Source organism: Carboxylicivirga agarovorans, assembly GCF_050589845.1.
Taxonomy (GTDB): domain Bacteria; phylum Bacteroidota; class Bacteroidia; order Bacteroidales; family Marinilabiliaceae; genus Carboxylicivirga; species Carboxylicivirga agarovorans.
Genome location: NZ_JBNGPA010000040.1, coordinates 1 through 48,740 on the forward strand (window position 1 = coordinate 1; position 48,740 = coordinate 48,740).

49 protein-coding genes and 1 riboswitch are annotated in these 48,740 nt (G+C 41.4%); of the genes, 30 read left to right on the top strand and 19 right to left on the bottom strand.

The window, feature by feature from the left end; genetic code table 11:
- Window positions 1-629 precede the first annotated feature (629 nt).
- From ACRD69_RS22390 to ACRD69_RS22405, 4 genes are all read right to left on the bottom strand, one after another.
- On the bottom strand, window positions 630-1,835 hold the full coding sequence (locus ACRD69_RS22390) for a M24 family metallopeptidase (RefSeq protein ID WP_430817388.1): 1,206 nt from the start codon (window positions 1,833-1,835) through the stop codon (window positions 630-632).
- 129 nt (window positions 1,836-1,964) lie between these two features.
- Entirely contained in the window at window positions 1,965-3,461 is a 1,497-nt protein-coding gene (locus ACRD69_RS22395) for a Na+/H+ antiporter NhaC family protein (RefSeq protein ID WP_430817389.1), read from the bottom strand.
- Window positions 3,462-3,471: 10 nt separating this feature from the next.
- A complete protein-coding gene (locus ACRD69_RS22400) occupies window positions 3,472-4,827 on the bottom strand; it encodes an amidohydrolase family protein (RefSeq protein ID WP_430817390.1) in 1,356 nt (451 codons plus the stop codon).
- A gap of 47 nt (window positions 4,828-4,874) precedes the next feature.
- Window positions 4,875-5,993 carry an aminotransferase class I/II-fold pyridoxal phosphate-dependent enzyme gene (locus tag ACRD69_RS22405; protein ID WP_430817391.1) on the bottom strand — a complete coding sequence of 373 codons (1,119 nt, stop codon included), beginning with the start codon at window positions 5,991-5,993 and terminating at the stop codon, window positions 4,875-4,877.
- Between the two features lie 236 nt (window positions 5,994-6,229).
- Here ACRD69_RS22405 and ACRD69_RS22410 point away from each other — a divergent pair, with 236 nt between their 5' ends.
- From ACRD69_RS22410 to ACRD69_RS22480, 15 genes are all read left to right on the top strand, one after another.
- Window positions 6,230-7,069, top strand: a complete 840-nt coding sequence (locus ACRD69_RS22410) for a helix-turn-helix domain-containing protein (RefSeq protein WP_430817392.1) — start codon at window positions 6,230-6,232, stop codon at window positions 7,067-7,069.
- A gap of 21 nt (window positions 7,070-7,090) precedes the next feature.
- Window positions 7,091-8,245, top strand: a complete 1,155-nt coding sequence (locus ACRD69_RS22415; RefSeq protein WP_430817393.1) for an iron-containing alcohol dehydrogenase — start codon at window positions 7,091-7,093, stop codon at window positions 8,243-8,245.
- A gap of 126 nt (window positions 8,246-8,371) precedes the next feature.
- On the top strand, window positions 8,372-9,430 hold the full coding sequence (locus ACRD69_RS22420; protein WP_430817394.1) for an NAD-dependent epimerase/dehydratase family protein: 1,059 nt from the start codon (window positions 8,372-8,374) through the stop codon (window positions 9,428-9,430).
- Window positions 9,431-9,551: 121 nt separating this feature from the next.
- Window positions 9,552-9,753, top strand: a riboswitch (cobalamin riboswitch).
- Between the two features lie 280 nt (window positions 9,754-10,033).
- Entirely contained in the window at window positions 10,034-10,633 is a 600-nt protein-coding gene (locus tag ACRD69_RS22425) for a precorrin-2 dehydrogenase/sirohydrochlorin ferrochelatase family protein (protein ID WP_430817395.1), read from the top strand.
- Window positions 10,630-11,409, top strand: a complete 780-nt coding sequence (gene cobA / locus ACRD69_RS22430) for a uroporphyrinogen-III C-methyltransferase (RefSeq protein ID WP_430817396.1) — start codon at window positions 10,630-10,632, stop codon at window positions 11,407-11,409. The genes ACRD69_RS22425 and cobA overlap by 4 nt, the downstream gene beginning before the upstream one ends.
- The gene (locus tag ACRD69_RS22435; RefSeq protein WP_430817397.1) at window positions 11,402-12,298 is read left to right on the top strand and encodes a sirohydrochlorin chelatase; all 897 of its coding nucleotides are present in this window, start codon (window positions 11,402-11,404) and stop codon (window positions 12,296-12,298) included. Before cobA ends, ACRD69_RS22435 begins: the two co-directional genes overlap by 8 nt.
- 9 nt (window positions 12,299-12,307) lie before the next feature.
- The gene (cobI, locus tag ACRD69_RS22440) at window positions 12,308-13,033 is read left to right on the top strand and encodes a precorrin-2 C(20)-methyltransferase (RefSeq protein WP_430817398.1); all 726 of its coding nucleotides are present in this window, start codon (window positions 12,308-12,310) and stop codon (window positions 13,031-13,033) included.
- On the top strand, window positions 13,020-14,411 hold the full coding sequence (gene cobJ / locus ACRD69_RS22445) for a precorrin-3B C(17)-methyltransferase (protein WP_430817399.1): 1,392 nt from the start codon (window positions 13,020-13,022) through the stop codon (window positions 14,409-14,411). The genes cobI and cobJ overlap by 14 nt, the downstream gene beginning before the upstream one ends.
- Window positions 14,404-15,594, top strand: a complete 1,191-nt coding sequence (gene cbiE / locus ACRD69_RS22450) for a precorrin-6y C5,15-methyltransferase (decarboxylating) subunit CbiE (RefSeq protein ID WP_430817400.1) — start codon at window positions 14,404-14,406, stop codon at window positions 15,592-15,594. Before cobJ ends, cbiE begins: the two co-directional genes overlap by 8 nt.
- Before the next feature lie 20 nt (window positions 15,595-15,614).
- The gene (gene cobM, locus ACRD69_RS22455) at window positions 15,615-17,441 is read left to right on the top strand and encodes a precorrin-4 C(11)-methyltransferase (RefSeq protein ID WP_430817401.1); all 1,827 of its coding nucleotides are present in this window, start codon (window positions 15,615-15,617) and stop codon (window positions 17,439-17,441) included.
- Window positions 17,434-19,275, top strand: coding sequence for a cobalt-precorrin-5B (C(1))-methyltransferase CbiD (gene cbiD, locus ACRD69_RS22460; protein ID WP_430817402.1), 1,842 nt, complete (start codon window positions 17,434-17,436; stop codon window positions 19,273-19,275). The genes cobM and cbiD overlap by 8 nt, the downstream gene beginning before the upstream one ends.
- Before the next feature lie 26 nt (window positions 19,276-19,301).
- Window positions 19,302-20,066 carry an energy-coupling factor ABC transporter permease gene (locus tag ACRD69_RS22465; RefSeq protein ID WP_430817403.1) on the top strand — a complete coding sequence of 255 codons (765 nt, stop codon included), beginning with the start codon at window positions 19,302-19,304 and terminating at the stop codon, window positions 20,064-20,066.
- Window positions 20,053-20,355, top strand: a complete 303-nt coding sequence (locus ACRD69_RS22470; RefSeq protein WP_430817404.1) for an energy-coupling factor ABC transporter substrate-binding protein — start codon at window positions 20,053-20,055, stop codon at window positions 20,353-20,355. Before ACRD69_RS22465 ends, ACRD69_RS22470 begins: the two co-directional genes overlap by 14 nt.
- The gene (locus ACRD69_RS22475) at window positions 20,345-21,133 is read left to right on the top strand and encodes an energy-coupling factor transporter transmembrane component T family protein (protein ID WP_430817405.1); all 789 of its coding nucleotides are present in this window, start codon (window positions 20,345-20,347) and stop codon (window positions 21,131-21,133) included. Before ACRD69_RS22470 ends, ACRD69_RS22475 begins: the two co-directional genes overlap by 11 nt.
- A 2-nt stretch (window positions 21,134-21,135) precedes the next feature.
- On the top strand, window positions 21,136-21,885 hold the full coding sequence (locus tag ACRD69_RS22480) for an energy-coupling factor ABC transporter ATP-binding protein (protein WP_430817406.1): 750 nt from the start codon (window positions 21,136-21,138) through the stop codon (window positions 21,883-21,885).
- Between the two features lie 9 nt (window positions 21,886-21,894).
- Here ACRD69_RS22480 and ACRD69_RS22485 read toward each other — a convergent pair whose 3' ends face one another.
- From ACRD69_RS22485 to ACRD69_RS22500, 4 genes are all read right to left on the bottom strand, one after another.
- Complete coding sequence (locus ACRD69_RS22485) at window positions 21,895-22,587, bottom strand: YjjG family noncanonical pyrimidine nucleotidase (RefSeq protein ID WP_430817407.1); 693 nt, start codon at window positions 22,585-22,587, stop codon at window positions 21,895-21,897.
- A 191-nt stretch (window positions 22,588-22,778) separates the two neighbouring features.
- Window positions 22,779-23,651 (bottom strand): Cbp1 family collagen-binding glycoprotein adhesin, encoded by an 873-nt coding sequence (locus ACRD69_RS22490; protein WP_430817408.1) that lies wholly within the window; start codon window positions 23,649-23,651, stop codon window positions 22,779-22,781.
- A 127-nt stretch (window positions 23,652-23,778) separates the two neighbouring features.
- A complete protein-coding gene (gene rsmI, locus ACRD69_RS22495; protein ID WP_430817409.1) occupies window positions 23,779-24,498 on the bottom strand; it encodes a 16S rRNA (cytidine(1402)-2'-O)-methyltransferase in 720 nt (239 codons plus the stop codon).
- A gap of 97 nt (window positions 24,499-24,595) precedes the next feature.
- Entirely contained in the window at window positions 24,596-25,687 is a 1,092-nt protein-coding gene (locus ACRD69_RS22500; RefSeq protein WP_430817410.1) for a DUF8457 domain-containing protein, read from the bottom strand.
- Window positions 25,688-25,755: 68 nt separating this feature from the next.
- On the opposite strand from ACRD69_RS22500, the gene ACRD69_RS22505 reads away from it, so the two are divergent.
- From ACRD69_RS22505 to ACRD69_RS22525, 5 genes are all read left to right on the top strand, one after another.
- Window positions 25,756-26,331 carry a thymidine kinase gene (locus ACRD69_RS22505; RefSeq protein WP_430817411.1) on the top strand — a complete coding sequence of 192 codons (576 nt, stop codon included), beginning with the start codon at window positions 25,756-25,758 and terminating at the stop codon, window positions 26,329-26,331.
- Between the two features lies 1 nt (window position 26,332).
- A complete protein-coding gene (locus ACRD69_RS22510; protein WP_430817412.1) occupies window positions 26,333-28,786 on the top strand; it encodes a bifunctional UDP-N-acetylmuramoyl-tripeptide:D-alanyl-D-alanine ligase/alanine racemase in 2,454 nt (817 codons plus the stop codon).
- Between the two features lie 98 nt (window positions 28,787-28,884).
- Entirely contained in the window at window positions 28,885-29,193 is a 309-nt protein-coding gene (locus tag ACRD69_RS22515; protein WP_430817413.1) for a hypothetical protein, read from the top strand.
- 179 nt (window positions 29,194-29,372) lie between these two features.
- Complete coding sequence (locus tag ACRD69_RS22520) at window positions 29,373-30,608, top strand: AGE family epimerase/isomerase (protein ID WP_430817414.1); 1,236 nt, start codon at window positions 29,373-29,375, stop codon at window positions 30,606-30,608.
- A 288-nt stretch (window positions 30,609-30,896) separates the two neighbouring features.
- Window positions 30,897-31,475, top strand: coding sequence for an HD domain-containing protein (locus ACRD69_RS22525; protein ID WP_430817415.1), 579 nt, complete (start codon window positions 30,897-30,899; stop codon window positions 31,473-31,475).
- Between the two features lie 144 nt (window positions 31,476-31,619).
- On the opposite strand, the gene ACRD69_RS22530 is transcribed toward ACRD69_RS22525, so the two are convergent.
- Entirely contained in the window at window positions 31,620-31,997 is a 378-nt protein-coding gene (locus tag ACRD69_RS22530) for a hypothetical protein (RefSeq protein WP_430817416.1), read from the bottom strand.
- Window positions 31,998-32,009: 12 nt separating this feature from the next.
- Window positions 32,010-32,867: an energy transducer TonB gene (locus tag ACRD69_RS22535; protein ID WP_430817417.1), complete on the bottom strand. Its 858-nt coding sequence runs from the start codon at window positions 32,865-32,867 to the stop codon at window positions 32,010-32,012.
- Between the two features lie 138 nt (window positions 32,868-33,005).
- Between ACRD69_RS22535 and ACRD69_RS22540 the strand changes: the two genes are divergently transcribed.
- Both ACRD69_RS22540 and ACRD69_RS22545 read left to right on the top strand, forming a co-directional pair.
- On the top strand, window positions 33,006-33,428 hold the full coding sequence (locus ACRD69_RS22540) for a YybH family protein (RefSeq protein ID WP_430817418.1): 423 nt from the start codon (window positions 33,006-33,008) through the stop codon (window positions 33,426-33,428).
- A gap of 248 nt (window positions 33,429-33,676) precedes the next feature.
- On the top strand, window positions 33,677-34,141 hold the full coding sequence (locus ACRD69_RS22545) for an FKBP-type peptidyl-prolyl cis-trans isomerase (protein WP_430817419.1): 465 nt from the start codon (window positions 33,677-33,679) through the stop codon (window positions 34,139-34,141).
- A 10-nt stretch (window positions 34,142-34,151) separates the two neighbouring features.
- Here the strand turns inward: ACRD69_RS22545 and ACRD69_RS22550 are convergent, their stop codons facing one another.
- From ACRD69_RS22550 to ACRD69_RS22585, 8 genes are all read right to left on the bottom strand, one after another.
- Entirely contained in the window at window positions 34,152-34,853 is a 702-nt protein-coding gene (locus ACRD69_RS22550) for an SDR family oxidoreductase (protein ID WP_430817420.1), read from the bottom strand.
- 111 nt (window positions 34,854-34,964) lie between these two features.
- Window positions 34,965-35,969 (bottom strand): alpha/beta hydrolase, encoded by a 1,005-nt coding sequence (locus tag ACRD69_RS22555; RefSeq protein WP_430817421.1) that lies wholly within the window; start codon window positions 35,967-35,969, stop codon window positions 34,965-34,967.
- Between the two features lie 2 nt (window positions 35,970-35,971).
- Window positions 35,972-36,505, bottom strand: a complete 534-nt coding sequence (locus ACRD69_RS22560; RefSeq protein ID WP_430817422.1) for a nuclear transport factor 2 family protein — start codon at window positions 36,503-36,505, stop codon at window positions 35,972-35,974.
- Window positions 36,498-37,010, bottom strand: a complete 513-nt coding sequence (locus ACRD69_RS22565; RefSeq protein WP_430817423.1) for a nuclear transport factor 2 family protein — start codon at window positions 37,008-37,010, stop codon at window positions 36,498-36,500. Before ACRD69_RS22565 ends, ACRD69_RS22560 begins: the two co-directional genes overlap by 8 nt.
- Before the next feature lie 173 nt (window positions 37,011-37,183).
- Window positions 37,184-37,546, bottom strand: a complete 363-nt coding sequence (locus tag ACRD69_RS22570; protein ID WP_430817424.1) for a nuclear transport factor 2 family protein — start codon at window positions 37,544-37,546, stop codon at window positions 37,184-37,186.
- Between the two features lie 60 nt (window positions 37,547-37,606).
- Entirely contained in the window at window positions 37,607-38,032 is a 426-nt protein-coding gene (locus ACRD69_RS22575; protein ID WP_430817425.1) for a Cif family virulence factor, read from the bottom strand.
- Window positions 38,033-38,588: 556 nt separating this feature from the next.
- Entirely contained in the window at window positions 38,589-39,536 is a 948-nt protein-coding gene (locus ACRD69_RS22580; protein ID WP_430817426.1) for a helix-turn-helix domain-containing protein, read from the bottom strand.
- A 56-nt stretch (window positions 39,537-39,592) separates the two neighbouring features.
- Window positions 39,593-40,438, bottom strand: coding sequence for a LysR family transcriptional regulator (locus tag ACRD69_RS22585; RefSeq protein WP_430817427.1), 846 nt, complete (start codon window positions 40,436-40,438; stop codon window positions 39,593-39,595).
- Between the two features lie 121 nt (window positions 40,439-40,559).
- Here ACRD69_RS22585 and ACRD69_RS22590 point away from each other — a divergent pair, with 121 nt between their 5' ends.
- Window positions 40,560-41,291: an SDR family oxidoreductase gene (locus ACRD69_RS22590; RefSeq protein ID WP_430817428.1), complete on the top strand. Its 732-nt coding sequence runs from the start codon at window positions 40,560-40,562 to the stop codon at window positions 41,289-41,291.
- Between the two features lie 759 nt (window positions 41,292-42,050).
- Here ACRD69_RS22590 and ACRD69_RS22595 read toward each other — a convergent pair.
- The gene (locus ACRD69_RS22595; protein ID WP_430817429.1) at window positions 42,051-42,650 is read right to left on the bottom strand and encodes a Dna2/Cas4 domain-containing protein; all 600 of its coding nucleotides are present in this window, start codon (window positions 42,648-42,650) and stop codon (window positions 42,051-42,053) included.
- A gap of 472 nt (window positions 42,651-43,122) precedes the next feature.
- On the opposite strand from ACRD69_RS22595, the gene ACRD69_RS22600 reads away from it, so the two are divergent.
- The 7 genes from ACRD69_RS22600 (at window position 43,123) to ACRD69_RS22630 (ending at window position 48,376) form a co-directional block, all read left to right on the top strand.
- Window positions 43,123-43,728, top strand: coding sequence for a sigma-70 family RNA polymerase sigma factor (locus ACRD69_RS22600; protein WP_430817430.1), 606 nt, complete (start codon window positions 43,123-43,125; stop codon window positions 43,726-43,728).
- A gap of 240 nt (window positions 43,729-43,968) precedes the next feature.
- Window positions 43,969-44,436, top strand: a complete 468-nt coding sequence (locus ACRD69_RS22605) for a MerC domain-containing protein (RefSeq protein ID WP_430817431.1) — start codon at window positions 43,969-43,971, stop codon at window positions 44,434-44,436.
- Window positions 44,437-44,477: 41 nt separating this feature from the next.
- Window positions 44,478-45,458: a permease gene (locus tag ACRD69_RS22610; RefSeq protein ID WP_430817432.1), complete on the top strand. Its 981-nt coding sequence runs from the start codon at window positions 44,478-44,480 to the stop codon at window positions 45,456-45,458.
- Between the two features lie 63 nt (window positions 45,459-45,521).
- Window positions 45,522-45,689 carry a hypothetical protein gene (locus tag ACRD69_RS22615; protein ID WP_430817433.1) on the top strand — a complete coding sequence of 56 codons (168 nt, stop codon included), beginning with the start codon at window positions 45,522-45,524 and terminating at the stop codon, window positions 45,687-45,689.
- 365 nt (window positions 45,690-46,054) lie between these two features.
- Entirely contained in the window at window positions 46,055-46,507 is a 453-nt protein-coding gene (locus tag ACRD69_RS22620) for an Hsp20/alpha crystallin family protein (protein ID WP_430817434.1), read from the top strand.
- Window positions 46,508-46,708: 201 nt separating this feature from the next.
- The gene (locus ACRD69_RS22625; protein ID WP_430817435.1) at window positions 46,709-46,909 is read left to right on the top strand and encodes a hypothetical protein; all 201 of its coding nucleotides are present in this window, start codon (window positions 46,709-46,711) and stop codon (window positions 46,907-46,909) included.
- Between the two features lie 447 nt (window positions 46,910-47,356).
- The gene (locus ACRD69_RS22630) at window positions 47,357-48,376 is read left to right on the top strand and encodes a hypothetical protein (RefSeq protein WP_430817436.1); all 1,020 of its coding nucleotides are present in this window, start codon (window positions 47,357-47,359) and stop codon (window positions 48,374-48,376) included.
- Window positions 48,377-48,740: the final 364 nt, after the last annotated feature.

Sequence of the window (48,740 nt, forward strand, 5' to 3'; positions counted from 1 at the left end):
TTGCATTAGTCAAATATGTGTTTAACAATAATGCGTATAAAGAGTAGCTTTTTGTAAGGAGGAGAGCTGATTTACATGATGCATAGATCTATACGTTTATAAAACTTCTTTTCGAACACTAAAAAGCAACGCCCCAAGCACATATATACAATGACAATCCAGGCTGTAGGTCTGGAACATGTATAATACGCTTATCCATCAACTATGGGACAATCATTATCACAACTTTATGTCCATCTGACATTTGGCACAAAAGAAAGATACCCTTTTATTTCTTCGGATTGGGGGAGAAAGCCTTAAGCTCTATTTGGAATACAAGCCTGAAAACCAAGGAGTGTATTTAACAATAATACACGCTAATGAGCAATTAGTCCTATTTTTTAGCCATTTTTATCCCGAATATGTCTTCGGTAATTTACCGGTCCGCTTCGGTAATTCTTCGGTAGTCCTTCGGTATTTCTTCGGAAACGCTTCGGGACAACCTCGCTGCTGGCGAGGTTGATCCCGAAGAAGACCCGTATATTGTAGTAAGCAGGCACATCCTAAAAGTAAAGTTGGAAGTGCGGGAATTATTACTGTTTTGATAAATAGAATAGTGGGGTACAGGAAGAATCTGTCAGTCAATAAATTTATATGACAATTATCTCATCGTTCTTTCCTGTTAATACTTTTCCACCATTGGCAGTTACCTCAAAAGTATTTTCGATACCTACCATGCCAATACCTTTTATACCAATTTTAGGTTCAAGAGCCATGGTCATACCTTCCTCAAAAGGCTGATTAAAACCTTTGGCTATGACTGGATATTCATCAATGGCTAAACCAATTCCGTGACCAAGGAAGCTGACTTTGTTCCTGCCTAATCCCATAAAGCCATCAGTCCACTGCGATGCAGCTACACGCTGTTGGCATTCATCCCACAATTCAGCAGGGATAACACCGGGCTTCAGTTGTTCAGCAAAGTAATTTTGTGTTTCCACGCAAAAATCAAAAGCCTGCTGAACAATAGCAGGGATATCACTCTTTTTACCCAGCCAGTATGTGTGTGTTTTGTCGGTATGATAGCCATCTAAATTAAAGCAGTTGTCAATAATCATGGCAGTGTTTTTCTCCCAGGTAATGTTCTTGTTACCCATGTATGGAACTGCCGGGTGAATGCCGTGTGCGCCATTTGGACCGTTGAATGCACTGGGGTAATTACCGCTGTCTCCTATTGAAACCAATCCGGCGAACAGCTCTTCGCCAAAGGTCTCCATACGTAAAATACCATTGTGACCTTGCTGGTAGTATAGATCAAGAAGTTTGTGTGCCACATCCAGTTCACTTATTCCTTCATGTAAGTATGTAGGTAATAAATCATTCATGCAATGGTGATGTTTGGCACCTGCCTTACGCATGATCTGAAGCTCTTCTTCTGATTTATAGGCGCGTGTAATGGCAATTAACTGATCACCGGCTATAAACCTGGTGTCAGGAAAGCTTTTGCTTAACCGGCTTGAAAGGGACCAGCTTAATCCATTCATTTCAGCGGCAATACAAGCAGGTACCTTTATACCCTTTTCAGTAAATGTTGCTAGTATATTTTTATAGGAATTAAATGTGACAATGGTTTCCAAAGTTGATTCATGGGTAGCACGTTCTTCACCACGCCTGATAAACAAGATGGATTTGCCTGCTTTGGGAATCCATAATACTCCCGTATTCATTGTGCCTGTAAAGTAATAAATGCTAAGGCGTGAAAAAATAAATGCTCCGTCAGCTTCAGGTGCGTATTCCTGCAGTAGCTTTTGAAACCTATCCTGTCTGGCAGTGATCTCTACATTATTGTTACTCATTACGGTTTTTTGTTTTATGGCCTGATCTGTTAAAACAGCACCGGGCCCGGATTGGTGATGCAAAGCTATGCATTTTCCAATTGGGGTCAAATTTATCCCGCGAGACTAAGGGGAAATGTAAGCTTGAATTCAGCTTAATAAGCCGGAAATCAGGAATAACACTGCAGATATACCTCCGAATAACAGACCATAAGGCAGCTGTGTCCTGACGTGGTCCATAACATCACAACCCGTGGTTGCGCATGAGAGAACTGTCGTGTCGGAGATAGGTGACAGGTGATCTCCAAATATACACCCTCCGAATACGGCTGCTGATAACAGCGAAGGACTAATACCTAATTCCATGCCCATCGGCAAGGCTAGTGGCATAATGACAGCCATGGCTCCCATTGATGTGCCTGTTGCAAATGAAATGACACAACTAATGATAAAAACGATGGCGGGCAGTAAGCCGGGCATTAGAATATGCTCCAGTTTATTGGTCAGGAATGCACCCGCCTCCAGCTGGTTAACAACATGTCCCATTGAAAAGGCAAACATAAGAATGGCGGCTACCGATATCATTTCTCCACAGCCCTTGAATATTAGATTGATCATTTCCCGCACCTTGAATATCTTCTGAATTTTATAGATAAGCATGGCAAAGAAAGTGGATATGACAATGCCCCAAAGTATGGACTTCATGCCATCGCCATTAAGTATGCCTCTCTCTTCGCCGGTAACATACAGGGCCACAATTATAACGACGATCATTAGTGCTAAAGGGGCAAATACATTTAACCATGAGGTCTGCTTCTCATCTTTATCTGATTTGATCGCATTATTGCTTTTGCCACTGTTGTGTCGCGGATCATCCAGTTGACCTTTGTTGTCGGCGCGTACTTCTGCTTTTTGCATTAATCCAAAATCTTTATTGGTTGCGCCAAAAAACAATGCCCCTGTAACGGCCAGTATGGCATAGAAATTTAAAGGAATTGATCCAACTAATACCTCCGTGCCATTGCTCAATCCCTGAGCTTCTATAATGCCGATCATGTAGGCACCCCATCCGCTTAAAGGAATAAGCACACATACGGGAGTTGATGTAGAATGCACCAAAAAGGCCAGCTTTTCGTGAGATACTTTCATGGCATCACTCAGTGGTCGTGCAATGGTGCCGGTAATCAGGTTAGACAAGGTGCCCGATGTAAAAACCAAAACACCGATGGACCATGTGAAAATATTGGCTCCTCTCTTGGTTTCTATAATAGCTCGTTTTTTGATAAGTGACTCAACAAAACCATTGATACCGCCCGATTTCTGAATGAGGTGAATCAATCCTCCCAAAAGCAATACCAGGAGTATGACAATAGTGTTGTCATTATCTTCAAACACTTTAATAAACGACATAAACGTGGCATCGGTGCTTTTAATCAGGTTGAAATCGTTTAATATCAGATAGCCTGAAAAGCATCCGGTAAATAAGGCGATAAATACATTTTTATAAGCCAGAGCAATGATGATCGCCAAAATTGGAGGTATTACCGGTTTGATAGTACCCAAAAAGTTGAACAGCGGCTGGGGAAATGCGATGGTGATGATCAACAAAAAAATGGCAATGAAATAGTATTTATACTTAAGGAGCATATATTGAAATTTATTTAGTTCTGACTGACTGACCTGCTTTAGGGTTAATGATTTGATTGTTTTCCAGGGCAAGCTGACCATTGACCAGTACATACCTGATACCGACAGGCTCGTCAGTTGGATTGGTGAATGAAGCCTTGTCATGAATGGATGCCAGGTTAAACAATACCAGGTCGGCATCTTTACCAACAGCAAGGTTACCTTTATTAATCCCTAATCGTTCAGCAGGCATCTGTGTCATTTTTCGTACGGCTTCATAAGGCGACAGGCTTTTGCGCTCATTGACCAATAGATTCATGGCCCTGGGAAAAGTACCTGATACACGAGGGTGTCCTTGCATATTGTTTAAAACACCATCACTGGCTATCATTACATTAGGATGTAATAAAGCCCTGTCTACTTCATCGCTTTTCATGACATGTGCGCTTGTCAGAACATCAGGATCATTTTTTCTGAGATGGGCGAAAAGTTCTGGTGTACAACGTTTGTTTTTATGCTCTCCTTCGAGTATTTCAATGGATTCATAACCGGTATTATATCTTTCCATAAAGCCTTCATCATAGGTAGTCCTGCCAATGGCTACACAAAACGCATAATAAGGATAGCAATCGCACGATATATCCACTCCATTGTATGTATACTGGTCTATTGCTGAAAGGAACTGATCCATCTGTCCAAAGGCTGCCATGCTGCCAATGTGTGATACCTGCATCTTACTTTTTCCGTCAAGTCCAAATGAGATAAATTCATTCAGGGCATCAATAACGCCGGCTGCATCATCACGGATATGGGCTGTTATCAAACGATTGTGTTGTTTAGCTCTGTCAGCCACAGCATAATATTCTTCAGTATTGGCTCCGGGAACATACCTCAGGCCAAAAGAAACGCCAACCAGACCTTCTGCCAGCCAGTTATTGGCTATTGTGATCATTTCATTTAACTGCTCCGGGCTTACTTCCTTGTATTTGTCTGTAAAGTTGATAGCTTCCCGCAGGGAATTATGAGGTAATAACATGCCTAAGTTGATCGGTATCCTGTCTGCATCGACTTTATCCAGGTATTCAACGGGATTAAGGGCACCGAAACCGCAGTTTCCGCCAATGGCTGTTGTCACGCCCATCTTTAGCATGCTTTCAAATGTTCCGGTCTCAAAATTACCGGTGTTTTTATCAATATTGGCTTCATGTATATGTATATCTACAAAACCGGGAGCCACAATCAGCTCTGTGGCATCAATTTCCTGTTCTGCACGGAATGGTTTATTTGAAATAGCCGCCACCTTGCCGTTTTCAACCAGCAAATTAAGCTTTGAATCGATATTGTTCGCAGGATCTATCAGACGTCCGTTATTAATTGCTATACCCATGATCGTTGTTCGTAATTGATACTTAATGAAACTATTCGGTGGACTGTTTAAATAATCGTCTTTAAATTGTCCAGTAAATGGTCTATCTGTTCATTGGTGTGGGTGGAGAACATCACGGTTCGCAAAACACCTTCAGGACCGGCTCCTATGTATTTGGTGTATTGAATGTAAATATTACGTTTAAACAATTCAGCATGTATCTTTTGCATCTGTTCAGCACCACCAACTTTAAATGATGTTATCGGGAAATCATTGTGTTCAATCTCTAAACCAATGGCCCGTAAACCATCTTTTAAACGCACGGCATTTTTTCGTATTTGCTCACGCCATTGCGGGTTTTCACCTACCAGTTGCAGGCCTTTCAGGGCTGCTCCTGCAGCTGCGCTCACCGGTGAGGAGGAACCGTCAATGACATGACCATGCTTGACGTGATAAATAAACTCTTCTGAACCTGGGATAAATCCTCCGTATGCTCCAAAGGCCTTTGAAAGCGTGGCTCCCATAAATAAGCGGTCTGATTTGAGCTTAAAGTAATCGTAGGTACCTCTGCCATTAGTTCCAATTATTCCAACCGGATGTGCATCGTCAACCCATATGACACCATTGTACTTTTCCGCGATGGCTAAATATTCAGGGATCGGAGCCATCCACGCCCATACCGGAAACATGCCGTCGCTTACGATCAATGGCTTTTCAGAGGCCTTTAAATGTGTTTTGATCTGATGTTCCAGGTCTTTTGAATCACGGCTCTTGAATGTAAAGATCGGAACACCTGCTGTTAAAGCAGCTTCTTCATTGCAGTAGTGAACCACTTCATCCATAAATATAATGTCAAACCTGCCCATGGCTTTTAATGCCTGAATGCCTGCAATATTACTGAGATAGCCCGAGGGCAGATAAACAGCATCATCGGTATCAAAGAACTCAGCTATTTTGGTGTCCAGCTCCAGTAATAAATCTGTAGTACCAATTCCTGAGCGTGATGTTGCACTGCTTATACCGTACTTTTGCAAAGCGTCGATGGAAGCTTTTATAATGTCGGGGTGGTTGTGTAACTGAAAATAGCCAACACCTGCAAAGTATAACATTTCTTTGTTTTGGATATTGGTGGTGGCACCGGTAGGTCCCTCCAGAATATATTTGAATGGAGATTGGTTTGTATTCATTGTTTTAGTTTTAGAATCGCTTATTGAGATGGCTAAAGATAAAAAAACAAAAGATGTAATACATAATACCTGTGCTTTATTTTATGAGTTTCACTAAGAATTGCTACAAATACTGATCAGTTATAGCTATTTCCTTCATTTGAGTGAAAAACGCAAATTATTTGACTGAATTAGGCAAGCAATTCAACTTTTACCTTTGTACATTTGTCATACTAATTACCGATAAACATCGACTCATGGATAAATGCAAAGGGCAATTTATTGAGTGTGATGGCCTGATGGTGGCAGCTACTTTTGAAACAGATACACCCCAGGAACATCCGATCTATTATCCGGCCAATGTATTGATATACGTTGAGCAGGGAACGCTTCGTCTCAATATTGACAATGATATACACATGGTAGGTGAGGGGGAAATCGCTCTCGTGCGTAAGTATACTTATGGAACTTACTTTAAAACCTGGGAGGATACACAAAATGGTTTTCGTGATCATGTATTTGTACTGGAAGATAGTTTTATTAAAGAGGTGATTGGCACCTACTCATCACCACAGGGCTTTATGCCATGTACTGTTCCCATGGTTAAGTTGCCGGCCACCGTGCTGCTCATCGGATTAATGGAGTCCATCAGGACTTATGTATCAGGTCTTGCAGAGGTTGAACGCCCGCTTATACGCTTAAAAACCATGGAAGCCATTCATGCAATTACCTCGGCTCAGCCCGATCTCTTGCACGTATTCAATGAATTCTCAGATCCTGCACGTGCTGATCTCGTGCCTTTTGTTGAGAATAATTTTACACATAATGTGTCTTTGGAGAAGTTTGCAGAAATGTCGGGGCGCAGCCTGTCAACCTTTAATCGTGAGTTTAAGAAAGCATTTAAAAGTTCACCCCATAAATGGATCAAACAACAGCGTCTTGAACTGGCCAAAAAGCTCCTGTTGAATTCAAACAGAAAAGCATCAGAAGTTTACCTTGAGGTGGGCTTTGAAGACCTGGGGCATTTCAGTCGTTCTTTTAAAAGCCATTTTGGCCTGAATCCATCAGAAATAAAGAATTTATCAATAGCATTATAACAAAACTAAAAGATTCGTATCATGTTAAACTTTGATTTTTATAATCCAACGCACATTGTCTTTGGAAAAGACCGTCTGGAGGAATTGGATAAGCTTGTTCCGCAAAATGCCCGGGTATTAATAACCTATGGAGGTGGGAGTGTTAAAAAGTTTGGGACTTTACCTAAAGTTACGGCAGCATTAAAAAACCGACAGGTATTCGAATTTGAAGGCATAGAGCCAAATCCTAAGTTCGAAACTTTAATGAAGGCTGTTGAGGTCGTTAAAAAAGAGAGCATTGACTTTCTATTGGCAGTAGGAGGCGGTTCGGTGATGGATGGCACAAAGTTTATTGCTTTGGCTGCTAAATATAAAGGAGATGATCCTGAAAAGATCTTAATGGGTGGTGCAGGAGCACTTGAAGAAGCTGTTGCATTGGGCACGGTAGTTACCTTGCCTGCCACAGGCTCGGAAATGAATATGGGCGGTGTGGTGACTTACAATGGAGGAAAGCTCGTATTTATGAGTCCCCTCGCTTTTCCTAAGTTCTCATTCCTTGATCCGACGCTAACCTATAGCCTGCCACAAAAACAAGTCGCCAATGGTGTTGTTGACGCCTTTGTGCATACAACAGAGCAATACCTGACCTTTCCGGTTGACGGACGCTTTCAGGATAGAACAGCTGAAGGTATTCTGCAGTCCTTAATTGAGGTAGGGCGAAAAACCATGGATGAGCCGGAAGACTATGATACACGTGCCAACCTTGTATGGAATGCAACAATGGCGCTTAATGGAGTAATTGGTTCGGGTGTACCGCAAGATTGGGCCACTCACATGCTGGGTCATGAGATAACGGCTTTCTATGGTGTGGACCATGGGCAGTCGCTGGCTATTATTCTTCCTTCCTTATTGCGCTTAAGAAAGGACAGTAAAAAAGCAAAGCTGCTGCAATACGCCGAACGTGTATGGAATATCACCTCAGGCTCTGATGATGAGAAAATAGAGCAGGCAATTGCTAAAACTGAAGAATTCTTCCATAGCCTTGGCGTAAAGACGAAATTGTCTGATTATGGCATTGAGGCGTCTGGAATTGAAGGTATGGTAGGCGGTTTAGAAGCCAAGGGATTAAAAGCCTTATCTGAAACACGTGACATTACTCTTGATGTAAGCCGTCAAATATATGAAGCTGCATTGTAGACTATCACAACAACATGATTGAAGAGCTAGCTACCCGCTAAGCTCTTTTTTCTTCTTGCAGAACGGCATAAAAGCTGATGAATGATAGTATTTTCGAATAAGCTGTTTCATCATAAATAAATAACTATGACTGTTATTGATAAAAATAAACCGGTACTGGTGACAGGAGCTTCAGGGTATGTCGCTGGCTGGATAGTAAAATCCTTATTAGATAAAGGTTTAACTGTTCATGCTGCTGTTCGTAACCCCGAAGCGAGAGATAAATTACGGTTCCTGGATTTGTTAGCAGATAATGCTCCGGGTACAATCAGGTATTTTAAGAGTGATCTGCTGGAACAAGGCTCATATGACGAGGCTATGGAGGGGTGCGAACTTGTTTATCATACAGCATCTCCTTTTACCTTGGATGTTCACGATCCTCAAAAAGATTTGGTTGATCCTGCCAAACTGGGAACGCGCAATGTATTAGAAACAGCCAATCGATCTCATTCAGTAAAGCGAGTAGTTGTAACCAGTAGTTGCGCTGCTATATATGGCGATAATATTGATGCAGAAAAGGTTGCTGGTGGGATTTTTACCGAGGACATATGGAATACCAGTTCTTCGCTTGACCATGGTGCATATTCTTATTCAAAAACATTGGCTGAAAAAGAAGCATGGTCCATCAGTGAAAAGCAGAGTAGCTGGGATTTGGTCGTTGTAAATCCTAGTTTAGTGCTGGGACCTGCTGTCAATCCACTGGCTGTTACCTCTGAAAGTTTTCGTCTTGTCAGGCAAATGGGCGACGGAACAATGAAGGCCGGGGTGCCTATGATGGGTTGGGGTGTTATTGATGTGCGTGACCTTGCGGATATTCATTATCAGGCTGGTTTTGTGCCTGGTGCTGGTGGAAGATATATTGCATCAGGACATAATACCACGTATTTTGAGTTGGTTAGGGCGCTGCACAATAAGTTTGGAGAGAATTATCCACTTCCGAAAAAGGAACTTCCCAAATGGCTGATATGGTTAATCGGACCAATGCTTAATAAGGCCTTAACACGTCGTTTCGTAACAAGAAACATCGGCTATAAATGGAAAGGCGATAATTCGAAAAGTATCAGGGAACTGCATGCTGCCTACCGACCGCTATCAGAAACGATGATCGATATGTTTCAGCAGTTAATTGATAATAAAATCATATGATCAGATATAAACTACCCACTATTTCAGATGGGTAGTTTTTTTTTAGATCCTCATTAAGGTCAAATATTTTGTACTAAAATTCAACTGATAGTATTTTTAGATAGAATTATAATATTACATTTGTCGTCAAATTAATGGTGAGTCAGAGTCAACCTATTCGGACTTTGACGGAAAGAGGGAATCCGGTGTGAATCCGGGACTGTACCCGCAGCTGTAAGCTCTTTTAACTCCATTGCATAAGGTCACTTTTCGCCTGCTGGCGAATGGGAAGGCGCAATAAGGAGGGAGTAAGTCAGAAAACCTGCCATAGTAAATTAAATATTAATCAAAGCTTTCGGGTTTAAAAGTTTGATACATGAATAAAAAGCAATTCCATATATAGAGCCATAAATGGTTAGTGTCAACAGGCATTGGCGTGTTGTTTGTGCTCCCTGGTGAGCATGATACCGGCCTGTATGCTTATTTGATACTGAATGCTTTTTTGTGCATTGTACTTTCATGCCGGAGCGTTTAATTACGCTATGAAAAAACACTTACTCTTATCCTCACATCAGGATTGCACGCATTGGGCTATTAATGGTTTAAACATCGTAATGGCTTAGTATGCAGTTCTATCCGATTCATATTAATATAAAAGATAGGAACTGTTTAGTTGTTGGTGGCGGTAAAGTCGCTCAACGAAAAGTGAATAAACTCCTTGCAGCCGGTGCTGCCGTAACTGTTATTTCCAAAGATTTAACACCGGCTTTGCAAGAGTTGGTTGATACTAACAGGATCAATAAATTGAGGCGATCTTATGAAAAGAATGATATCGCCGGATTTTTCCTGGTATTTGCCGCTACCAACGACAAAACAACCAATCAGCTTGTAGTATCAGATGCGCAAGAACATGGTGTATTGGCCAATAGTGCTGATGGCGCTGATAAAGGTGATTTTATTATTCCAGCCAGCTGTCGGGTCGGGCATTTAAATGTAGGCATCAGTACAGAAGGTAATTCTCCCGCATTATCTGCGTGTCTGCGTAAATACCTTATGGCTAAATTATCATGCATAACGACCGATTCAGTGGCCTTGATCGCTGAGAAACGTCAACAAATGCTGGCATCTGGTCATCCAAAGCATGAGGCCGAAATGAAGGCCTTGATCGATGAGCTGATCAGTCAAATTGAAAACAACAACGTTAACCTTAATTCAATAAAATGAATCCTGAATATGGTAAAGTATGGCTGGTAGGTGCCGGCCCCGGTGATGCCGATTTAATAAGTGTCAAAGCCCTTAAACTGCTTCAAAAGGCCGATGTGGTGCTTTACGACTACCTGGTAAATACGGAGCTGCTGGACTATTGTTCCGCTAATTGTGAACGCTTGTACGTAGGCAAAAAGAAAGATAAGCACACGTATCCCCAGGAAGAATTGAATCAATTGCTGGTGAAATATGCCAATAAAGGTAAAACCATTGTGCGCCTTAAAGGAGGCGACCCTTTTGTGTTTGGCAGGGGTGTGGAAGAAATTGTAACGCTTATCAATCATGGTATCGATTACGAGGTGGTTCCCGGTATTACTTCAGGCGTTGCAGTTCCGGCCTATATGGGTATTCCCGTCACAGCCCGTCACGTTGCATCTTCTGTAACCTTTGTAACCGGTCATCCTGCTAAAGGTAAAAGCTCAGTGGACTGGCAGGCACTTGCAAAAGCATCAGATACACTGGTGGTCTATATGGGGGTAAGCAATGCCGGTAGAATCGCCAATGCATTAATAAGTGGAGGTAAAAACGAGGATACCCCCGTGGCTTTAATAAGGTGGGGTACCTACCCGCAGCAAGAGATGCTGACAGCCACACTCAGTACCATTAAGCGAGCAATGGAAGATAAAGGCTTTTCACCTCCGGCTCTAATGGTCATTGGTGAAGTGGTTAGCTTTTCCAAACAGCTTAAACCCATTATTCAATCTGTTAAACATCAAGAACTGGCATATGTCTGAAAAAGGAGTTTTAATTTGTGGTCATGGTACACGTGTAAAGAGAGGTGAAGAAGCCTTTTTGAAATATACCAAACAAGTAGCGGCATTATTGCCGGAGTATGAAGTGGAAGCCGGTTTTCTGGAATTATCAGCGCCCGATTTTGAAGAAGGTGTGAAGCGCCTGGCACAAAGGGGTGTAAAAGAAATAGTGGCCGTTCCCGTGTTTTTGTTTACAGGCTTGCATATTCAAAAGGATATACCATGTATGTTGTATCAACTTCAGGCTAAATACAAGGTAAGCATTAAGATGGCACATTATATTGGCGATTGCGAGGAGATGATACACCTGTCGAATGACCTGATCGGAAAAGCACTGGGTGACCGGCAGGTCGATCCTGAAGAGACCTTATACTTTGGTTTGGGTGTCGGAGCATCTAAAATAGCGGCCAATGGTGACCTTGCTCGCTTAACCCGAATGGTACAGGAATCCAATAAATATGCCTTTGCCATTAATGGTTTTTGTAGTCGCATGACCTACCCGTCGGTGGCTGAAGCCTTGTCTGTTTGTAGTCAATTACCTTACAAAAATATCGTGGTGGTGCCTTATGTGTTCTTTCCGGGTGTGTACATGGATAAGGCACAGGTATTATTTGATGAGTTCGCTCAGCGACATCCCGACCGAAAGGTATTTGTAGCACCATTATTAAGTGAATCAGACCACCTGGCACAACTACTTATTAAACGATTGAAAAGTGCCGAGGAAGGTGAAGTAGACCTGATCACAAGTGTAGATAAAGAAACCCTGGAGCATTACGAGCCACATCACCACCATCATCACGGGCATGGACATCATCACGACCATGATCACCATGATCATGCTAAGAACTGTTGTGGTCATCATCACCATTAAAAGCAAGTCATGAGTAAAGAAACGATATATGGCGTAGCACTTGGGCCAGGTGATCCGGAACTGATAACCATTAAGGCTCTGAAAACATTACAAAGAGCTGATGTTATTTATTATCCGGTGACGACCAACAGCAAAGGCATAAAAAGTTCAATGGCCATGCGTGTTCTGGGTGAATTAGAGCTTGATGGAACAAAGCTTAAACCTGTCAGTGTAGCCATGAAATATGATCGCTCCGAAGTCAATGCAACCTATCGCCAACTGGCTGCCAGATGCATTCAACACGCCGAAGCAGGTGAGGTAGTAGCAGTGGTCAGTGAAGGTGATATTGCGTTCTACAGCACCTTTGCCTATCTGATAGATGATTTCAATAATGCCGGGATTAACTATGAGATGATACCCGGTGTTCCCGCTTTTATTCTTGGTGGATCCTTAAGCCGGCAGGCAATATGTACACAATCGGATAAGGTATTGGTCGTACCGGACTTGAGCAGTGAAGCTCAATTAATAGAGCATGTGTTAAGCAATGAAACTGTTGTTATGATGAAAGTATCAAAAGTAAAGGGCTGGATAGCCGATTTCATTGCTGCTAATCAGCTTGACTTTTTTTATGGTGAGTACATGGGTACCGATAAAGCATTTACATGTTCTGATATTGAAGTGCTAAAGCAAAGGCAAATACCATATTTTTCAATAATTATTATAAAATCGACAATAGTAAGCAATGGGTCAAATTAAAGTAATAGGCTTAGGGCCGGGTAGTCCTGAATTATTTCTAAAGCCTGCCGTTGAAGCCATTCAACAGGCCGATATTGTAATAGGATATAAGTATTATTTCCAATTTATAGAGTGCTATTTACAGGAAGGTACCGAGTGCATGGATACGGGTATGCGCCAGGAAGTGCAACGTGCTAAAATAGCATTTGACAAGGCCGAATCAGGCATGAATGTAGTGGTGATCAGTTCCGGCGATGCAGGAATATATGGTATGGCTTCCCTGGTTCTTGAAATGGCAGATAAACGACAATCATCAGTCAGTGTTGAGGTTGTTCCCGGTATATCGGCTTTTCAGGCAGCGGCAGCAAAATTAGGCGCGCCATTGAGTCATGATTTTGTGATATTATCACTATCAGATCTGTTAACGCCCTGGAAACTGATCGAAAAACGCATGAAGGCAGCAGCTATTGGTGATTTTGTTACGGTGCTGTATAATCCGAGGAGTCAAAAGCGTTACTGGCAGATATACCGCTTTCAGGAAATCTTTCTGGGTGAAAGGTCAGCCGACACACCGGTGGCTGTCGTTCGCCAGGTAGAAAGGGAGGAAGAACACATCACACTGACAACCTTAGGTGAGTTTGACCCCGAAATAGTTGATATGTTCTCCATCGTTGTTATTGGTAATTCACAAAGTTACCTGGCCGGTAACAAGTTTATTACGCCAAGGGGTTATTACTCAAAGTATGATGAGGAAGGGGCTCCGGGGCCGCTGATCATGCAGGAAAGCTTTCGAACAATTGCAGAGCGATTAAGTGATTTGAATATTTCTAATGAAGAAAAGTGGGTGATGATGCATTGTATCCATACCACGGCCGATTTTGAAATGAAAGAGCTTTTAAGGGTAAAAAATGATGCAGTGACCCGTATTAATGACTACCTGCTGAAGGGAGGAACAGTTATTACAGATGTGACCATGGTACAAAGCGGGATTCGTAAAAAAGCGTGTGAGCGCTATGGGATCAATATAAAATGTTATTTGCACGATGAGCGCACACAGGCCCTGGCTACAGCGAAAAATATAACCCGAACCCAGGCTGGTATTCGTCTGGCTGTTGAAGAGCACCCTGATGCTTTATATGTATTTGGCAACGCACCAACAGCCCTGATTGAATTAACCGAATTAATGAGACGTAAGCAGTTTCAGCCGGCTGGAATTATTGGTGCCCCGGTTGGATTTGTTAATGTTGAGGAGTCAAAGCATCGTCTTAAAACCTTTGCTAACCTGCCTTATATTAGCATAGAGGGACGAAAGGGCGGTTCTAACCTGGCTGCAACAATCGTTAACGCAGTGCTGAGTCGTGATGAAGCCGAAACGTTAAAGCCCGGACGTGATGTGTAAGTTTTTGGTTATAGGCATATCAGACCAGTCAAAGCCAGAGTTAAGTGCTGAGATCAAACATTTACTGGCTACTCACACGGTCTTTTCAGGCGGGAAACGGCATTATGACCTGGTCAAGGAGTTTTTACCTGTCAGGCATCAGTGGATCGATGTATTGGTTCCACTGGCCCAAACGTTTAAAAGATACAGGGAAGTCGCTCAGCCAATTATCCTTTTTGCATCTGGCGACCCTTTGTTTTTTGGTATTGCCAATACATTGAAGCGTGAGTTTCCTGATGCAACCATAAAAGTATATCCATCCTTCAACAGCCTGCAGATGCTGGCACATCAGTGTCACATACCCTATGGCACTATGAAGGTGGCAACACTGACAGGTCGTCCATGGATCAACCTGGATCAGGAGTTGATCAAAGGCACCGCATTAATTGGTGTATTGACTGACCGGCAAAAAACACCTGGTGCCATCGCATCCCGAATGAAAGAGTTTGGTTTCGATAACTATAGAATTTACCTGGGAGAACGAATGGGTGGAGCGCTGGAGAAGGTCAGGTGTTTATCTGTTGATGAATGTGCCGGACTGACATGCGATATGCCCAATTGCCTGATCATTGAAAAAACGCGTCATTTTGATCGCGCAATGGGCATTCATGAAGCCGATTTTCACTTTCTGGAGGGTCGCCCAAGGATGATAACCAAACGAAGCATTCGCCTGATGTCATTATCCATGTTAAAGCTTGATACCGCCAGGGTATTGTGGGATATTGGTTTCTGCACGGGCTCCGTTTCCATTGAAGCCAGGCAGGCAGCCCCGCATGTTGATGTGTTTGCCATTGAGAAACGTGAAGAATCTCGCGCTTTAATGATCAACAATCAACGTCAGTTCAGAATCCCGGGTATCAATGCAATGATTGGCGATTTCTTTGAAAGTAACTTAAGCCATTGGCCAATGCCTGATCGTGTTTTTATCGGTGGCCATGGAGGCAGGCTGATCGAAATGGTGCAGATACTTGAAAAGGTTCTGGCTCCCGGAGGCATCATCGTATTCAATGCAGTAAGCAGGCAAACGAATGAGCAATTTAAAGAGGCGCTTGAGTCCTGCTCGATGACAATGACTGATTCGATGTTAATTCAACAGGATGAATTCAATGCAGTAAGCGTTTTACAGGCAACAAAAGATTATTAAGATCAATGAACGAATTGCAAATGAATAAGAAAGCAATCATAATCAATAACCGCAATGCAATGGTCATTGCTAATCTCCTGAAACAGGAGTTGGATGCTGTTATCTATACCACGTCAGAGCTGGAAGGTACTGAAAGAATCGTATCTATTTCTGATTTTCTTAGTTCGAACTTTTCAAAACTGGATGGTCTTATCTTTATCGGGGCGCTGGGTATCACCGTTCGTTCCATAACACCTTTTATTGAAAGTAAACAAAGTGATCCTGCCGTGATCAACATGGATATTCACGGACGTTTTGTACAATCAGTGGTTTCAGGACATAAGGGAGGGGCTAATGCTTTAGCGCAGCGAATAGCCAGGATAACAGGTGGGCAGGCTGTAATAACAACAGCCAGCGATTCATTGGATTTATGGCCCCTCGATATTATCGGACGGGCTTACAACTGGGCCAACGAGTATATGGGAGCAGACGAAAATGCCTTTATAGCTCAGTTTGTTAATGGGGTCAAAACGGCCTTGCTCCTCGAAACCAAAGATGCCGGAACGAAGCACCTGGAAGAAACGCTTCCTGCTCATGTTGAAGTGCATTATAAGGTGGCAAGTATCAATGAAAATGATGTTGACCTGATCATTGCTGTAACACCTTATTTACACAGCTTTGACACGCCCGCTTTGTTCTTTCGTCCAAAGTGCCTGATGCTTGGCTCGGGATCGCAGAAACTGTTAGACAGTTCTTTTTACCATGATGAGGTGGAAAAGTTATTGCAAACTAATGGTTTTAGTGCTCTGTCAATTCATTCGCTTCATTCTGTCGATGTAAAAAAGGATGAGCAGGCATTCATCGACTATGCCCGCACAGAAGCAATTGATTTTATCACGCATAGTGCAAGTGACCTGAACAGGGTAGCCGGCAAGCTCGAAACATCAGAAGCTGCATTGGAGGCTACAGGTGCAATCAACGTATCAGAGGCTGCTGCTCTTTTGGCTTCGGGAAATGCACAGTTGCTGGTGAATAAGACAAAAGCATGTGACCAGAACGGAAAGCATTGTACCATTGCAGTAGCCATGGATATGGCACAGGAGCGAAGCGGCATGATCTATATCGTAGGTGCTGGTCCCGGTGATCCTGAACTGGTTTCTGTGAAAGGAAAAAAGCTGTTACAGGCTGCTGATTTGATTCTGTATGCCGGTAGCCTGGTGCCTGAAGAATTAACGCATTATGCCAGGAGTGGATGCGTGGTGCGTAACTCTGCTCAGATGGATTTGCAGGAACAGTTCGATACCATGAAAGCTGTGTATGATAAAGGTGGAATGGTCGTGCGTTTACATACCGGTGATCCCTGTATTTATGGAGCTATTCAGGAGCAAATGAGCTTTTTTGATGAACATGGCATGCCTTATGAAATCATTCCGGGTATTTCGTCGTTTCAGGCTGCTGCGGCTCGCTTAAGATCTCAGTTCACCATACCCGAGCGTATACAGACGATCATTCTCACACGTGGAGAAGGGCGCACACCAATGCCTGAACGCGAAAAGCTATCAGAGCTGGCTAAATTTCAGAGTACCATCTGCCTGTTTTTAAGTGTTTCCCTGATAGACGATATGCAAAGACAGTTGCTGGAAGGTTACCCTCCGGAAACGCCTGTTGCCATTTGTTATAAATTGACATGGAAAGAAGAGAGGATATGGCGGGGGCAGCTTAAGGATCTGGCCAATATTGTAAAAGACAATAAGCTTAAGCTAACGGTTATGATCGTAGTGGGTGAAGCCATTGATAACCGTCAGATGCGCTCTAAGTTATACGACCGTCAATTCACACATTTATTCAGAGAGGGAAAGAGTGAGTAAGCCGGCTAAAATATTACTCTTTGGCGGAACAACGGAGGGAAAAGCAACAGCCAACTGGTTAAACGATATGGGCTTTAGCTACTGTTACTCCACCAAAACGCCTACTAAGTTCAAGGTTCACCAGGGGTGTGAAAAGATAGAAGGTGCGCTTTCGCCTGATGCAATGAAGGCCTTTTGCCTGCAACACAAGATTAGTATTGTGATTGATGCGGCACATCCCTATGCGAAGGAATTACATTGGAATATTCATGCTTGTTGCAGAAGTATTGGTATACCGCATCTGCGGGTTGAGCGCAGCGTGCCTCAGAAAGCTGAGCAAAGCAATGTGGTATACCTGCCATCATTGGATGAGATGATTCAATATTGTGTAGAGAATTCTTTCGATCGTATTTTGTCCCTGATGGGTGTTAAGAGTGTGGGGCAATTACACCGTGGATTACATGACAGGATGGTCTGGTATCGGATTCTTGACAGGGAAATGTCATGGAGTGAAGCTCTGGGGCACGGGGTGGAGCGCACTAAAATACTGGCCTCATCGGCTCTCGATAACATTTCTGATTCAGAAGAGCTGATCGCTCAGGAAAAGATTGATGCCTTGTTAACCAAGGATAGTGGTTACAATGGTTTGTTCGACCAGAAACTGGAGTTGGCACATCAATACAATTTGCCACTGTTGGTGCTGGAACAACCCTCAATGCCCGCTTTTGATAGTATTGTCAGGTGCCGTGCCGACCTGCGTCAGTATATGGAAGCACACTACCACTTACCAAAGAAAGAGCTGGCTCATGGCTATACCAGTGGTACCTGTGCCACCATTTGCGCACAGGCGGCAGCTTCAATATTACTGAATGGCTGGTGTGCTGATGAGCAGCGTATTGCATTGCCCGATGGTGAGTTGGTAACCATGCCGGTTCATACTTCAGGGAAAGAAGAGAATAGTGCCTTTGCAACAGTTATCAAGAACAGTGGTGATGACCCCGATTTAATGGATGGACTGGTGATTGGGTGTCGAATAAGATTAAATGAAAGTGGAGCCATCAGGTTTGTTAAGGGGGAAGGTATTGGAACGGTGCGTTTGCCGGGCCTGCAACTGCCCGTTGGCGAACCTGCCATCAATAAAGTGCCACGAGCCATGATCACAGGTGTGCTTGATCAGCTTAAAGAGGAATATGAAATGCCCGGTGCCGGATTTGATGTGGAAGTTTTTATTCCGCGGGGAAAACGTTTGGCACAAAAAACGTTTAATCCACGTTTGGGCATCGAAGGAGGTTTGTCTGTTATAGGTAGTACAGGACGTATCAAACCATTTTCATCAGAGGCCTATGTGAACAGTATTAAACGCCAGCTTGGGCTGGTTAAAGAAAATGGATCGCAACATATTGTATTGAATTCTGGTGGACGAAGTGAAAATTACCTGAGACGGCATTTCAGGGATTTACCCGATCATTGCTTTATTCAATATGGTAATTATATAGGTGAGGCACTGGCCGCCGCCGCATCATGTGGTGTTCAAAAGGTCAGCCTGGGTATAATGACAGGTAAGGCTGTGAAACTGGCTGCAGGACACCTGGATACGCATAGTCGTAAGGTGGTGATGGATAAAAAGTTTATACGGCGAATGGCGATGGATGCCGGGTATACCGGTAAATGCCTTAAACAAATAGATAATATACGCCTGGCAAGGGAGCTGGAACAAATCTTCCCTTTCAAAGCTGATGAACCTTTTTTTAAACGTTTAAAGCAAAGCTGTGAAGCGACTGCCACCGCGATAGATGGAGATTTTCAATTGCAGCTGATACTGATCAACAATGATGGTGTGCTGCTTGATCAATAAAATGTAATGAGATTAAATGACAGACAATGACTAAAAAGAACCTGCTAATACTTCTGATAGTACTTTTGCCTCTTCAGGCCTTTGGTATGCACATAATGGAGGGCTACTTGCCTGCCGGCTGGTCACTCATATGGAGTGTTATTTTTATCCCTTTCTTATTCCTTGGAATTAAAAGTGTTCGTCAGCAATTGGCACAAACACCTGAGCGGCGTATGATACTCGCCATGGTTGTTGCCTTTGCTTTTGTTTTATCATCGCTTAAGCTGCCATCGGTCACAGGCAGTAGTTCGCATGCCACAGGTATGGGATTTGGAACCGCATTGGTGGGACCAATGGCCATGTCGGTAGTTGGCTGTATTGTCCTGCTTTTTCAGGTGTTTTTGTTAGCTCATGGAGGCATAACCACCCTGGGAGCAAATGCTTTTGCTATGGCTTGCGCAGGACCCTTGATCACCTTTGCTGTGTTTAAGGTATTGCAAAAAGCTAAATGCTCATTACGAGTGGCCTTGTTTGCTGCTACTGTTATCGGAAACCTGGCAACATATGTGGTAACATCAGTGCAATTGGCATTGGCTCATCCCGATTCAGCCACCGGTTTTTGGGGGGCATTTATCAAGTTTATTGGCATTTTTGGTATTACACAGATACCGGTTGCGATTGTTGAGGGATTATTAACCGTGATCGTTATAAATATTTTAGTGCAGAATGACTTTATTAAAGAGTCGGGCATATTCTCATTAAACAGTATCAAGCAAATCGGAAAAAAGAAACTGGCTCATGAAAACAAATAAGAAGCTTACAAAGCAAAACTATTTATTGTTACTCCTTGTGTTACTTATTCCGGTGATTGCCTTATGGTTGGGCGGAGACTCTGAATTTGGGGGAGCCGATACAATAGCAGTCGACCTTATTGATAATGGCAAGCAGGCTTATAAGCCATGGTTTGAAGCGCTGTGGGCACCGCCCGGTGGCGAGACGGAGAGTTTGCTTTTTGCATTACAGGCTGCCTTAGGTACAGGTGTGCTGGCCTATTTTATTGGATATATTAAAGGAAAAAGGGTTGCTCTAAATGCCAAATAGTACTGGTAATATCAATCATGTAGCTGCTAACAGGCTTGGCACAACTTGTTTTTTATCAGGAACGGGTGAGAAGATCCTGCTGGTTACCTTATGGCTGCTTTTGGCAATAAGCATCCATCAGTGGCTTACACAGTGCCTGATGTTACTAACGGGTATACTGGGATTTACTGTTTTCTTACCCCGTAGTAAAAAGGAGTGGAGATTTTTCCTGGTGGCAGGCACATTTATCCTTACGGGAACGCTCGGATTAATTGTTGAAACCGGTAGTATATCACCCGGTGCGATACTGCATTTTTCTGTATTTGGAGTATGGTGGAATATTACAGAAGCCAGTATGGCACATGCAGGTCTTACCGCGATTAAAGCACTGAATGGATTATGTGCCATTCGGCTGGCCATGCTTTGCCTGTCATTTGAGGAAGCCATGTCAGTTGCCAGGCGTTTACATTTACCCGATGTACTGATAGAGCAGATTCTTTTATCATATCGCTACTTGTTTGGAATAAAAAATACGGCTAACGAGGTTATGCTGGCCCAAAGACAGCGATTGGGCTACGGCACTTTCCGAAATAGTATGCGTTCATTTGCAGGCATGCTGGCGGCGGTGTTCATTAAAAGCCTGCGTTTATCACTGCAGAATTATCAGGCCATGCAGGTGCGTGGATATCACGGGCATGTCTATTGTCCCGAAAAATGGGAGAAAAGCTCGCTATTCAATGTGCTGTGTATTGCAGCGTTGGCAGGTGGTTTTGTTGCACTTTCTTTTTATCGTTTATAGTTATGGCTGTTATAGAGCTGAAAAATATTGAATACACCTATTCTTCCGGCACAACTGCCTTAAGAAATATCTCTTTAAGCATTGAAAAAGGACAGAGGGTGGCGCTCATGGGCAGTAATGGTTCTGGTAAGTCGAGCCTTTGCCTGTTACTGGCCGGTGTTATCAAACCCGATCAAGGGGAATACCTGGTATATGGGAAAGCCTTTCGTTATTGTCGAAAACACCGGGTTGAATTGTGCAAGCGCATCGGGTATGTTTTTCAGGATCCGGATGTGCAGGTTGTTTCATCTCATGTGCAGGAGGATGTGGCTTTTGGTCTTCGAAACATAGGCATAAGTGAAGGGGAGGTAGAGAAGCGTGTTGATCATTACCTGGAACTGGCAGGTATTGGTGATTTAAAATCTAAAGCTGTTCATACACTGAGTTACGGGCAAAAAAAGCAGGTGGCACTGGCAGGTGTGCTGGCAATGGAGCCTGAGGTGATCATGCTCGATGAGCCCTTTGCCTGGCTGGATTACAGGCAGTCGCAACGTCTGTTGAAGATCCTCGGTCAATTGAGTGATAGCGGAAAAACCGTCATTGTGAGTACACATGATACTCAATTTGCCAGTGAGTGGGCCGGCAGGGCTTTAATCATGCAAGAGGGCAGCTTAAGAGTCAATGGCTCTGCCAATGAGGTTTTTGCCAATCCTGAATTATTGGAAGAGATGAATGTTGCACCGGTCATCAACCCTTGTTCTGTTTATACTTAAAAGGGGATGTTATAAGAACTCCAGCAACTCTTTTAGCTCATTAATGGTGTATGTTATCTGCACCTCGTGTTCCTGCTTCTTCGAGTTGAAAAATACCTGGTCAATGCCGGCCTTTTGAGCACCCTTGATATCAGCTTCAAGACTATCGCCAATTACAAGGCTTTCTTTTTTGCTGGCATGACTGCTTTTAATGGCATAGTCAAAAAAGTAGGTATTGGGCTTTTGAACACCAATAAGTTCTGAAATGTAGATATTGTTAAAGAATGGGCGCAAACCACTGTTGTGCAGTTTTTGAGTTTGCACTTCCTTGAAACCATTGGTTATAATATGTAATTGATAGCGCTCCTTAAGTGTTTGCAGTACGTCAATGGTATCAGGAAACAATATGGTTTTCGTGGCACTGATAGCCAGATAATCCGCTGCGAATTGCCGTGCAACGTTTAGGTCATCAAAACCTGCCTCGGCAAAAGGCAGGTAGAATCGTTGCACATTAAGCGTTTTTTTATCGACCTTATTTTTACGGTATTGAGCCCATAAGTACAAGTTATGTGGCTCATATTTGCTATGAAAGTCATCATAATCAGCAAAAAAACGCGCTAAATGATAGCTGTCAAACATCTCTCGTAAAGCGGCTTCAGAGTTGGCCTCAAAATCCCATAGCGTATGGTCAAGATCAAAGAAGAGGTGTTTGTATTTTTTCATTCTTATTTATTGGTTTATTAGTTTATTAGTCGAGTTGATTATCCCGATAAACATCTGGTGTTGAACTGTCGAACTGCTAAATTGTCAAACTGTTGATAGAGTTGATGTGTTTATTAGTTGAAATCCCCCATCCCAACATCTCACATCGAACATCCCAACATCTCACATCTCACATCCCAGCATCCCCACCTTTATTTGGAAACCTGAATGACCATATGACGTGACATGCTCCAGAAAAGTTCTTTATCTGATATTTTCAGAACCATGGCTCCATCACTACCGGTAGTTAGGGTATATGATGATTCCGGATGGTTAGACAAAAGCTTGGCTTTAGGCATGTATACATTCAATGAATCCATTTCACGATAGTCAATGGTTGAGAAATAGTCTTGTGAATAGCCCTCAGATAACAGCTTTTTCTTGCTCAGGAAACCATCACTTGAAAGAATACCTTCATTTTTTAATTCTTTTTTAGTGCCAAAAACATAGTAGGCTCTATACAGCTTTTCAATTGTTTCATCCAACTCCTGTTGTGTGGCAACCTTAACGCCTTCCAATGAGTCAACCACAAATTGCAGTCCGTCAATAGTGAAGTTAAGGTCTGCTATTTCAAGGCTTTGACTTTCCAGCTGACGTTGCAGTTGAATGATCTCAACCGTTTTGTCTTTCAGTTGCGCATTAAGTCGCTTCACTAATTTGTTAAGATTGGCATTGTTTGAGCCCGCTTGCTGCAGTTGTTTTTCAAGCTGTGAGATCTGGTCTTTATTTTGAAGCATTAAATCATAGATCACTTGTATATCGCGATTAATACGATCTTCCAAGGCATCGCCGCCATTTTCATTATTGGCCACGTTAAGCGTGATCAAATGTTCTTTTTCTTTAATTTTCTGCAGGTTGTCATCGATCTCCAGCAAAGCGGCAGCCAGGCTGTTCATCTGTCGGTCTTTTTCAATTGACAGTAATTGAAGTGAATCAATCGTTCTGTCACTATCCGAATTTGTGCCGGAATCCCGCTTACAGCTGAATAATCCGATTATCAATACTAAGGCTAAAATGTTTCTCATTATCTACTGCTTTGTGTATTTGTTAGTTTAAAAGTTGATCTGTTAAATAGTCTATCCCGATCATGATCGGTGTTGAATTGTTGATATACACTATGATGATCTAAATGGCATACTCAGGCATAATACCTTACATTTCCTTCTTGCGTCTTCGATCTTCGGCCTTTTTTCTTTTCTCCTCAAGCTTTCCTTCAACAATTACAACTATTTCTCCTTTAACGGTTTTCGATGAAAAATATTGTTGCAGTTCTTCCAGTGTGCCTTGTTTATTTTCTTCGTGCAACTTACTTATTTCTCGTGAAACAGATGCTTTTCTGTCTGCTCCGAAATGCTCAATAAACTGACCAAGTGTTTTTACAAGGCGGAAAGGTGATTCATAAAACACCATGGTCCGGCTTTCTTCTGCCAAAAATTCCAAACGTGTTTTTCGACCTTTCTTCTGTGGTAAAAATCCTTCAAAGCAAAAGCGATCATTGGGTAAGCCAGAGTTAACCAGGGCGGGAACAAATGCAGTTGGTCCTGGCAGACACTCCACTTCAATACTTTCTTCCACACACTTTTTCACCATCAGGTAACCTGGATCTGAAATAGCCGGTGTGCCCGCATCAGAAACTAATGCAGCCGTTTCTCCTGCTTTCAGACGTTCTGCTATTTTATCAACAGATGAGTGCTCATTGAATTTATGATGGGAGATCATACGGGTAGATACTTCCAGGTGCTTAAGTAAAAAGCCTGTGGTACGGGTATCTTCAGCCATTATAAAATCTACTTCTTTTAGTATCCGGATGGCACGTAAAGTAATGTCTTCAAGGTTACCGATGGGTGTAGGTACTATATATAGTTTGCTCATTTTTTAGATTGGTAGTTTGTTGAACAGTTGAAATGTTTATAAGTTGAACGCCAAACTGGAAACCAGAAACTCTAAACTTATCAACTATTAAACTAATTTAAATAAACCTTCTTTTAATGCTTTTGAAAAAGGCCTCACTTGCCTCGTTATTACTTCCCCAGCTGTAATTGGATTGCAAAAAACTGATGGCCGAATCATAGCTTTCCATGCTGTTGATCTGGTCAAGTGTCTGGTTAAATAGATCGGCATTGTTATTAAATAACTCACGCTGGTAGTAAAAGCGGTCGTTTAAGCCAAACGCTTTTTTGACATCATCAACCGGTTTACCAATCTGCTTAATATCTTCAACAATTTCCTTTTTATTGGCCAATATGTCATTTACCGATGAGCTTTCCTGGTTGATAACTTCGCCCAATACCGATTTCCTGGCTTCTTTTTTCGGCACAGCATTATGACTGATGGTTCTTTTTTCAATACCGGCATTCGATGCATCAGACTTAAGCTGCGGTGATTCTTTCGGTGCTTGCACCGTTTTAGTTACAGCAGCCGGTGTCTCATTGCCGGATTGATTTGTATGAGATGAATTGCTCAGTGAGTCAGAGTCCGATGGCTTTGTATTATTATCGACTACCACTGAGTCATTGCTAATGTGCGATGAATCATTTGCGGCTTCAGTTGAACCGGTGTCTGAATGCCTTGTATCACTTTCGCCTGACATCGTTTCCGTACGGGAATGTATGGTATCAACTGTAGCTGATAATGCTTTATTGTCAGGTTGTTTTGGTCGCTCTTCGATTTCCCTGGTAATGCCTGCGGGGCCTGTCGGATCAACCACAGGGGCCTTTGCCTTACTTTGGGGGGCATGTGTATGATTTACAACATCCTCCTTCACCATGTTGGATTCTCCTTCAACAAAGCGGCTTGAAGATTCAGCAATGGCAGAATTGTCATTTTCAACAGAAGGGGCTGGCACTGTCGAAGTTAATGATGATTCATTGGTATCTGTTGATACTTTTTTGACATTAAGTTGCTCCAATAAGCTTAACTCCTCATTAATGTTTGCTATTTTAGTGCGAGTTAAGTTGATAAAAGCGACGTTAAGTTCCTGCTTACCTTTAAAGGTATTTACCAGTGCATGGACTTCCTTTATATCATTAAGGATTATATCGATCAGAGCTTCTTTTTCCATAATATTGATGTGGCTTTTATAGACTATACAAAGGTAACGATTGCAATTAAATAAACCGGATACACTAAATGTTTCTTGAAAATAAGGCCAATAGAGAGTCGCAAAAAGGTTGGATTGAGGTAATTGTAGGCTCCATGTTTTCGGGTAAAACCGAAGAACTGCTTCGACGATTGAAGCGGGCAAAGATTGCCCGCCAAAAGGTGGAGATTTTTAAACCAATGGTGGATGTTCGCTACAGTGAAGATGAAGTGGTATCACACGATTCCAATGCCATACGTTCCACACCTGTTGAATCATCAGGTAATATTATGCTGCTAAGTGGTAATGTTAACGTGGTAGGAATAGATGAGGCACAGTTTTTTGATAATGGTCTGGCCGATGTCTGTCATCAATTGGCTAACCAGGGAATTCGGGTTATTGTGGCCGGCCTGGATATGGATTTTAAAGGCAAGCCTTTCGGACCTATTCCATCATTACTGGCTACCGCTGAATATGTAACCAAAGTACATGCCATTTGCATGCGCTGTGGTGATCTGGCTCAGTTCTCTCACCGCCTGTCCGATGAAGAAAAATTGGTTGTTTTAGGGGAGAAAGGGGAGTACGAACCACTGTGCCGCTGCTGTTTTATCAAAGCCAATTCATAATATGTCCTACTCAGTCGTACAATTAGCCCAATGGAGTAACGCCAGGCTTATCGGTGTTTCAGATCAAACTGTCGAGAAGATCGTTTATGACAGTCGTAAACCCTTTACACCTGATCACACCCTGTTTGTTGCTATCAATAGCTCAACTAACAACGGGCATGCTTTTATTCCTGAATTGTACGAAAAAGGAATGCGCATCTTTATTGTCGAGGTCAAGGCAGCAATAGATTATCAATTGTACCCCGAGGCGTCCTTTATTGAGTGCAGTAACTCGGTCGACTGCCTGCAACTGATTGCAGGTCGGATACGTCAGAGCTTTTCTGCTCCTTTTATCGGCATTACAGGCAGTAATGGTAAAACCATTATTAAAGAGTGGTTGACACGAATATTGGAGAGTACCTCTAAAGTGGGGCGCTCACCACGAAGTTTTAATAGTCAGATAGGTGTGCCATTGTCTGTTTGGCTCTTATCCGAAGACATTAACTATGCCATTATCGAAGCCGGAATTTCCATGCCGGGTGAAATGGACAAGATAGCCGATTGCATAAGACCTGATTATGGCATATTGACAAATATAGGCCAGGCCCATCAGGAGAATTTTCAAACTATTGAACAGAAGCTTGATGAAAAACTTAAGCTGTTTGACTCTGCTCATACCATTTTTTATAATGGTGACGATGCATTGGTAAGCAAGGCCATAAAAAACAAATTCCCGCGTAAAAAACTGGTAAGTGCAGGAGTTAACTCCACTAACGACCTACAGGTTAAGCAAAGCGTTTTAAGTCATGGTAAAATGAAATTAAGCCTGTTATGGCAAGAGCAATCATTTGTTTTAGAGCTGCCATTTCAGGATGCCATATCTGTTGAAAACTCGTTGCTGGTTGCATTGTGCGCCTTGCATCTTGGTATTACAATTGAGGTGTTGCAAAAGGAAATGTTGCGGCTATCGCCCATTGCCATGCGACTGGAGCAAAAGGAGGCTATTAATAATTGTCTTTTAATTGATGACGGTTACAGTGCCGATCTAACCTCTCTTGAACTGGCACTTGATTTCCTGAATCAGATGGGAGCGAAGCGTGGCTTGTCAAAGACCCTGATCTTATCTGACATTCAACAGAGCGGTATGAATGCTGCTTTACTTTTTAAGAAGGTGCAAAAACTAGCCCATGAAAAGGGTATAAGTAAACTTATTGGTATCGGTCATGAGCTATACAGTGCCATGGGTGGAGTTAATGCGTATCAAAATACTGATGAGTTTCTTCAAAAAGCCGACATTAGCTCGTTTAAGGATGAAGCTATTTTGCTGAAAGGTGCACGTCACTTTGCATTTGAGCGGATTTCGGCCATGCTAGAGCAACGTCGGCATAAGACGGTATTGGAGATAAACCTTAATGCGCTGGCCGAAAATGTCAAGTATTTTCGATCCTTGTTAAAGAAGGAAACCAAGCTACTGGCCATGGTAAAGGCCTTTTCATATGGCACAGGATCCTTTGAGATAGCCAATTTACTGGCTCTTCAAAAAGTGGATTACCTGGGTGTAGCCTTTGCTGATGAGGGCATTGAATTGCGAAAGGCAGGTATAAATCTGCCAATAATTGTGATGAATCCTGAGTTAAGCAGTTTTCCACTAATGCTTGAATATGAGTTGGAGCCAGAGATCTATAGTTTCGAGGTGCTTGATGCTTTTTTATCGGCAGTTCAAAGGCAAGGTGTAAGCCAGGTGCCCATTCATATTAAAGTAGATACAGGCATGAACAGGCTGGGTTTTATACCCGACGATGTTGATGAATTGATCAGACAGATCAAAAAGTACTCATCGGTATATGTAAGCAGCGTCTTTTCGCACCTGGCAGGAAGCGACGAAGCTATTCACGATGGGTATACACAGCTGCAGGTTGAGCGCTTCAGTGTGTGTTGCGATCAGCTGGAAGATGGTTTGGGCTATTCATTTATCCGTCATATTCTCAACTCGGCAGGTATTGAACGATTTCCTGAAGCTCAGATGGATATGGTGCGCTTAGGTATAGGCATGTATGGCGTTTCAGCTATTGGTAATCAACACCTGCAACAGGTTAATACGCTCAATTCATATGTGTCGCAACTGAAGAAAATCAAAGCAGGAGAAACAGTAGGCTATAGCCGGAAAGGCCAATCAGAAAAGGATATGCAGATCGCAGTTATTCCCATAGGCTATGCCGATGGCTACAACCGTCGTTTAAGCAACGGTGTTGGTCATGTGATCATAAATGGTAAAGAAGCTCGCGTAGTAGGTAATATTTGCATGGACATGTGCATGGTCGATGTGACTGAACTAAATATTAAAACAGGCGATAAGGTTGAAATATTTGGATCACAATTATGCATTAATGACCTTGCCAGGTGTCTTGAAACCATACCTTACGAAATTTTGACCAGTATAAGTCGTCGTGTTAAGCGCGTTTATGTGATGGAATAGAGAGTGTTACATTTTATGTGAAAATACTCATGCTGTAAAACACGTGTTTTATCGCTTTTAATTGTCTTATCAATGCACTTAAATCTTATTTTTGCGGCATGAACAAACTAAGCGGTGATATTTCGGAATTAGTGAAGGAGCATGTGCAGGGCCTGGATCCGTATGCTGAAGTAATACTTTTGTTTCCCCAGGGAACAGGTATGCACGAGGATATTCAGATCTACGTCTTATCTAACGAAAAAGTCGATTTTCGCCTTGAACAACAATACCTGGATGCCAAATACCAGGTTGAATTAATGTCGGGCCAGTCCATATCACTATATGTCTATTCAAAAGTAGACTGGCACAAACAACTGAAAGACACACCTATCTATCAAAAAGTAAGCGGCGAGGGCGTTTATCTTTAATACATTGCTCCGTAATCGTTTGCATAAGCTTACCTGAATAATGTATATTCTTCTTAGGTGTTGAATATCATGGGAGTAATAAGGGGTGTGTGCTCCAGGTCCTGTTTGATTCAATAAGATCTTTCTAATATTTACATCTTTGTATGGAAGATTATTACATCATCCAAACAAACAACACCATGCAATACACATTACTGCTTCTTTCCTTGTTTATACTTGTATCCTGTCAACAGGCGTCAAACAACGCAGATGCTCAATTTTACGCTACATCCATGGAGCAATCCATTCATTTTTTTGACAAGGCTTATAATGCTGATCAGGGCTTTTATTATTCGGAAGTTAACCATTTGGGGCAAATAGAATCTGACCGCGTGCACACTGTTGCCCTCAGTCGCATGATTTATGGTCTTGCTTATGCGGCAGCTGTTAATGCTGAGTTTGCTGTCAGGGCTGAAAAAGCAGCCGCCTTTCAGTTAAAGCATATGATTGCTGAGGATAAGGATGGTTTGTATTACAAACCGGCCATTGGAGAAGGGGAACAGGCAGAACAGAAAGTGTTTGATATTTGGCAACAAGCCTATGGTGCCTGTGGATTGACCGAGCTGTACAGGCATACCGGAGATGAAATGCTGCTCCATCAGATCCATCGCTTGAACAATGCTTTTATTAAACGATTTCAGGATAAAGCCAATGGGGGATTTTATGGATTGTACGATGCTGAAGAAGGGCAGGTGAGCGGCTCAAAAACAATTCAATCGCTGATGTACCCGATCACTGCCTTAATGGGTAACCTGTGGCTGGCTGATATCGGAAACAGGGAGCAATATGAAACCATTATCAAAGAACACCTGGCAATAGCATACAAAAGCGTATGGAATGATTCCTTACAATGGGTTAATACACGTTTTGATGATAACTGGCAGCCCGTTTATGCTGATGGAGACATGGTCTCGCCAGGGCATAATTTCCAGTTTGCTGCGCTTATGCTGCGTAGCGCTAACTGGTCATTCTTAAGCGATCAGGAACGCTCGGATTACCATAAACTTGGTAAAACTATTGTAAAAGCGACCCTGGAAAAGAATATATGGGCCGGGCAAGAGGTGTCACAGGGCTTTTTTGAAGCTATTAACCCACATACGGGAGAGGTCTTGTACAGAAATAAATCGTGGTGGCAACATTGTGAGGCCTTGATCGCCTTATCATTTATAAAAGATGAGTTCGCAGACGAATATCAGCAGCTTAAGGATTTCTATTTCGGCACTTTCATCGATACGGAACATGGAGGTGAATGGGCGAAAGTAGATGAAGATAACCAGCCGCTTGTTGAGCCTAAAGGACAAAAAGGAAAATCAGTTTATCATCACATTGAAATGCTGCGTTTTTTATCTGAAGCAGAACAGAAAACTTCACATTAAAGAATTACTAGACTGATTAACTGTCGAAGTGCGAAGTCGCTTAACTGTTTTGAAGCTGGGGAATTAAAATAGCAGGTAATCGAGCTGTAGATTAAAGCTTCAATGAGTGAGTTATCTATGGGACTGAGTGAGCTTATTTGACTTTAATCCCTAACCTTGAACCCCGGAATAATAACGAATTGAGTATGCTTCATTATTTCAGGGTAACTTTAAGCCTAATCTTATGCCTCCGTATTTTGTAGCATCTTCTTTTTTATTAATTTAAGCTTCGAATCAAATAAAAAACTCATGTCACACACACCAACACGAGACGAAGCACTTGACCTGTTTAAAGCGTATAATAAGAGTGACAGCCTTTACCGGCACGGATTGGCCGTTGAGGCAGTGATGAAACACTTTGCCAACAAGTATAATGAAGATGAGGAGAAGTGGGGCATTATAGGCCTGGTCCATGATCTCGACTACGAAATGTTCCCGGATGAGCATTGTGTTAAAACGGAAGCTATTTTGAAAGAGGCTGATTGGCCCGAAGAATATATACGGGCAGTTATAAGCCATGGCTGGGAGATATGTACAGATGTTCAACCTGTTGAAACGATGGAGAAAGTGCTGTATGCCTGTGATGAACTAACAGGCCTTGTAACAACAGCCGTTTTGGTAAGACCCGATAAAAGTATTCACACCTTAAGCGTTAAGTCTGTTAAGAAACGCTGGAAAGACAAACGCTTTGCAGCTAAAGTGGATAGAGGTATTATTTCAAAGGGTGCAGACATGCTGGGAATGGAAATTCCTGAGCTAATTGAGGAAACCATAAAAGGCATGCAAAATGTAGCAGTCGAACTGGGCCTGGATGGGATTAAGGAATAGCTTGTTTTTATAACTTTTGAGTGGGCTTAACTAATTCAACGTTTCTCCTTGAATGCCACCTCAACAGAAGAACCTGATGGCAGAAAGGAGATTATTATTTTGCTATTCTTACTACTCAGCCAGGTGGCAAACTTATTAAATTCGTCATTGGGTGACCACACAGGTGAACTCCAATGATTTATCCTGATGAGCCCAATTCGTTCTGTATTTAATTCTGTTGCGGCTGTAAACAGGATACCGAAATTGATGTTCTAGTTCAATAATATCGTGATAGGCTATTTTAGTTTCTTTTTGAGCGATGAGGTGCTTCACTATCATTGCCTGGTCGTTTAATTCAACATAAAACAGTTTAGACATTAACCAGGCAAGCAATAGCAATAAGAGTACTACGATCGTTCCTCCAACCCAATGAACTGTTGTATTCTCAGTCCAATAACTTAGGATGCCTGCAATGATCGTTAGTGCGACAAGTGATAGTATTTTTCCTAAGAGGAAATAGTTATTGGAAGTATAGCGGGCCATAAGGTTTTTAATTTATTGAGGATTAATATGAATTGGTATTCGATATCTGACAGGAACTTTGGTTCCATTATTTGCTCCAGGTTTCCAGTCAGGCATTGAATTGATTAAATCTACAATGCTCTGTTCAAAGGCAGTTAATTTGTCTCTGTACAGTGGGTTTTCTATTTCCACGTTTACAGCCTTACCAACAGTGTCAATAACAAAAGTAACTGTTGCTTGTGTTTGAGGATGATCTTCCGGAATATAGTTTATTCCACTGGCAAGGTAATTTCCAAACTCATTTTCACCGCCAGGAAATTCCGGCATTACCTCGGCTACATATAAGACCTGCATGCCTTGTAATGTATCAGCAGTGGCTACTTTAACACTTTCAGTACTTTCAAACCTCAAGGGGTCATCTTTACCATTAATACATCCAAGGTACCGTTTGTCCTCAAGTTCAACAAAGTCTTCTGATCTCTCAGCGTATTCCATTGATCTGATATCAAAGAAGTATTGTCCAAAGGTATCTTCCATGATAAGCTGGTTCTTGTCCGAATCGTGATAAATTTCAATATGGGTGCGACCTCCCCAATTCAGTGTCATAGTCATAGTGTCGGTTTTCGCAGATTGAGTTTCAAACAGAATTTTACGGTTATATTCAGCCAGAAAAGGATGTATTACTTGTTGCCCATAGGAGATCTTTAGTCCGATCTCATCGAGTTCAAACGAAATGAAAGTCCAAGGTTCATCTTCTGGATTCCAGTTTTTTATCTTGTCTCCAAATGCAATCATCATATTATCCAGCAAAGCAGAGTCGACTTTGCTTTGAGCTTGTGAAAAGCATAAATGGGGAATGAGTGTGAATAGACATACTAAAAACCGATACATGTTCTGAAATTAGTGTATTTGAATCATTTCACAAACCCGAACTATAAATAAACGCTTGTTTTTTTTAGCAATACTTAACTCTTGCAGTCATTGCTATAAGGTTAGATTCCAGGTAACTTGTTTTTAAAATAAAATGTCATGAAAGATTTATCTTCAGTAGAAGTCGACCTTACATCTAAAAAGGAGGCTTTACAGGAAACACTGCAAAAACTTGTGGAGGCTGAGATAAGACGAGATGCTGATGCTGCGATTGAATTTTTCGCAGATAGCGCGATCGTACAGCCTTCTGACATGCCCCAAATTCAAGGTGCAAAGGCACAATATGAATTGTACAAAGAATTCTTCAAGATGCCTTACTCATCCTTTGATAGTCAATCAACTTATTTCGAACTAGACTCAACAGGTGAAATGGCATACGATACAGGATGGAATCAGTTTGTTTTTCCAGGCCCTGATGGTGATATGGAAGTGAAAGGAAAGTACCTGGCTGTTCTCAAATTCATTGGTGACAGATGGAAAGTGGTGGCTCTTTCATTTAACAATGATCAACCCTCAACGTAGCTGAAACTATTCAGTCTATACTCACAGGTGTATGAGGAATAGGTGCTGCTAAAAGGCTTAAGTACTTATTCCATCATTTACCTTATTCTATACCAAACCTTATCCCTATATATTCAATTATAGGGGAGGCATGATTTCATTAAATGTCTTTACATAAATTCAATAGATCTTTATTGATCCGTATTGAGGCGATTTAAATCCTGGCGAAAGTGTTATTTTAGCACAACTAATTATTCAAGATCTATTCAATGAAATCATTATTACTACTTATTACAAGTACTCTGGTACTTGCTTCATGTCAGTTTAAAAGCGCTCAGTCTGAAGGTGAAAAGGCAGATGATATCATCCTTACTGCCAGTGGCTTACAATATTACTATGTCAGGAAAGGCGACGGACCTAAAGTGGAACCAGGCTGCAAAGTCGGCACTTACCTTAGCCTAAAGGTGGAAGACTCTGTAGTGTGGAATACCAATGAATTGCCCGATTCACTTTTTACCTTCGTAGCAGACTCGACGCGCTTGATCAAGGGCTTTACCGAGGTGTCGTTACTGTTGCGCGAGGGCGATGAGATCGTTGCCATTTTACCAGATTCACTGGCATATGGTGCCAAAGGGGCAGGAGATGTAATTCCCCCGCATGCTACACTGGTCTATGATGTTTTCAAAGTGGTTAAGGTTGAAGCTCCTTATGCTGCAAATGATAGTGTCAATTAAAAGCAGGACACTACCACTTTATCTCTTTCATATCTCTGAAGAATTTACCTGAAGGGCCGTTTTTGGGCAGTTCGGCTGCCCATATAATGGTTTCAGCACCTTTTTCAGGACTACGTGGAGCCGCCATACCACCCATACCGGTCCTGACCCAGCCCGGGCATACAGAATTAACAAGTATGTTTTTCCCTTTGACATCAGCTGCCAATTTAACGGTCAATCCGTTTAAAGCAGCTTTTGAAATGCTGTAACCGGGTGTAGTACTGCCACTCATTTCGTTAAAAGCACCGGCACCACTGGATACATTCACGATACGACCAAATTTTTGTTTGAGCATAAGGGGAATAAAGGCCTGTGTCATTCGCCATGCACCCATCAGGTTGGTACGAATGGTTTCCTGCACCTCATCCAGGTTAGCATCACAAGCCGTATGCCATGTGTCGTAGTTGATGCCGGCATTGTTTATCAGGATGTCTAAGTGCCCGAATTCATCTTCAACATAGTGCCTGATCCGCTCTACGCTTCGAGCATCTGCAACATCCAGGGGATGAAAATAAACCTCACCATACTTCTGAAGTTTAGCTTGTGCTTTCAGGCCATCTTCCTCTTTCCTGGCTGTCAATATGACCTTATGTCCCTTTTTTAAAAGTTCTTTAACCGTTGCCAGACCAATGCCTCTGTTTGACCCGGTAACCAATGCGATTCGTTGCTCCATGGTGTTTGTATTTTGAATGTGCTTAAAAGACCTCTCCTCATCCTATGCCTTAGTGGCAATAGATAAGGAGAAGTGATACTGAATAGCTGATTAGCCTGGAGGCCGCTTATCTTATAGCTTAGCCTCAAACCATTTGCTAGCTTTATTGATGGCCATGCCTACTTCAGCTTCCTGATCATAGAAATTAAATTGCTGCATTGGTGAATCCAAATCTGTTTCAACCCATTCCAGTTGTTTGTCATCCGTAGCGATCTTCTCAAAGAAGTTTTTTGTGTATTGTGGCAAAACACAGCCGTCTGAGTGAATCATTAAGGTAGAGGCATTCAGTTTCGCCGCATAAGGCATCGGATCTAAAGTTAACCAGTCTTCCCAGCTCATTACCGCAAACTTGTCATTACTCCATTCTTTAATACCACCTCTTTCAGGGTTCAGGTAATAATCAAATGGTCCGTACATGGCTGCAGAAGGGTTAGTGGTTGAGATGGTTTCAATGTATTCGACTACACCATCCCTGGCATAGGTTTCTTTTGCTTTACGCGCCACGGCGATTTTCTCATTGACGCCCTCTTCGCCACCGTAGAATAACTTAACAGCTTCGGCATCCTGCAACCACGATGCTGCAGTTACAACAGCTTTGATCCTGCTGTCTTCAGAAGCGGCCATTAAAGTGTACATTGAACCTGCGCATACGGCGAAAGCACCGATTTTGTCCTTATTCACCTCCGGTAATGAACTCAGGTATGTAACGGCATTTTTGATATCTTCCACTTTCATAGCTGGGTTTTCCCAGAAACGAGGCTCACCTTCACTCTCGCCATAATTTCTGAAGTCAAAAGCAAGGGTAATAAAACCTTCCTTTGCAAAGCGCTCAGCATATAAACCGGCCATTTGCTCCTTTACTGTGGTCCAGCTGCCCGATACAACTATAGCAGGATATGCTTCTCCCTTTTTATAATTAGCCGGATAATACAGGTTACCAACAACTTTTAGACCTTCACTATTAAACGTTACTTGTTCCATCTTTTTATTCGTTTCTGTTAATACTTTAGCCTTTTTAGGATTAGCACAAGCTGTAAAGGCCATTAATACCATTAATATTCCAATTGCATTTCTCATGGTTATTTGATTTTATCGATTAATCCAAATCCTCTTGCCGCAGTAATGGGGTTAAAGATCTCGACATACTCTGTTATTTTTCCTTCTTCGTTAAATTTAAATGTTGCATAGTAATCGTTGTTATACCAACCTGCATCATTCTTAAGCTTGATCCTTCCTTCGAATTTTACAAAAGTCATGGTAGGATCTTCCATGGCATAGATTTCCTCTATGGGGAACTCCATTTTTTCAAAATTAGGGAATACAGGCGCCCAGTATTGACGAATACCGTCTTTACCGCTGGTTCCTTCAGAGAACAGACCTGATGAATAGGGATTGATATGTACACCCTCTTCGTCAAACAGATCAACGACAGCATCAACATTCATATCTTCCAGAGCCTTTAAAAAGGCGCGCGTGTTAGCCTTATTTCGCTCGGCGGTCTGTTTATTCATTGCCAGTTCTTTCTTTAATGTATCCACTTCTTTTTTACATTCTGTATGGCATCCTGTCAATACGATTATTGCCATGATTACCAGTGATAATACTTTATTCATCATTCTGCTTTTTAACATTATCCATTGCTGCTTGTGGTAATTGGGTATTACCATCCTGGTATTTGAAATTGAGCTTCATTTTTGCCACCCTCCAGGTATGACCGTCTTTGATCACTTGCAGATTGTATGACCCTACTACTGTCCATATGTTACCTGCTTCATGTTCCAGGTAATGGCTCGCTGTACCATAGCAAAATACCTCTGCAGTTTCGCCATTGACGCGGGTAATAAAATTACCCAGCTGATGGTGGGTGGCAGTAAAACCTGGTAAAATCGTTTTCCAGGCATCGGTGATTTGTTGTGGGCTTAACTCCACAGCCGGATTACCATCCATGCTTGAGTAATCAAGCTCCACTTTATCGGCAAAAATTGCCTCTACTTTGTCCCAGTCGCGGTTATCACTTGCTACAAATAATTCTGATACCACTTGTTCAATTGTTTCCATATGCTGTGCATGTATACTTATTGATATAATGCTGAATATTAAAAGTGTTAGTGTTCTCATGTTCTCATTGTTTTAATGACATTACAAATGTCGCCATTAGCTGTGCCAATGGCATTTCCATTTCAAAGCAAGAAGTATAAATTTCAAAGGAGATGGGGATTAGGATGTGGGATGTTATGATTCCCCGGTTTCCAATTCCCTGTTTGAAACATAACCCGTACCCATTCAATAATTTACATAAATAACTCAGACCAGTCAATGTAGATGTAATACTCATTAATGAGTGTTCCTTCCATCTTAAAAATATCGCAGAAAGGTACTGTTAGTTGAGAGCCATCAAGACGTGTATAAGTAACCGTTCCACGATGCACCAGTGAATTACCTGATTCAAAAATGTCGCTTACATTGTGTGCTGTGGATCGCACTGCAGGGAAGAATCCTTCAAACACTTTTCTAATGTTCGCTTTCCCTTTCACGACTTCTCCATTGCCTGCCACAAAAAGGCAATCTTCAGTTAAAAACGACAATACTCTATCCAATAGTTTAGCATCCAGTGCTTCTGATAAAGCATCAATATTCTTAAATTTTCTTTCCATGTTATACTAGTTTAAGTTGGTCTCTATCAGACCATTGATTTATTATTCTTATAATTATCTTTAATTGGCATATTGCAGTGACATTCGGGTGATCTTATTATTTCCATCCCACCAGTAATGGTAATGTACCACCCAGCTTAACCAGTTGACTTCAGTTTTTGCATAACCTTCACTTTCCTCGAGGATGGCTCGATGCTTAAATGTTTCTCCGCTGGGAATCACTTCTCTTAATGCCCATGCTCTGACATTTTCCCGCCCTGTAATTTCACGACTAACATCTATGATCGTGATGGTGTCAGCAAAAGCATCCATATAAGTATCAATGTCTTTACTGTTGGCCCCTGTTTGATAGGCCAGAATAGGAGCCGGTATATCTCCTTCTGCATCCCGGTTGATTTCAGCCTCCTCTGCAGGGATAAGCACATTATCATCTGCTGAGCATGACATAAATAAAAGAGCCGTTAAAATCCATAAGTATCGTTCCATAACATTCGTTTTTTCCATTTGTATATACAATTAAGTAATTGTGTTGATTGCTTAAACTTCTTAATGCAAAGCTAAAGTGCTGAAACCACGAGGGATTTAGCATTTCAAAGCAAGAAGTATAAATTTCAAAGAAAGAGGATTGGGATGTTAGGATGTTCGATGTGATGTGAGATTTCAACTATAAACTACTAAACACATCAACTCTTTCAACTCACTGGCAGTTCAACAGTTCGACACTTCAACAGTTCGACGGTTCGACATATGGATGTTAGGATGCTCGATGTGATGTAAGATTTCAACTACTAAACTCATCAACTCTATCAACAGTTCGACAATTTAGCAGTTCGACGATTCGACAGATAGTTCAACAGGCAGTTAACCCATTCAACTATAAACTACTAAACTCATCAACTCTATCAACAGTTCGACAATTTAGCAGTTTGACGATTCGACAGATAGTTCAACAGGCAGTCAGTCCATTCAACTATAAACTACTAAACTCATCAACTCTATCAACAGTTCGACAATTTAGCAGTTCGACGATTCGACAGATAGTTCAACAGTTCGACACTTCAACCCCCTCACCTTCAACATTCCCTTTCCTATAAGTAAGAGGTGTAATACCTGTATTCTTCTTGAAAAAGGAACTGAAATTATTGGGTGATTCAAAATGCAGGGAATAGGCGATTTCCTTTACACTGTTATTGGTTTGAATTAGTTCTGACTTAGCCAGTTTAAGGATGTGGTTGTGAATATGATTAAGTGCAGTCTTGCCTGTAATGGATTTCACCACTGCATTTAAATGATTGGGATGAATACTCAATAATTGTGCATAATAAGTAGGAGAATGCAGGTTGGCAAAAGTCTCCAGCTTAGCTTCAGGATAAAAACTTGTTTTAATAAGCTTCTGAAAACGTGATAGCAGCTTTAAGTCAGCAGTGCGAATTTGCTCACTGGCTGTTGTGCTATCTACATTCCTGGTGAACAGACGCTTAATATGGTTTAGTAAGTCCAGGAGGTAAACCTGTATAAAGGCAAATTTATCGGCATTGTCACTTACATACTCCTCTTGTATGCGTTGATAGATACTTAGAATTTCCGGTAAATCATTGGCGCTTATTTCAAAAGGTATGGACTCATCGATCTTCAGAAAGGGATAGTCGTCCAGTAAACGGTCAAAATGGTGCGATGATGCCAGGAAATCCTGTGAGATCATAATGTAAAAGCCCGACCAGTTGGGAACAATATCCCACGATAGTATTTGAAAAGGCGAATTGAAAAATACGGTTACGCCCTTTGGGAAATCGGCATGATGGCCTGTGATGGCTTTACCACCTCCATCGGCTTTAATGGCAATGGAATAAAATTCATGTCTGAAAGGCGGCATCTGTGGAATGACCTTACCCATGTTATCTTCAAAACTGCGAATATCAAAGTGAGGGTGCCTGGGGGCACCGATACCTATGGCTGTACAATAGTCGATAATAGTCTTGAAGTGTTGCATATGGCCAAATATAGGGAAAGTAATTTGTTTGTATAAAATGTTTCAATAAGGGGGCTTTAGTCAAACTTAAGCCCGTATTTGGATAAATAGTCAATCATCTCGGCAACCCTGGGGTTTTTCAGACTTTTACGGGCATAGGATAAGCCGATCTCGCGGAAGTACCTGGGACCATTATACTCTTTAATGTGAATCCCAGGTTTATCCTTCACCAGGTATTTGGGTAAAAAGGTGATACCCAGCCCCGCCATTAACAAGGTCAGCACTTCTGTTTTACTCTGGCAATTGGCGATCGTATTCCATTTATCACCTGTGTTATTCAGTATGGACAGGCACTGTTGATGCGCTTCACAAGGGGGACAATGGATAAAGGGTTCTCCGCTTAAGTCGCTTATTTCAATGCTGTTTTTATTGGCGAGAGGATGGTTTTCTGGAATACAGAGTACGTAATCTTCTTTAATCAGGGGTAGAAACAGGTGTTCCTCAAACTTCCATTCCCTCACAAGTAGATTAACTTCACACTCTCGTCCGATCGGACGCACATCCCATTCAATTTCTCCTAAAAGATGGCTCATCTTTTTAAAAAATGAATGCTTTAATGCCGGGGGTAAACTATCGGCAATGCCAATCACGACTTTTGTTCTGATATGACTTTGTCTAAAAAGGTCGGGAATGGCGTTTAACTCACCAAGCAAGCGTTTTGCTATAGGATAGAGGTAGTGTGCATCTTCTTTGATTTCCACTCCGCGTTTATGACGGGTAAATAGTTCTTTACCTATAGTTTCCTCCAGTTGTTTAAGGGCATTGGAAATATTGGGTTGAGAAACAAAACACTTTTCTGCCGCTCTTGACAGATTCTTTTCTTCGTAAATAGCTACAAAAAATCTCAGTAGGCGTTCATCCATAATTTTATCTTATAACAGACATCAAAAATAAGTATTTTGAGACGAATATCATGAGGTGTACATTTGCAATGCCTTATTTACAAAGGTATAAATGAGTATTGTTACTATAAAAGTTATCATTATGAATACTAATAATAAACTGATCGTCATTACCGGCGCGAGCTCAGGTTTTGGTCTTGAAATAGCAAAAGAATTTGCCAAAGATGGCTATCCATTGCTTTTACTGGCCCGGCGTGTTGAGAAAATGGAGGCCTTGCAATTGCCCCATACTATCTGTAGAAAAGTAGATGTAAGTGATAAGCAGGAATTTGAAGCTGCTGTTCGTGAAGCAGAAGCTGAATATGGAAAAACCGAACTGATCGTCAATAACGCAGGGGTCATGCTCTTGGGTGATATAGCCACACAGGACGCACAGGAATGGAAAACCATGTTGGATGTTAATGTTATGGGGGTCATGAACGGCATGCAGATCGTGATGAATGATATGAAAGAGCGTCAGTCTGGTACCATTATAAATGTTTCGTCAATAGCAGGCGTGCAGCCCTTTGGAAATCATGCCGCCTATTGTGCAAGTAAGTTTGGTGTTACCGGCTTAACCCGCGTTGCCCGTGGAGAGATGTCACCATATAATGTTCGCGTATTGTCAATAATGCCAGGTGCTGTTAGTACCGAACTGTTAGGGCACACAAGCGATCAGGCTATTATTGATGGGTATAACGACTGGAAGGAATCAGTAGGAGCAGTAAATATCACAGCCAGTGATGTGGCTAAAACCATTAAGTATGCTTACGAACTGCCACAGTCAGTCTCACTACGCGAAATAATTATTACCGATACAAAGCAGGATGCGTAAAAGTTCTGACTTTTTTTGTTGTAAGGCCGGTGGTAATAATACACATCCTTCGGTAAGCAATTTAAAAACGGCTATTGAAGCCTTATAAAAGAATAACTTTCAGATTTATAGATAGGCCTGATCAATACAAGTGATGGATGATCAAAAGTCACTTCCCCACGGAAGTGGCTTTTTTAATACTACACGTACTCATCAAATAAATGGATAAGTGACTATTTTCTTCCCTTGAGTATACACTTCATCGGGATTTATTGCACCACGCAAGGTACCAACTTCGACTCCGCCTCGGAATTTCTTCGGTAACTCTTCGGAGCTTCTTCGGTAATCCTTCGGTAATTGTTCGCTTACGCGCGTAGCCGAACAATTACCGAAGGATTACCGAACAAATACCAAAAAAGGACCGATTGTTGGTCGAAAATGACCCGAAAAAGGGTCAAACAGACTCAAAAAATGATGTTTTCACGTACTTTTTAGGCATTTTGTGCAAAAAGGGCCATTTCTCTAACGTGGTTTGAGTTAATGCAATAAACATAAGTAGTATCTAAAAGTACTTAACTATCACAATGTTTGATAGTTGGGATTTTCTTCAAATTACAATGCATGCACTGTCATTGCAAAGAGCTATTGATCGCAGTATGTTTGTTGAAAATAGAAAACGAACTTAAAATACAAGGATCATGAACTTCAGGAAAGTAAAGGAAATAGTGCTATTAAAAGCGTGTTATCATTTCAGCTGTAGAACATTTTTTTTAACTGAGATCAATACTTGCTCTCAAAAGCAAAGACAACAACCAATACTAAACCAATGGCGACTTTAACCGGCCAGTAGGGAATAGCCATACCTGCAATGGCGGCAATAATAACCGCTTTTAACAGACGTCCTGAGCGTCGCTCCATTTTAGATTTAAACTGTACGAGCTTGAGCTGACGCTTCTCCATATCAAGCAAAAATACCCCGTCATTTTCCACCACATAGTCATATTCCAGCAACTGACGGCGGGTGTTTCTGTTGCGGGCGCTAATAGCCTGGCTGCCACTTTTAACTTCGACAATGTATTTTTTACCATTCTTCTTCACAATATAATCGGGCTGTATTTCGGCATACATCACTTCACCATCTTCCATGTATTTGTGTTCGTAAATGCTTTGATAATCGATAATGGTGTAGCCCTTGCTTCTCAGGAAACTCCTGGCCTGAAGTTCCAGTTTATTGCCGCGTTCAAAACGCTTACGTACTTTTCGCTCCTGAAGATAAGCTTTGATTTTGTACCTGATAATAAAGAAAACCAAGGCCACTATTATAAGACCCAGCGATAAGAATATAAGGTGGTTTTGGTTGGTGTAATCGAAGTTATACATCGTGTTTTCAGTTATTAGCTGCAAAAGTAATGTCTTGTAGGTATATTATCGAATGTAGGAAGGAAATTAAATGGCAAGGTTTGTTAGATGGAATTGCGATAAGAGCGGTGAGCGGTGAGAGCTGAGAGGTGAGAGGAAGTAAAAATGTAGGATTTTAGTTATCGTCTGACGTGAATCAACTGTTAAACTCTTAAACTCTTTCATCAATGCGTTGCTTATAAAGTTTAGAAGTTGATTGGTTTATCAGTTGAAAGTTAAACTCCTCAACTGTTAAACTCTTCAACTCTTTTATCAATGCGTTACTTATAAAGTTTAGAAGCTGATTGGTTCAATACAATTCAATTCATCAACTTTTTCGACAATTAGACGATTAGACAATTTATCAACTCTTGATAGACTTCAGATAAAAAAGGGAATGGTTCAACTAAAACGATAACTTTACGGTTTCTTTAGTGAGGTAAATTGAGTTGTAATGAAGAATTCGACATGTAACTTTGAGCGTTGTCAGCCACAGCAGATTGTTGCTGATTTTTATGATAAGATATTAGGCTATGTGGTAAAAAAGGTATCTGATGCAGAAATGGCCAAAGACATTACGCAGGAAGTAATGGGCAGGATGATTGATGCCTACAGTAAGAAAAAAACAATAGAGAATGTAAAGGCGTGGTTGTTTCAGGTTAGCCGAAATGTAATAGCTGATCGCTATCGAAAAGATGCACCAGGTGCAGATTATGAAGATGTTGAAGCCCTGGAGCAGGCTGAAGAACCGGATATAACTACTGAAGACTTTATTATACCGATGATTAACCTTTTGCCCGATGAATACAGGGTACCGCTTTATATGAGTGATATTGATAATGTTAAGCAGGCTGATATTGCCTTACAACTAAATATATCCTTATCGGCTGCTAAAATGAGGTGTCAGCGTGGTCGCAAGAAACTTCAGGAGATGTTTTTTGAATGTTGTGATATTCAATATACTGAAAGCGGTGCTTTTGCCGGTTGTACCATAAAATCGAGCTGTAGCGTTTTGTTGGAAGAAGAACAGAAGCTTATTCAAAAACGGAATAGGGAATAGTTATCTGTGATTCATATAATTCAATAAATTACCAACTAAAATCTAACTCTTTTTAACATGAATGACTTCTTTTATATAAAAAAAGGCGTACTATATTCGTATTTCTAAAGTTAAGATAAACAAGTATATACGCTGATGCTTTAATTTATTTCGGACTTTTTTTCTTCTTTCTTGTGTCTTTTTGATTGTGTTTTCGACTTCCTAATTGAATCGAAAAAATAACAATTAAATCTCGTCAGAATGAGTCGGAAAATATTAGTAAGCACATCCATTATTGGATTTATAACATCTGCATTGAGCTTCCTTGGAATTATCAGTTGTTGTGGTTTTCCTGTGATCGCAGCATTTTTAGCCTGGTTTGGAATTGGCGTTTCGCAATTGGCATTCTTTTCACAGTATCAGAGCTGGTTCACTGGCATAGCTGTCATTGCCCTGATGTATGGCTTTTATACCACTTATCGTAAACCCCAACCCAGCAAAAACAAAGCTTCGTGTTGTACACCTGATACTTCAGAAGAACAATCGTGCTGTAGTATTGATAAAGGATCTAATCGTATTGCCAAAGTGATGCTTTGGTTGGGATTGATCGCTGTATCAGCTACTTTCTTAATGAATGATAAGAATACTACAAAGCAGGGAAAGAACTGTTGTGCATCATCTACAGAAACAACAGGTATGCAGCAGTCGGATACATGCTGTCCCAATTAAGAACTTCAATCACACTGGTAACCAATTAAATTATTTATAATATGCAGGAAGGATTAATACAAGCCATCAGGAATTTATTCTATAGTGTTTTAAGTATTCAGGCAACACCATTTTATGACAGTCTGACAAAAACACTTGGCAACTTTATTTTTATCACCTTGGAACTCTTTGTGCTCTTTATTGCAATAACGGCTATCATTGAGTATGCGATGATTCATGTAAATCAAAACAAATTGCAACAATTATTCAGGGGCAAAGGAGTGATGGGTAATATCGCCGGCGCTGTTTTTGGAGCTGTGACCCCATTTTGCGCATGTTCGACCATACCCATGACTGTTGGATTTTTAAATGCTTCTTTACCATTTGGTTCAGTCATGTCATTCCTCATCTCATCACCTTTGTTAAATCCTGTCATTGTTGCCATGTTGGCCGCCACTGTAGGACTTAAGAATGCTGTCATCTATTTTGCCCTGGCTTTTACGCTTTCTGTGTTGTTTGGACTGGCACTGGATAAGTTGGGCTTTTCCAAACATGTAAAGGCTGTTAAAGTAAGTGGAGGCAAGGATATGGTGGTGGATGGCATTGATGTCAGAAGGAAATTAACCATAAGCAAGAAATTAACTATTTCATTACAGGCTGGTTGGGAGTCATTAAAACCGATATTAGGCTACCTGTTTATAGGAGTGGGGATAGGAGCTGCCATATACGGTTATCTGCCCGAAGGTGAAACCATTGCTAAATATGCAGGTGAAGGTAATGTGTTTGCTGTACCCCTGGCATCTATCATAGGTATTCCACTGTATATAAGGGCTGAAACAGCCATACCTATTGCCATGTCATTGATAAGCAAAGGAGTGGGAATGGGAACTGCCATTGCCTTGATTATTGGAGGAGCAGGTATGGCTATACCTGAAATGACAATGTTGGCTAAAATATTTAAAAGAAAGCTGCTGGTATCTTTTATTACAGTCATTTTCCTGGTAGCGGTTATTTCAGGTTATGCATTCAATATCATCCTGTAAGATACAACAGGAATGGGTGAATAAAAAAGGTTGATAAATACTAACATTTTAATTATTAGACGTATGGGATTATTTAAAAAATCAAAGAAAAGCGCTGATTGTTGTACTATTAAGTTTGAAGAGATCAAAGAAAAACAATCAGGTAAAGACAAGGGATGCTGTGAGTTTCAAATTGAAGAACGACTTCAGGTTATTCAAAAAGATGAAAAGAAGAAGGGGTGCCGTGAGTAAGACTTCTTAAATCGTATGACATAATGTAGTATCTAGATAAAACAGGCCCGGTAAGAATACTTCTTACCGGGTTTAGTTTTATCAATTAAAAGTTGAACCAGATAAGGATGCAGTTAACCAGGCATCTCTTAGTAGGTGAACTATTGTCAGGTAATTCAGTCATAATGACGTGGTTAGTGTCAATTTGCATGTCAAGTTGTCTGTGTGGCGATGTTCCGTTTTATCGACCCGAAAAAAATAAATAGCTGACTACCAATGTAGAAATGTTGCCTTTGTATGCAGGGCTTAATATTTGGCATTGAGTTTGAAAAAATGTAGGTGAGTTAATTAAAATTTGTTGAACTAAATTTTTGGAGGACATAATTATGACACTTGCAAAATTATCTAACAACTGGTTCCCATCAGTTCCTTCAATCTTCGATAGATTTTTTGATGGAGAATTGATGGATTGGAATAGAACAAACTTTTCAAGCACCGATACAACCCTACCTGCGGTTAATGTAGAGGAGAATGACAATGAATTTTTGATCGAAGTTGCAGCTCCGGGCTTGACAAAAGATGATTTTAGGCTTAATTATGACAATGGTCGTCTGACTATTTCATCTGAAAAGAAAAATGAAACAGAGGAAAAAAGTGAAGGTAAAATAACCAGGCGTGAGTTTAGTTATCAGTCTTTCCAGCGTTCCTTTACCGTTTCGGAAACAATGGTGAATGCTGAGAAGATAAGCGCTAATTATGAAAATGGCATTTTACACATTACACTTCCTAAACGTGATGAGATGAAGCCAAGACCACCAAAACAAATTGAAATCAAATAAGTAAAGAAGGGTGTTCAAAATGAAACATATTTCTCGCAAAGTGCGCGAAAAGAAAGTACGCAAAGTTCGCAAGGTATTGAATAAAAATACCATATGCCTGGCGGTCTTTGCGTAATTCTAAGTGGTGCGATAGCTATCGCACTTTGGGTGAAACATGAATTTTTGACATCCTTTTACAACTAACCATAAATAGTATAAACGATGCTGGAAGGATATAAAACTGTACTGAAGGGCGTGAGAGATAGTGAGTTTCTATTTAGGAAAGAGTTGAGAAAGACCTTATCGTGGATAACACCTGAAGAGCAAATAGAACTCATTGACTGGGTTAAACTGGAGTTCAGTGATACACACGCCGGAATTATTAAAGAGATTTTATCAATGAATGTTCAGCATTCTTCCTGATGTAAGAGTTTTATTAAAAGAGGGTGTTCGAGAATCAGGTATTTATGGCTTAGAGGGCAAACAAATAAAAGATAATTGTCTGAGTTTAGGCAATTCTGACATTATATATGGTTTGAGAGACTCAACTTTATTTTGGAACACCCTCTGTACTTAATTAGTAACTTCATATGGCTTATTGTCTTGTATGCGCCAGTTAGTTCATCCGACTTTTTATTTCATTCCTCCTGTAAATACAACTATTTATCAAAATAAAGAGTTACTGTCATCATGCTTATGTGCAGCACCGACTCAAAACGATAACTTCGCAGGGACCTGATGATATACAGTGTTATTGTTTCTATACTCCTGTGAAAGTGATAATAATGGTATGGTTTAATTTACCAGGGCCTTCTCATGAGTAGGGTAATGACATTTTCATCAATAATGAACACAATAACATAAGCTTTAATGATGAAGACTTTTAACTTTAAAACAACCCTCTTAGGCAGGATTGCCTTTCTTTTTCTATTAACGGTATGTACCGTTACAACTGCCCGTGCGATAAATGACGAGGGTACCGGTTTACCTGGAGATAACCTGGATTTATATGCCACACTTAAGCTGTTTCAGGAATCGAAAACCATAGAAGAGTTTGAAGCCAGCTTAAATAAGGAGGAAACCGGGATCAATAACCTGGATTTAAACCTTGATGGCGATGTGGATTTTATCAAAGTGGAGACCCAACAGGATGGCGACGATTTTGCATTTGTACTCCAGGTGGATGTTACAAAAGAGGAGGTACAGGATGTTGCTGTTATACTGGTATCGAAAGATGAAGCCGGTACAGTAAGCGTGCAAATGGTTGGCGATGAAGAATTGTACGGTAAAGACTATGTGATTGAACCAAAAACAGAAAAGGAAGCCATTACGGCCAATCCCGCCTATTCAGGTCCCGATACTGTAGTTGTGAAGAGCGAGCCTGCCCAAGTTGTAGTGATAGAATCGGAACCCATAGTTCAGTATATCTATTCGCCTGTTTATGTGCCATACCACCCGCCTTATTATTATGGCTACTACCCGGTATACTATCATCCTTATCCTGTTATTTCCATTAATATTTATTTTGGGCGTCATCGTCATCATCACCACCATTACTATGGCGGACGACGAGGAGGTAATAATACCATTATCATTAATAATAACAAGACTTACAACAACTATACGGTCAATCGAAATACTTCCAACACTGTAATAGCCAATAAAAAGGAAGGCAGTTACAAGAAAAACAGCACGGTTAAAACACCTGCCAAGGCTACAACATCTCAAAAACAACCATCAAAGGCCAATACTAAATCATCCAATGCCAAAAGCAAGGCAAAGAACAAGCAAACAGCGCCAGTCAATAAAAGCAATGTAAAGCAGGCTAAACCTGCTAAACCGGCGCAAAAACCCGCTAAGCGCCCCGCTAAAAGACCAACAAGAAACTAGAGAAATTAAGCTGCAGGATTGAGTGTGATGATCAGTGATTGTCAAAGCATGCTGCAGCTTTTTTTCATTTCAAGCCATATGCACAGGCTTAAAAAACATTTCAACCTCCTCTTGATAGGATAAATGCTTATGATGTTCTTTTTGGGTTGATTATGATAATGATTGTCCCATAGTTTATGGATAAGCGTATTATAAATGTTCCAGACCTACAGCCTGGATTGTCATTGTATATATGTGCTTGGGGCGTTGCCTTTTAGTGTTCGAAAAGATTCAAACATTCACATATATAGTGTTTTGCAAGCTGTAAATCAGCTCTCCTCCTGGCAAGGAGGAGTACCTCGACGAAGGAGAGGGGAGGTGGTTT

Bases quoted from the DNA above. Each gene is read 5' to 3' on its own strand.
- ACRD69_RS22615 (WP_430817433.1), top strand. From the start codon at position 45,522: ATGGGATTATTTAAAAAATCAAAGAAAAGCGCTGATTGTTGTACTATT.
- ACRD69_RS22480 (WP_430817406.1), top strand. From the start codon at position 21,136: ATGGCTGTTATAGAGCTGAAAAATATTGAATACACCTATTCTTCCGGC.
- ACRD69_RS22400 (WP_430817390.1), bottom strand. From the start codon at position 4,827: ATGGGTATAGCAATTAATAACGGACGTCTGATAGATCCTGCGAACAAT.
- ACRD69_RS22415 (WP_430817393.1), top strand. From the start codon at position 7,091: ATGTTAAACTTTGATTTTTATAATCCAACGCACATTGTCTTTGGAAAA.
- ACRD69_RS22610 (WP_430817432.1), top strand. From the start codon at position 44,478: ATGCAGGAAGGATTAATACAAGCCATCAGGAATTTATTCTATAGTGTT.
- ACRD69_RS22630 (WP_430817436.1), top strand. From the start codon at position 47,357: ATGATGAAGACTTTTAACTTTAAAACAACCCTCTTAGGCAGGATTGCC.
- ACRD69_RS22575 (WP_430817425.1), bottom strand. From the start codon at position 38,032: ATGGAACGATACTTATGGATTTTAACGGCTCTTTTATTTATGTCATGC.
- ACRD69_RS22550 (WP_430817420.1), bottom strand. From the start codon at position 34,853: ATGGAGCAACGAATCGCATTGGTTACCGGGTCAAACAGAGGCATTGGT.
- cobA (WP_430817396.1), top strand. From the start codon at position 10,630: ATGAATCCTGAATATGGTAAAGTATGGCTGGTAGGTGCCGGCCCCGGT.
- rsmI (WP_430817409.1), bottom strand. From the start codon at position 24,498: ATGAGCAAACTATATATAGTACCTACACCCATCGGTAACCTTGAAGAC.
- ACRD69_RS22515 (WP_430817413.1), top strand. From the start codon at position 28,885: ATGAACAAACTAAGCGGTGATATTTCGGAATTAGTGAAGGAGCATGTG.
- ACRD69_RS22390 (WP_430817388.1), bottom strand. From the start codon at position 1,835: ATGAGTAACAATAATGTAGAGATCACTGCCAGACAGGATAGGTTTCAA.
- cbiE (WP_430817400.1), top strand. From the start codon at position 14,404: ATGTGTAAGTTTTTGGTTATAGGCATATCAGACCAGTCAAAGCCAGAG.
- ACRD69_RS22565 (WP_430817423.1), bottom strand. From the start codon at position 37,010: ATGAGAACACTAACACTTTTAATATTCAGCATTATATCAATAAGTATA.
- ACRD69_RS22605 (WP_430817431.1), top strand. From the start codon at position 43,969: ATGAGTCGGAAAATATTAGTAAGCACATCCATTATTGGATTTATAACA.
- ACRD69_RS22555 (WP_430817421.1), bottom strand. From the start codon at position 35,969: ATGAGAAATGCAATTGGAATATTAATGGTATTAATGGCCTTTACAGCT.
- ACRD69_RS22580 (WP_430817426.1), bottom strand. From the start codon at position 39,536: ATGCAACACTTCAAGACTATTATCGACTATTGTACAGCCATAGGTATC.
- ACRD69_RS22490 (WP_430817408.1), bottom strand. From the start codon at position 23,651: ATGAGAAACATTTTAGCCTTAGTATTGATAATCGGATTATTCAGCTGT.
- ACRD69_RS22500 (WP_430817410.1), bottom strand. From the start codon at position 25,687: ATGGAAAAAGAAGCTCTGATCGATATAATCCTTAATGATATAAAGGAA.
- ACRD69_RS22465 (WP_430817403.1), top strand. From the start codon at position 19,302: ATGACTAAAAAGAACCTGCTAATACTTCTGATAGTACTTTTGCCTCTT.
- ACRD69_RS22595 (WP_430817429.1), bottom strand. From the start codon at position 42,650: ATGTATAACTTCGATTACACCAACCAAAACCACCTTATATTCTTATCG.
- ACRD69_RS22435 (WP_430817397.1), top strand. From the start codon at position 11,402: ATGTCTGAAAAAGGAGTTTTAATTTGTGGTCATGGTACACGTGTAAAG.
- ACRD69_RS22560 (WP_430817422.1), bottom strand. From the start codon at position 36,505: ATGAATAAAGTATTATCACTGGTAATCATGGCAATAATCGTATTGACA.
- ACRD69_RS22485 (WP_430817407.1), bottom strand. From the start codon at position 22,587: ATGAAAAAATACAAACACCTCTTCTTTGATCTTGACCATACGCTATGG.
- ACRD69_RS22620 (WP_430817434.1), top strand. From the start codon at position 46,055: ATGACACTTGCAAAATTATCTAACAACTGGTTCCCATCAGTTCCTTCA.
- ACRD69_RS22570 (WP_430817424.1), bottom strand. From the start codon at position 37,546: ATGGAAAGAAAATTTAAGAATATTGATGCTTTATCAGAAGCACTGGAT.
- ACRD69_RS22395 (WP_430817389.1), bottom strand. From the start codon at position 3,461: ATGCTCCTTAAGTATAAATACTATTTCATTGCCATTTTTTTGTTGATC.
- ACRD69_RS22525 (WP_430817415.1), top strand. From the start codon at position 30,897: ATGTCACACACACCAACACGAGACGAAGCACTTGACCTGTTTAAAGCG.
- ACRD69_RS22475 (WP_430817405.1), top strand. From the start codon at position 20,345: ATGCCAAATAGTACTGGTAATATCAATCATGTAGCTGCTAACAGGCTT.
- ACRD69_RS22420 (WP_430817394.1), top strand. From the start codon at position 8,372: ATGACTGTTATTGATAAAAATAAACCGGTACTGGTGACAGGAGCTTCA.
- cobI (WP_430817398.1), top strand. From the start codon at position 12,308: ATGAGTAAAGAAACGATATATGGCGTAGCACTTGGGCCAGGTGATCCG.
- ACRD69_RS22545 (WP_430817419.1), top strand. From the start codon at position 33,677: ATGAAATCATTATTACTACTTATTACAAGTACTCTGGTACTTGCTTCA.
- ACRD69_RS22470 (WP_430817404.1), top strand. From the start codon at position 20,053: ATGAAAACAAATAAGAAGCTTACAAAGCAAAACTATTTATTGTTACTC.
- ACRD69_RS22540 (WP_430817418.1), top strand. From the start codon at position 33,006: ATGAAAGATTTATCTTCAGTAGAAGTCGACCTTACATCTAAAAAGGAG.
- ACRD69_RS22425 (WP_430817395.1), top strand. From the start codon at position 10,034: ATGCAGTTCTATCCGATTCATATTAATATAAAAGATAGGAACTGTTTA.
- ACRD69_RS22625 (WP_430817435.1), top strand. From the start codon at position 46,709: ATGCTGGAAGGATATAAAACTGTACTGAAGGGCGTGAGAGATAGTGAG.
- ACRD69_RS22520 (WP_430817414.1), top strand. From the start codon at position 29,373: ATGCAATACACATTACTGCTTCTTTCCTTGTTTATACTTGTATCCTGT.
- ACRD69_RS22585 (WP_430817427.1), bottom strand. From the start codon at position 40,438: ATGGATGAACGCCTACTGAGATTTTTTGTAGCTATTTACGAAGAAAAG.
- ACRD69_RS22590 (WP_430817428.1), top strand. From the start codon at position 40,560: ATGAATACTAATAATAAACTGATCGTCATTACCGGCGCGAGCTCAGGT.
- ACRD69_RS22505 (WP_430817411.1), top strand. From the start codon at position 25,756: ATGTTTCTTGAAAATAAGGCCAATAGAGAGTCGCAAAAAGGTTGGATT.
- ACRD69_RS22410 (WP_430817392.1), top strand. From the start codon at position 6,230: ATGGATAAATGCAAAGGGCAATTTATTGAGTGTGATGGCCTGATGGTG.
- ACRD69_RS22600 (WP_430817430.1), top strand. From the start codon at position 43,123: ATGAAGAATTCGACATGTAACTTTGAGCGTTGTCAGCCACAGCAGATT.
- ACRD69_RS22535 (WP_430817417.1), bottom strand. From the start codon at position 32,867: ATGTATCGGTTTTTAGTATGTCTATTCACACTCATTCCCCATTTATGC.
- ACRD69_RS22510 (WP_430817412.1), top strand. From the start codon at position 26,333: ATGTCCTACTCAGTCGTACAATTAGCCCAATGGAGTAACGCCAGGCTT.
- ACRD69_RS22405 (WP_430817391.1), bottom strand. From the start codon at position 5,993: ATGAATACAAACCAATCTCCATTCAAATATATTCTGGAGGGACCTACC.
- cobJ (WP_430817399.1), top strand. From the start codon at position 13,020: ATGGGTCAAATTAAAGTAATAGGCTTAGGGCCGGGTAGTCCTGAATTA.
- ACRD69_RS22530 (WP_430817416.1), bottom strand. From the start codon at position 31,997: ATGGCCCGCTATACTTCCAATAACTATTTCCTCTTAGGAAAAATACTA.
- cobM (WP_430817401.1), top strand. From the start codon at position 15,615: ATGAATAAGAAAGCAATCATAATCAATAACCGCAATGCAATGGTCATT.